The sequence below is a fragment of the Cupriavidus mimosae genome, from assembly GCF_023952485.1.
GTDB classification, from domain to species: domain Bacteria; phylum Pseudomonadota; class Gammaproteobacteria; order Burkholderiales; family Burkholderiaceae; genus Cupriavidus; species Cupriavidus taiwanensis_C.
The window spans coordinates 1-57027 of the sequence record NZ_JALHRY010000020.1; the positions used below are offsets into that span (position 1 = coordinate 1).

The window sequence follows — 57027 nt, forward strand, 5'->3', positions numbered from 1 at the left end:
ACGCTCGCACTTCCTTGCTAGAGCTGCCGAGACCCGACAGTGGCGCTCAGGATCGCGCCCGCCACGCAGATTCCGCCGAGCAATGCCGCGGCAGGCGTGACACCGTACGTGGCCGACGCGCTTGCAGCGACCGGCAACAGCGCCAATACAGCCACGTTATTGACGCTTTCCGACACCGCCAGCACCTTTCCCTTGTTTGCACCGGCCCGCTGCGCGAGGATGGCGGTGCTGGCAGGCGCCGCGATACCCAGCGCCGCTCCCCAGGTCAGCAGACATCCCAGCGCCACCGGCAGCCCGATCGCGGCCGTCAGGAATAATGTCATGGAGCAGCCGACCACCACGGTAGCGAGAACCAGGGTGTTTTCTTCGCGCTGGTAACGCCGGCTGCAATGCCCTGCCAGCATATTGCCGATTCCCAGCCCCAGCCCGAATACGGAAACGGCAATGCCGACGGCTCCCACCTCGAGCCCATATCGCATCCGCAGCGCTTCTCCCGCAAAGACGTAGCCCGCCACTGCACTGCCATTCCATGCGCCTTTTGCAAGCAGAAGGCGGAAGATGCCAGCGCTTTTCTTCTTGACGGACGATTTCTTACTGATGCAGGCGCGTGGCAGATCGCGCGGAATCACGCACCAGCCTAAGCCGAAGGCCGCAAGGCAGCTTCCGGCGATCAACAGAAACGGCGCGCGCCACCCCCAGGCCTCCACCAGCAAACCAGCCACGGCGGGCCCGGCTGCGATCCCCGCCGTCATGCCAAGCATGACACCACCCATGGCGCCGGCTTGTCTCGCCGGCGGTATCCGATCGGCGATCAGGGCGAAGACGGTCGGGATCGTAGCGGCCGCGGCCAGGCCACCCAGAATTCGCAGGGCCATGGCGGCCGGCAGTGTCGGCACCAGCGTCAGCGCAATGCTATCCACCGCGAACAGCAGCATGGCAGCGAGCAGTACCCTGCGACGCCCGGCGTGATCCGAGAGCCAACCCATCAACGGCGCCGCTGAGGCGTAGGACAAGGCGTAGGCCGAGACCAGTCCCGACGCATGCGCCGGGGACGTGTTGAAGGCCGAGGCGAGTGGGGCCAGCATCGGTGCGAGCATGAACTCCGCGGCCCCGACCATGCAGACGGCAAGGGCCAGGACGGGCAGAAGGAACGGCGATGGCATTCGGAAACTCCGGGGGCGAGATGACGGACAGCCGAAGCGCGCGTCGAAATGGCAACGCGACGGCATCGATGGCTAAAACCAGCTAAATCGGGGGAATCGAGCCACGCCGCGGAGTCGGGCGCAGACAGAAGCGGTGCGCGGGGGCACCAGTCAGGGGGGATGGGCGGACCTGGAAGGTCCGCCCGGAAGATGGAAGATTCTAACGTATTGCGGGGAGAGGGTGCGTTGGCTTAGTCGGCCTCGACCTTCATCGACCTCAACAGCGGCTGCCACTTGTCGCTTTCCGCCTTCAGCAGCGTCCGCAGCCCGTCCGGCGTCTGCTTGTCGACCGGAACGATTTCCGCACCAAGTCCGTCCAGTTTTCTGATCACGGCCGGATCCTTCAGCCCCTTCTGCAATGCCTTGGTCAGGCGTTCGACGGCGGCCGGCGGTGTGCCCCTGGGCGCGTAGATGCCGTGCCATACCTTGACGTCAAAGCCTTTCAGTCCGCCTTCCTGCAACGTCGGGGCCTGCGGCAGCGCCTTGATCCGTGCCGGCGTGGTAACGCCAAACAGGCGCACGCGATCAGCCTGGATATGCGGCAGGGTGGCCGTGGTCTGGTCGCACAACAGGTCGACCTGGCCACCCAGCAGCGCGGTCAGCGCGGGGCCCGCGCCCTGGTAGGGGATGGCGTTCAGCTTGACCTGCACCGATTGTTCGAACAGCAGCCCGCACAACTGGGATACGGCGCCCAGGCCGGCATTGGCCAGCGACACCTTGTCCTTGTTCTGCGTCACGTACCGGATCAGTTCGGGCACCGTCTTTGCCGGCAGGTCCTTGCGGCCCATCAGTGTCATCGGCACATCCGCCACCTGGCCGACATATTCGAAATCCTTCAGCGGCGCATACGACAGCTTCTTGTACAGCGCCGGCGCGGTCGCCATGCCGTTGTGGTGGATCAGCAGGGTATAGCCGTTGGCCTGGGCGCGGGCGACGAAGGCGGCGGCCACGGTGCCGCCGGCACCGGTGCGGTTTTCCACCACGATGCTCTGGCCAAGATCTTGCGACATGGCTTGCGCCAGCGTGCGCGCGACGACATCGGTCGGGCCGCCGGCGGAGTAGGGCACGACCAGGGTGATCGGCTTGGCCGGATAGTCAGCCGCCGCCGCCCCTGAGGCGCCTGCCATGGCAGAAGCCGTTACCAGTATGCCCGCCAGCCATCGCGGCCCGGTGAGCCGATACTTCGCATCCTTCATTGCTGTCTCCGGATAGGTGCCGCGCCATGGGGGTCCGGTGCGGCTTGTCAGGGTTGCGCGGCTAGCATGACGGCTAGCCGCGGCGACAGCAATCTGGTTCTCGTGAAGGATGCCTAATGCATGGTGAAAGATCAGCCTGGCAAAAGCTCAGGCCACCTCGGCCACGCGCACCTCCACCAGCAGTTTTTTCAGCTCCGGCACGCACGAACCGCAGTTGCCGCCGGCCTTGACGCAGGCCGTGATCTCCGCGGGCGTTTTCAGGTCATGCTTGCGCACGGCGTCGCAAATGGTGTTGCGCCCGACGCCGAAGCAGGAGCACACCGTCGGGCCGGTGTCGGCGCCTTTCTCCATCGGCTGTCCGAGCAGCAGCCCGATCCGGTCGGCGTCTTCCAGGCGCTCGCGACCGAACAGGCCGGCAAGCCAGGCGCGCGACGGCAGTTCCGGGCGCGTCGACACATAGACGCAGGCCTCGAGCCGGTCGTCGACGACATGGCCCGCGTGGTACACGCCCGCGGCGCGGTCCTCGTATTCCAGCCAGTCGGCGTCCGGGTCGGTTACGCCAAGCAGCGTGCGGGCCCAGACGGTGCGGTCGGCGACGGTGTCGCGGCCGGCAAATTCATAGCGCTGGAACTGGCGGCCCTGCACCCGCGTCCAGTAGGTCAGCGCTTCGGCCGGCAGCGCGCGGCGGCTCAGCATGAAGCCATGCCAGTGCACGCCGAACGGCTCGACCCGCACCGGCGTGTGCTTGAACTCGGGTTCGCCGGAAACAGGATCGACCACCGGATTGACCAGCGCGCCGACGCGCGCGTCGGAGCTGAATTGTCCGTTCCAGTGGATCGGGACGAATACGCTGCCGCGCGGAATGCCGCCGCCATGCCGCACGCGCGCGACCATCGCGCCCCAGCGCGTGCTGACGCGCGCGAGCTTGCCTTCGCCCACGCCGCACAGCAGCGCGTCCTGCGGGTGCATGTCGACAAAGGGCTCGGGCAGGTGGTCGGCGAGCTTGGCCGACTTGCCGGTGCGCGTCATGGTGTGCCACTGGTCGCGCACGCGGCCGGTGTTCAGGATCAGCGGGAAGTCGTCGTCGGGCGCGTGGGCCGGCGCGCGCGGCGGCGTGGCGACAAAGCGGGCACGGCCGTCGGCATGGGCGTAGCGGCCATCGCCGAACAGCCGCCGGGCGTCGACGCCGCTCAGCGCGGGCACGGGCCATTGCACGGGTTCCAGCCCGTCATAGCGCGCCGCGTCCAGGCCGGCCAGTCCGCCGATATCGAAAGCGCGCGGCGCGTCATGGTTGCGCCATGCACTCAGGCGCGCGTGTTCGTCGAAGATCTGGTGCGGCCCGGCATAGTCGAAGCCGCTGAAGCCCATGCGGCGTGCCACCTCGCACAGGATGTCCCAGTCGGCGCGCGCTTCGCCGGGTGCCGGCAGGAAGGCGCGCTGGCGCGAAATGCGCCGCTCCGAGTTGGTCACGGTGCCATCCTTCTCGCCCCAGCCCAGCGCGGGTAGCAGCACATGCGCGGCGGCGTTGGTGTCGGTGCGCTCGATGATATCGCTGCTGACCACCAGCTCGCACCTGGCCAGCGCGCGGCGCACCTGGTCGGCGTCGGGCAGGCTCACCACCGGGTTGGTAGCGATCACCCAGACCGCCTTGACGCGGCCGGCCTCGATCGCTTCGAACAGCTCCACCGCCTTGAGGCCGGGGCGGTCGGCGATTGCGGGCGATTGCCAGAAGTCCTGCACGACCTCGCGATGCAGCGGGTTGGCCAGCTCCATATGCGCGGCCAGCATGTTGGCCAGGCCGCCGACCTCGCGCCCGCCCATAGCGTTGGGCTGGCCGGTCAGCGAGAACGGGCCCATGCCTGGCTGCCCGATACGGCCGGTGAGCAGGTGGCAATTGATGATGCTGTTGACCTTGTCGGTGCCGGCCGACGACTGGTTGACGCCCTGCGAAAAGGCCGTCACGGTCTTCTCGGTCTGCGCGAACAATGCGTAGAAGTCCAGCACGTCCTGCAGGTTCAATTTGCAGGCGCGGGCCACGGCAGCCGGATCGGCGCAGGCGGCATCAGCGGCCTGCAGGGCTTCATCCAGCCCCGCGGTGCTGCCGGCGACGAAGGCGGCGTTGGCATGTCCTTCACGCGCCAGGTAACTCAGCAGCCCGTTGAACAACCACACATCGGTGCCCGGCCGGATCGCCAGGTGCAGGTCGGCCAGTTCGCAGGTGGCGGTGCGGCGCGGGTCGATCGCCACGATCTTCATCTCCGGGCGCGCTTCCTTGGCGCGGGACAGGCGCTGGAACAGGATCGGGTGGCACCACGCGGTGTTGGAGCCCACCAGCACCACCAGGTCGGCCAGTTCCAGGTCTTCGTAGTTGCCCGGCACCACGTCTTCGCCGAAGGCGCGCTTGTGTCCGGCCACGGCCGACGACATGCACAGGCGCGAGTTGGTGTCGATATTGGCGCTGCCGATAAAGCCCTTCATCAGCTTGTTGGCGACGTAGTAGTCCTCGGTCAGCAGCTGGCCCGAGACGTAGAGCGCGACCGAATCGGGACCATGGCGGCGGATGATGTCGGTGAAGCCGCGCGCCACGGTGTCGAGTGCACGGTCCCATGACACCTGCTGCAAGCGGCCCTCGGCATCGCGCAGCTTGGGATGGAGCAGGCGGCCTTCCAGGTTGACCGTTTCGCCCAGCGCCGAGCCCTTGACGCAGAGCCGGCCCTGGTTGGACGGATGCTGCGCGTCGCCCGCGATCTCGACCTGGCCGTCGGCGCGCACCGAGGCACGCACGCCGCAGCCGACGCCGCAGTACGGGCACGTGGTGGCGGTGGTAGTGGTCAGGGTTGCGGATACAACCGGGATGTCGGACAGGTTCACGCGTTCTCCGTGCGGGGGGCGTTATATGGCTTGGGGTGATGCTAGGCAGCCAGCGCTTCGCACTGCGCCTTGCCGAACAGCAGGCGCTGGCGCAGCGCCGCCACCGGTGTGCGTTGCTGGATCAGCTCGAAATACCAGGCGCCGTCGTGCACGTCGCCGTACAGCACGGCGCCGACCAGGCGCCCGTCCTGCAGTACCAGGCGCTTGTAGACGCCGCGGCGAGCATCGCGCAGCACCAGGTCTTCGCTGCCTTCGCCGCCGATGAAGTCGCCCGCGGAGTACAGGTCGACGCCCGTCACTTTCAGCTTGGTGGCGGTGGCCTGCTGCACGTAGCGGCGATGGCCGGCACCGGCCAGGTGCGCGGCGCACACGCGCGCCTGGTCCCAGATCGGCGCGACCAGGCCGAAGGTGGCCTGGCGATGCTGCACGCACTCGCCCACGGCGTAGATGCGCGGATCGTAGGTCTGCAGCGTGTCGTCGACGACGATGGCGCGCTCGCAGTGCAGGCCGGCGCCGGCGGCCAGTTCGATATTGGGGCGCACGCCGGCGGTCATGACCACCAGGTCGGCGGGGATCTCGCTGCCGTCCTTGAAGCGCACGCCGGTGACGCGTTCGCTGCCGAGGATCTCCGCGGTCTGCGCGCTCAGCAGGAAGCGCAGGCCCTTGCGTTCCAGCGCGCCCTTGAGCAGCGTGGCGGCGGGCTTGTCGAGCTGGCGCTCCATCAGGCAGTCGGCCAGGTGCACCACGGTCACGTCCATGCCCTGGCGCAGCAAGCCGTTGGCCGCCTCCAGCCCCAGCAGGCCGCCGCCGATCACCACCGCGTGGCGGTGGTTGCGCGCGGCCTGCAGCATGGTCTCGACGTCCTGGATGTCGCGGAACGCGATCACGCCGTCGAGCTGGTGGCCCGGCACCGGAATGATGAACGGCTTCGAGCCGGTAGCCAGCAGCAGGCGGTCATAGCGCACCTCGCGTCCCGAGGCGGAACGCACCACGCGGCGCGGCCGGTCGATCGAGACCACGGGATCGCCGGCGAGCAGTTCGATGCCGTTTTCTTCGTACCACTCGCGCGTGTTCAGCATGATGTCCGCCACCGTTTTCTCGCCGGCCAGCACGGGTGACAGCAGGATGCGGTTGTAGTTGCCGTGCGGCTCGGCGCCGAACACCGTGATGTCGTACAGGTCCGGCGCCAGGCGCAGCAGTTCCTCGACGGTGCGCATGCCGGCCATGCCGTTGCCGACGACGACCAGGCGCGGCCGGGCTTGAGGGTTGGCGGAAGGCGTCATGCCGGCATCTCCGTGGGCAGGGCAGGTGGGCAGGGGCAGCATCGATCGGGGGCAGGGAGGCTGGGTCAGGCGGCGAGTTCTTCCTCGGCCTCCCGCACTTCCACGCCGGCGGCGATCCACACCTTGCCGTCATAGACGCGCGCGGCGTAGGCGTTGACCGACTGCTCGGGCGCCTCCAGGCATTCGCCGGTGCGCAGGTCGAAGTGGTGCTTGTAGATCGGCGAGGCCACCACCAGCCGTTCGCCGAGGTTGCCGACCAGCCCGCGCGACAGCACCGCGGCCTGCGCGTTGGGATCGAAGTTGTCGATGGCGTAGACCTCGTCGCCGCGGCCGATGCGGAAGACCGCGACCTGCCGGTCGTCGACCAGCGCGCACACACCAGTATTGGGCACGATATCGCGTACGGTGCAGATGGCGGTCCAGGTTTCGGGATGGTGGGGATGGCTCATCACGTTCTCCTTGTTTGCGGGCACGGTCAGGCGGCTTTCGCGGGCATGGACACCACGGGAATGTGGCTCAGCCGGGAGCGTTGCAAGTTCCGTTCCTCCGGCGTGGCCGGGCGGATCTGGCCGCGTTCTTCAATGAACACCAGGTTGTCGTCGCGGCGGTCGCTGTTGACGAAATGGCGGAAGCGCTTGCGTGTCTCGGGGTCGGTCACGGCCTTCTTCCACTCGTCTTCATAGGTGTCGACCACGTGCTGCATCTCGGCTTCCAGCTCGGCGGCAATGCCCAGCTTGTCGTCGAGCACCACGGCCTTCAGGTAGTCCAGGCCGCCTTCGAGGTTGTCGCGCCAGACGCTGGTGCGCTGCAGGCGGTCGGCGGTGCGCACGTAGAACATCAGGAAGCGGTCGATGTAGCGCACCAGCGTATCGTGGTCGAGGTCGCTCGCCAGCAGTTCGGCATGGCGCGGCTTCATGCCGCCGTTGCCGCAGACGTACAGGTTCCAGCCCTTGTCGGTGGCGATCACGCCGACATCCTTGCCCTGCGCCTCAGCGCATTCGCGGGTGCAGCCGGACACGCCGAACTTGATCTTGTGCGGCGCGCGCAGGCCCTTGTAGCGGTTTTCCAGTTCGATCGCGAGGCCGACCGAATCGCCCACGCCATAGCGGCACCAGGTCGAACCCACGCACGACTTCACCGTGCGCAGCGCCTTGCCGTAGGCATGCCCGGATTCGAAGCCGGCGGCGATCAGTTCTTCCCAGATATAGGGCAGTTCCTCGGCACGCGCACCAAACAGGTCCACGCGCTGGCCGCCGGTGATCTTGGTGTAGAGGCCGTACTTCTTCGCGACCTGGCCGACGGCGATCAGGCCTTCGGGCGTGACTTCGCCGCCCGGCATGCGCGGCACCACCGAGTAGGTGCCGTCCTTCTGGATGTTGGCGAGGTAGTAGTCGTTGGAGTCCTGCAGGCTGGCGTGCTCTTCCTTCAGCACGAACTCGTTCCAGCACGACGCCAGGATGCTGCCCACGGTGGGCTTGCAGATATCGCAGCCCAGGCCGTTGCCGTGTGCGTGCAGCAGCGCGTCGAAGCTCTTGTGCTGGCCCACGCGCACCAGGTGGTACAGCTCCTGGCGCGAGTACGGGAAGTGCTCGCAGAGATGGTTGTTGACCGCCATCCCTTGCTTCTTCATCTCGGCCTTCATGATCTGCGTCACCAGCGGCACGCAGCCGCCGCAGGCGGTGCCGGCCTTGGTGCAGCTCTTGAGCGCGCCGATGCTGGTCGAGCCGTCGCAGACGGCGGCGCAGATCTCGCCCTTGGAGACGTTGTTGCACGAGCAGATCTGCGCGGTGTCGGGCAGCGCGTCTGCGCCCAGCGCCGGCTTGGCCTTGCCGCTGCTGTCGGGCAGGATCAGGAATTCCGGCGACTCCGGCAGCTCGATCTTGTTCAGCATCATCTGCAGCAGCGTGCCGTACTCGCTGGCATCGCCGATCAGCACGCCACCCAGCAGGTACTTGCCGCAGTCGGACACCACCAGCTTCTTGTAGACCTCGTTGCGGTCGTCGCTGAACTGGTAGATGCGCGCGCCCGGCACGGTGCCGTGCGGGTCGCCGATGCTGGCCACGTCCACGCCCATCAGCTTGAGCTTGGTGCTCATGTCGGCGCCGCCGAACTCGGCCGCCTCGCCGCGCAGGTGGCGCGCGGCCACGCGGGCCATGTCGTAGCCGGGGGCCACCAGGCCGTAGATCTTGCCGTCCCACAGCGCGCATTCACCGATGGCGTAGATGTCCGGGTCGGAGGTGCGGCAGTTGTTGTCGACCGCGATGCCGCCGCGCGCGCCGATTTCCAGGCCGCTGGCGCGCGCCAGTTCGTCGCGCGGGCGGATGCCTGCGGAGAACACGATCATGTCGGTGTCGAGGTGCGTGCCGTCGGCGAACACCATGCGATGGGTGCCGTCCTCGCCATCGACGATCTCGACGGTGTTCTTGCCGGTGTGCGCGGTCACGCCCAGGCCGGCGATCTTCTGGCGCAGCATGCGGCCACCGCCTTCGTCGACCTGCACCGCCATCAGGCGCGGCGCGAATTCCACCACATGCGTCTGCAGGCCCATGTCGCGCAGCGCCTTGGCGCATTCCAGGCCGAGCAGGCCGCCGCCGACCACCACGCCGGTCTTCGAGCGCGCACCGCATTCCTGCATCGCCTCCAGGTCTTCGATGGTGCGATAGACGAAGCAGTCCTTGCGGTCCTTGCCCGGCACCGGCGGCACGAACGGGTACGAACCGGTGGCGAGGATCAGCTTGTCATAGGACAAGATCTCGCCGGTGGAGACCTTGACCGTGCGCGCGGCGCGGTCGATCTCCACCGCACGGGCATTCAGACGCAGCAGCATATTGTTGTGCTGCTCGAAGAAGCCCGCCGGCACCAGCGACAGGTCTTCCGCCGACTTGCCGGAGAAGAACTCGGACAGGTGCACGCGATCGTAGGCGGGACGCGGTTCTTCGCACAGCACGGTCACTTCCAGGTTTTCCGCACCGGCTTCCGCCAGCGATTCCAGGAACTTGTGACCTACCATGCCGTGGCCGACGATGATCAGTTTCATGATGCTTTCCTTGTCCGGTAGTCAGTCTTTGCTGCTTGTGGTGCTTGTGGTGCTTGTAGTGCTGAGAGGCGATATGGAATTCAGTTGGCCAGCGCGCTGTCGTACAGCGCCTGCTCGCGGGCCTTGTGCTCGGCGCTGAAGCGGATGGCGATGGCGCACAGCGCAGCGATGGTGGCCAGCACGCCCAGCACCGTCAGGGTCTGCTGCACGTTGCCCAGGCCCTTCAGCAGGAAGCCAGCGGCCACCGCGCCCACGTTGCCGCCGGCGCCGATGATGCCGGCCACGCCGCCCAGCGCCTTGCGGTCGATAAAGGGCACCAGCGCATAGGTCGCACCGCAGGCCATGTGGGTGAACAGGCCGAACAACAGCATCGCCACCACCGCCATGGCCACGTTGCCGGCCTGCGCGAACCACAGCAGGCCCAGGCCTTCGCCCAGGATCAGCACGAACAGCAGCGTGGCGCGCGCATCCAGGCCGCGCCGGCGCGCCGCCTTGTCCGACAGCCAGCCGCCCAGGGCGCGGGCGAACAGCGCCAGCAGGCCAAAGCTCGCGGCGGCCATGCCGGCGGCCTTCAGGCTCAGCCCGAAGCGGTCGACGTAGTACATCGCGGCGATGTTGTGGATGAAGATCTCCACGCCGAAGCAGGCGCCGTAGGTGATAAACAGCAGCCACACGCGGTAGTTGGCGCTGGCGGCGCGGAAGCTCGCCCAGCCACCACCCTTGCCGCCATCCTTGCCGCTGATTTCTAGGCCCTGCGCGCGCAGGTCAGAGTAGTTGCCTTCCGGGCAGTCCTGGGTGAAGCGGTAATAGACCACCGCCATCACCAGCATCAGCACGCCCGGCACCAGCAGCGCGATGCGCCAGCCGAAGGCGTGGTCCGCGCTCATCATCAGCACCGCCGCCAGCACCAGCGGCATCAGCGCCTGCGCGGCGCCGCCGCCGGCATTGCCCCAGCCGGCCGAGGCGGCGTTGGCGGTGCCGACCACGTTGGGCGCGAACATCACCGAGGTGTGGTACTGCGTGATCACGAAGCTGGCGCCGACCGCGCCGATCAGCAGGCGGAACACCAGGAAGGTTTCGTAGTTCTGCGCCAGCGCCACGCCCAGCACCGGCAGCGCGCCCAGCGCCAGCAGGCCGGTATAGGTCTTGCGCGGGCCGAAGCGGTCGCACATCGGGCCGATCACCAGGCGCACCAGGATGGTCACCGCCACCGCCGCGATATTGATATTGGCGATCTGGCCCGGGGTCAGGCCGAATTCGCCCTTGAGCACCGGCATCAGCGGCGCGCAGGCAAACCACGCGAAGAAACAGACGAAGAACGCCATCCAGGTCAGGTGGAAGGCGCGCATCTGCGGGGTGCTCAAGCTCAGCAGCTCGATGCGGGTGGCTTTGCCGGTCATCGTCACTTGCTCCAAAAACAAATGGCGTCCCGCAAACCGGCCGTGAAGCCGGTTCAGGGGACGCCGTTGTCCTGACAGCCGCTACATGGGATAGGGGCTGTGTATGTGGGGATGGGCCGGTCGCCGTTGACGGGCCCGGACCCAGTTACGCAAGGGGTGTGCCAGCGTGTTATGTGACGGGCAATGGCTTCCGGCGGCGGGCCAGCGGGGGCGCAAGCGGGTTCGATGCGCTTTGGTGGGGCGGGCGGGTGGTGCGCGGCACGCTCATGGTGCAGTGCGGTGGACTGCGCTGGTGCGGTGCGGCACCAGCGGCAAGGAAGAGCGGGGCGTCAGCCGCCGGCGGGCTTTTGCACCGGGATGATCTGCATGTCGCGCGGCGACACCTCGGCGCCGTCCTCGTCGACCAGCGCCGCGCGCACCAGCTTGCCATTCGCGCGCGAGCGGATCTCGACCGGGCCGCCGTCGGGCGCCATGTGGCAGTCGCCCCATTGCATCAGGCCGACCAGCACCGGCAGCAGCTCCACCGCGGCGCGGGTAGGCCGGTACTCGAAGCGTTCGCGTTCGCCGGGCTCGCGGTAGCCGACCTTGCGCAACAGCCCCGCATCGGTCAGCGTCTTGAGCCGCGCCGACAGCACCGCCGGCGAGCATTCCAGCCGGCGCAAGAAGTCGTCGAAGCGCGTCACGCCGTGGAAAACGTCGCGCAGGATCAGGATCGTCCACTTTTCGCCGATCAGCGACAGCGTAGAGGCGATCGAGCAATGGCGGAGGTCGGACGCAGTGGTGGTCATGATGCCGTGAAGCGTAGCACGCTGACTTCATTTGCAAAAGTCAGGGCATCTCCTATACTCTGGCTACAGATTATGAATCCAGATGGTGGCAGCATGGATCTCCAGGGCTTGGCGCGCGGCGGCGTAACGGAAAGCTGGATGGCGGGACGGGGCACGCAGGTGACGCTGCGCCGCACCCGGGTTAAGGATGGCGCGGCGCTGCGCGCGATGGTTGACGCGCTGTCGCGGGAGAGCCGCTACTACCGCTTCCTGACCGGTGGACGCGTGGTGGACGAAATCGTCGCCGGGCTGGCCGCGCCCGGGGACGGTGGCGTGGCCCTGGTCGTGGTGGCGCGCGGTGAAGACGGCAGCCAGACCATTGTCGCCAGCGCCGAATATGTCGTGTCCGGCCAGGTTGCCGAGTTCGCGGTGGTGGTCGCCGACGCCTGGCAAGGGCAGGGGCTGGGCCGGCGCCTGATCGCCAGGCTCTGCGAGCTGGTGCGCGCGGCCGGGCTGCACGGGCTGCGCGGCGACGTGCTCAGCGAGAACCGGCGCATGCTGGCCATCCTGCAAGGGCTGGGCTTTGCCAGCCGCCGCAATCCGGAGGACAGCTTCCTGCATGAAGTCTCGCTGGCGCTGGCCCAGCCGGCGCGCAGCGCGCAACGGCTGCCGGCGGACTGGTTCAGCGCGCGCTGACCGGCAGCGCGCTCAAGCCTCAGCCGGCTTCGCGCTTGCCGCGCGAAGTCACGGTACAGCCGACCGAGGCCGTGATGATGCTCGCGATCGCCAGCCACTGCACCGTGCTCAGTTGCTCATGCAGGAACACCAGCCCGGCCAGCGCGCCCATGGCCGGCTCCATGCTCAGCAGGATGCCGAAGGTGCGCCGGTGCAGGCGCTTGAGCGCCACCATCTCGAGCGAATAGGGAATCGCGCTCGACAGGATGCCGACCGCCAGCCCGAACAGCAGCAGGGTCGGACTGAACATCGCGGTGCCCGCGTGCGCGAGGCCGAACGGCAGCACCACCAGTGCGGCCATGGTCAGCCCCAGCGAGGTCGCCTGCCCGCCGTGGGCGTTGCCCGCCATCTGCCCGAACACGATATACAGCGCCCAGCCCACGCCCGCGGCGAGCGCATAGCCGATGCCGACCGGGTCCAGCGTGCCGGCGGCATCGCCCACCGGCAGCAACAGCAGCAGGCCGGTCACGGCAAACGCAATCCACAGGAAATCGATCGCGCGCCGCGACGACAGCACCGCCACCGCCAACGGCCCGGTGAACTCGATCGCGATCGCCAGCCCCAGCGGAATGGTTCGCAGCGACATGTAGAACAGCAGGTTGGTGGCGCCCAGCGCCGCGCCGTACAACGCGATCGCGCGCGCGTTGGCGCGCGTCAGCGGCATGCGCCACGGGCGCCAGACGCACAGCAGGATCAGCGCGGAAAAGCTCACGCGCAGCGCCGTGGTGCCCTGCGCGCCCAGCGCCGAGAACAGGCTCTTGGCGAACGAGGTGCCGATGCACAGCGAGGCCATCGAGCCGGTCAGGGCCAGTACGGCGATCAGGGTCGAATGGCGGTGGGCGGTGGCGTGCTGCAAGGTCGGGTCCGGTAGGGGTGGTGGGGCTGCGCGAAGGTTGCCGCATCATGCGGCAAGCGCGGCGCGGGCGCCATATACAGGTGCGCGAAGGCGGCTCAGTACAGTTGCGCCGCATGCGGCCGCAGTCCGGTTCCTGCTGTGGCTCAGTGCTCCCGCGCTGCGGCCTTGCGCCGCTTGCCGGGCTTGCCGGCGCAATCCGGGCAGCGCCCCAGCAGCGTCAGTTCGTGGTGTTCCACCACGAAGCCGGGCGGCGTGATCTCTTCCAGGTGGCCGGGGCACCCTTCCAGCGGAAACACGCGGTCGCACGTAAGGCACTGGAAATAGTGGCGATGCGTCACCGCGCCCGGTTCCTCCGCCAATTCATAACGGTCCGCCTGGCCGGGCAATTCCACCGCATGCACCTGCGCATCGTCGAGCAGCGCACGGAGATTGCGATAGACCGTGGCCAGGCCCAGGGACGGTACCTGGCGTTGCGCCGCGGCCAGGATCTCGGCCGGGCTCAGCGGCCGGCCGGCTTCGCGCAGCGCGTCGATCACGGCGCCACGTTGACGGGTCATGCGTTCCATGCCTAGAATCTTAGTGAGAATCTATTATCATTAATGAGTCGCCGCGGTTTGCCAGTCGGATGGCCGCCGCGGCGACTCGTTTTTTTCGGGGTGTCTTTATGCTGCTTGCGCAGCCCAGCCGTGCCCGGCACCTGGTGCCGCTTTCGTTCCTGCACAGGGTGTTCCGGCCGGTACCGGCCCGGCGGCCCGTGGCCGCCCTGATGCTGGCGATGTCCGGCCTGGCCGACGCGGCGGAGCCCGCGCAGGCCTCCGATATTACGTTGCCAACCGTTTCGGTGACCGGCACGGCCACCGCATCATACAACCCGCCCGATGCGTCTGGCGCGACCCGCACCGACACGCCGCTGCGCGAGATCCCGCAGTCGGTGCGCGTGGTGCCGCGCGCCATGCTCGACGACCTTGCCGCGACCCGCTTCGACCAGACCTTCGACTATGTCAGTGGCGTCGCGCGCCAGAACAACTTCGGCGGGCTGTGGGACAACTTTGCCATGCGCGGCTTCACCGGCAACGAGAACACCGGCGCCGGCTACCTGATCAACGGCTTCGCCGCCAACCGCGGCTATACCGCGCCGCTGGACGCGGCCACCATCGACCGCGTCGAGGTGCTCAAGGGCCCGAGCTCATCGCTGTACGGCAGCAGCGAGCCGGGCGGCACCTTCAACGTGGTCACGCGCCAGCCGCAGCTACGGCCCGCGCAGCGCTACGGCTTCGAGCTGGGAACGCGCGACGGCTACCGCGCCAGCGCCGACGTCACCGGCCCGCTGGGCGAAGACATCGCCGGCCGGCTGATCGCGGTGGCCGACCACCAGGGCAGCACGCGCGACTTCATCCACAGCCAGCGCTACCTGGTCGCGCCGTCGATCACGTGGATGCTCGGCAACGACACCATCCTGCAGTACGCGGCGGAATTCCAGCGCTACACCACGCCGATGGACCGCGGTGTGGTCGCCGTCAACGGCGAACTGGGCCGCATCCCGCGCTCGCGCTTCCTGGGCGAGCCCGGCGACGGCAGCCTGCGCCTGGACAGCCAGTCGCACCAGCTCAGCGTGGAGCACCAGTTCTCGCCGCAGTGGCGGGGCAGGCTCGGCCTGTCGTACCGCGGCGGCGCGCTGGCGGGACATTCGAGCGAGGCAACCACGCTCGCCGCCGATGGCCGCACGCTATGGCGCCAGCACCGCTACCGCGACTTCCAGTCCGACGATGTCTCGCTGCAGGCCAGCGTGACCGGCAAGTTCAGCACCGGCCCGGTCGGGCATGAACTGCTGCTGGGCGTCGACGCCTATCGCTTCGGCAACACCATGGCGATCCTGCGCAAAAACCCGAGCGCCGCGCAGCCATACGCGATCGACATCTATGATCCGGTCTATGGCCAGCCGGCGCCGCCGCTGGCCTGGAACATGGACACCTACGAGCGCCAGCACAATGTCGGCGCGTACGCGCAGGACCAGCTAAGCCTGGGCGAGCGCTGGCGCGTGCTGGCCGGCGTGCGCTTCGACAGCTTCAGCCAGTCGCTGGACGACCACCTGCGCGGCACCCGCACCACACAGCACCACAACGCGGTGTCGCCGCGCGTGGGCGTGAGCTACCTGGCCAGCAACAACCTGTCGCTGTTCGCCAACGCCAGCCAGTCGTTCCGCCCCAATGCCGGCACCGACGCCGCCGGCCAGCCGTTCGATCCAGAGCGCGGCCGCGCACTGGAGGCTGGCATCAAGTTCGACAGCGACGACCGCCGCACCGGCGCCACGCTGGCCGTGTTCGAGATCCGCAAGCGCAATGTGCTGGCCGCCGACCCGGCCGATCCTTCGTTCTATCTTGCCGCCGGTGAAGCGCGCAGCCGCGGCGTCGAGCTCGACGTGGCCGGGCAGCTCGGCGCGCACTGGCGCGTCTCGGGCAGCTTCGCGCTGACCGATGCCGAGATCACGCAGGACACCCGCCTTGCCCCCGGTACGCCGTTGTCCAACGTGCCGCGCACCAGCGCCAGCCTGCTGGCGATGTATGAGGACGCGGCGCCGGTGGGGCAGCGCTACGGCGCAGGCGCCGGCGTGCGTTATGTCGGACGACGCCCGGGCGACGTGCAGGACAGCTTCTCCTTGCCCGCCTATGTGCTGGTGGACCTGCACGGCTACTGGCAATACAGCCGCCACGTGCGCGTGTCGCTCAACGTCGGCAACCTGTTCGACAAGACCTATTACGCCAGCTCGTACAGCAGCCTGTGGGTGGCGCCCGGCGCGGGCCGCAGCGTGCGGCTGGGCGTGCAGCTGAGCTACTGACGGGGACCGATGATGCCGTCATCCCTGGCGCGGACCACCACCGGCCCGAGCCACCGGCTGCTGTCTATCGACGCGCTGCGCGGGCTGGTGATCCTGATCATGCTGCTGGACCATGTGCGCGACATGTTCTTCCTGCACGTGCCGGTCGCTGATCCGATGGATGTTGCCGCCACCTCGCCGGCGCTGTTCTTTTCGCGGCTGCTGGCCCACCTGTGCGCGCCGGTGTTCATCGCGCTGGCGGGCGTGTCGGCCTGGCTCTACGGCAATGCCGGGCACGACCGGCGCGCGGTCAGCGGCTTCCTGCTCAGGCGCGGCTTGTTCCTGGTATTGCTGGAGCTGACCCTGGTGGGCTTTGCCTGGACCTGGCGCCTGCCGCCGCAGGTGATGTATCTGCAGGTGATCTGGGCCATCGGCCTGAGCATGATGGCGCTGGCCGCGCTGGTATGGCTGCCGCGCGCGGCGCTGGTCGCGACAGGCGTTGCACTGGTGGCCGGGCACAACCTGCTGAGCCCGCTGCACTTCGCGGCTGACAGTGCCTGGCACGTGCCCTGGGCGATCCTGCACGACCGCGCCTGGCTCGATGTGGCCGATGGCCTGCGCGTGCGCACTTCATATCCGGTGCTGCCGTGGCTCGGCGTGATCGCGCTGGGCTATGCGGCGGGGCCGTGGTTTGCCGCGACCATGCCTGCCCGCGCGCGCCAGCTAAGGCTGGCCGCCAGCGGCCTGGCGGGGCTGGCCGGGTTTGCGTGGCTGCGCGCGCTCAATGGCTACGGCCAGGAACAGAAATGGATGCCCGGCGCGGATGCCCTGCACACCGCGATGAGCTTCCTCAACGTGACCAAGTACCCGCCGTCGCTGCTGTTCCTGCTGCTGACGCTGGGCCCCGGCTGCCTGCTGCTGTTGTGGCTGGAGCGCGCGCAGGGCGGCCGGACAGGGCGTTGCCTGGCCGTGTTCGGCGCGGTGCCGATGTTCTTCTACCTGTTGCACCTGTATGTGCTGCAGGGCCTTTACCAGCTGTGCGTGCAGCGCTGGGGGCTGAACCAGGGGCGCGTGTTCGGCCTGGACCATGTCTGGCAGCTGTGGCTGGCGGGAGTGGTGCTGGCGCTGTTGCTGTGGCCGGCGGTACGCTGGTTCGCGGTGCTGAAGGCGACGCGGCGGGACTGGCGCTGGCTGAAGTACTTCTGACCAGCGCCGCGAGCCGACGCGCGAGTCTTAGCGTGGTGCAGTGGCCGCAGCGGCCGGCTGCACCGTCGCCGGGGCCGGTGCCGGCGCCTGCGGTTGCGCCGCTGGCTGCGGCTGTGCGACGGGCTGTTGCTGTGCGATGGCTTGAGGCTGCGCGACCGGCTGTTGCTGTGCGACGGCTTGAGGCTGCGCGACCGGCTGTTGCTGTGCGACGGCTTGAGGCTGCGCGACTGGCTGTTGCTGAGCAACGGCTTGCGGCTGCGCAATGGCTTGTTGCTGCGCGACAGCTTGCGGCTGCGCCGCCGCCTGAGGTCGCGCGACAGCTTGTGGCTGCGCCACCGCCTGAGGTCGCGCGACGGCTTGCGGCTGCGTCACGGCCTGGGGCCGCGCCGCGGCTTGCGGCCGGGCCGCGGGCGCCGCATTGGTCCCGCCGCCTGCGACCGGAGCGGTCTCGGTCAGTTCGCGCCAGCCGCCGCCCAGCGCCTTGTACAGCGATACGCGGCTGGTCAGCCCGGCCAGCTTGTAGGTGATCAGCGCCTGCTGCGCGGTATAGAGCTCGCGCTGCGCGTCGAACACGCCGAAGTAATCGTCCACGCCGTTCTTGAAGCGCATCTCCGACAGCCGCCGGGTTTCGCTGCCTTCGCGCACCAGCGCTTCCTGCGCCTGCACCTGGCGCTCGTAGGTGGCGCGTGCCGCCATGCTGTCGGCCACTTCGCGGAACGCAGTCTGGATGGTCTTCTCGTAGTTGGCGACGTTGATGTCCTTGCGCACGTTGGCGGCGTCGAGGCCGGCGCGGTTGCGGCCGGCATCGAAGATCGGCACCGTCAGCTGCGGCGCAAAGACCCACGCCATGCCGCCCGAGAACAGCCCCGCAAGGCTGCTGCTGGCCACGCCCAGCGCGCCGGTCAGCGAGATGCGCGGGAAGAAGGCCGCGCGCGCCGCGCCGATATTGGCGTTGGCGGCCTTGAGCCGGTGCTCGGCGTCGAGGATGTCGGGACGGCGCACCAGCACGCTGGAGGGCAGCCCTTCGGGGAACTCGCGCATCAGCATGCGCGCGTCGAGCGGATCCGGCGCCGGGGCATTCGGATTGGCGGTCGCCGCGCCGGCATCGGTGACCGACTTGGGCAGCGGCCCGCCGATCAGCAGCGCCAGCGCGTTCTCGTCCTGCGCGACTTGCCGGGTGTATTGCTCCACGCCCACCTGCGCGGTCTGCACCTGGGTTTGCGCGCGATGCTGGTCCAGTTGCGCCATCGCGCCGACCTGGCGTCCCCGCCGCACCATCTCGGCCGCGTCCTGCTGGGTCTTGAGCGTGTCCTGCGACAGCTGCAGCAACGCGCGGTCGGCACGCAGCGTCAGATAGGCGCTGGCCACTTCCGCCACCAGGCTGATCTGCGCGCTGCGGCGCGCTTCTTCGGTGGCCATGTATTCCTCCAGCGCGGCATGCTTGAGGCTGCGCACGCGGCCGAAGAAGTCCAGCTCGAACGCGGTCAGGCCGATGCCGGCGTTGTAGGTGGTGATCTGCGGCGACTGTCCCGCCGCGCGCAGCCGTTGCGGCAGCCGCTGCGACACCATGCCGGCATTGCCCTCCACGGTGGGGAACTGCGCCGCGCGCTGGATCTGGTACAGCGCGCGCGCCTCGTCGATGGCCAGCGTAGCCATGCGCAGGTCGCGGTTGTTGGCCAGCGCCAGCTCGATCAGCTGGCGCAGCTGCGGGTCGACGAAGACGTCGCGCCAGCCCAGGTCGGCGGCCGAAGGGCCGGGGCGCTGCGCCGGCTGGCCCGGCTGCGCGGTGCCGTTGGCCGGTTTGGCCTGCGAGGTGCGGTAGGCCGCGCCGTCGGGCCACGCCGACGGGATCGGCGCTTCGGGGCGCTGGTATTGCGGCTCCAGCGTGCACGCGGCAAGCGCCAGTACCATCGCGCCAGGCAACAGCAGGCGTGGCGGCAGGGGGGCACGGCGGCGGGGACGGGGCAGGCTTCGCATGGATGGTTCCGGAGAGAGAGAAACGGGGAGCAGCAGGGGTCAGCCCATCAGCGCGCGCCGCATGAAGCGCGAAATCGCCAGCTTGGGCTGCCCCTGTCGGGCAATGTTGTGGGCGGGATCGGTGAACAGCAGCCGGATCAGCGCGTGGCGCGCGGCCATGCTGGTATGCAGCGCGATGCCCAGCAGCTGGCCGTCGCGGCGTACCACGCGGCACGGGATCCAGCCGGTCTGCGCCAGCCACAGCGCGCCTTCCATGCCGGGGCGGAAGGCCGGCGCCAGCGGCGTGATCACGGCCACGCCGTTGCAGGACAAATCCTTGGTGGTGACGCGGTATTCACGCCCGTCGACGCGCAGCAGCGCGGCGGCATGGTGCGGAAAGCGCTCTTCCTTGCGCGGCCGCGGCAGTTCCACGCACACCAGCAGCGAGGCCAGGTACAGCATCAGCGCCACGCCGGTCCAGATCGTGTTGAAGGCCAGGCCCTGCGCATCGGGGTCGACCACCAGCGCGCGGCCGAGGCCGAGCGCGGAGAACCCCAGCAGGCCGGCGTACAGCGCGGCGAACTTGCCGTGGATCACCAGCTTGGAGCGGTCCAGCCCCTTGTTGGTGACCTTGAACGGCCGACCGAACGGCTTGAACATCGCGCTGACCAGCGACGCGGTCACCGCCAGCGCTGCGACGATCTGCGTGACTTCGGTAAAGATCGGCAGCGCGCGCTGTCCGGTGATCCAGATGCTGTACGCCCAGTACGCCACCAGCGCAGGCAGGCCGTAGGCCAGGAACTGCAGCGGCTCGCCGTACAGCGTGGAGACGCCGAAGTACCAGTACAGCAGCGGCCCCGCCAGCAGCATCAGCGTGAACGGGCGCGACAGCCAGTGCAGCAATCCGTGCACGTAGTGCAGCCGCTGCATGCCGGTGTAGCCGCGCCCGCGCAGCGGCCCGTCGGCGGTCAGCGCCACCTGGATCGTGCCCAGCCCCCAGCGGCTGCGCTGGCTGATGTACTCGGGCAGGCCCTCGGCCGACAGGCCCACGCTCAGGCGCTCGTTGAGCCAGCGCGTGATATAGCCGTGCGGCAGCAGCCGGTAGGTGAGGTGGATGTCCTCGGTCACGGTGCCGGTGGGGAAACCGCCGATCAGCTCGATCAGGTCGCGCCGCACCACGAACGAGGTGCCGATGCAGAACGCCGCGCCCCACGCGTCCTTGGCCGGTTGCATCACGTCGAAGAAGGCGCGCTGCTCGTCGACCCAGCATTCGGTGGCGCGCAGGTTGTACTGGATCGGATCGGCGTTGTAGTAGAACTGGGGCGTCTGCACCACGCCCACGCGCGGGTCGCCGAACAGGCCCACGGTGCGCAGCAGGATGTTGCGATGGGGCGCGAAGTCCGCGTCGAGCACCAGGATGTAGGGCGCACCGCCGGCGGCGGCGCTGTGGCGCAGGCCGTTGTTGAGGTTGCCCGCCTTGGCGTGGGCGTTATCGGGACGCGTCACGTAGTTGGCGCCGACGCGCTCGCAGAACTCGCGCAGCCAGTCGCGGCGGGTGTCGTCGAGCACCCAGACGCGGAAGTCCGGATAGTCGATCGCCAGCGCCGAGACGATGGTCTTCTCCAGGATCTCCAGGCCTTCGTTGTAGGTGGCGATGAAGATGTCCACCGGCGGCACCCGCTGCGCGCGGCGCAGCGCGGCTTCGCCCGCGTCGGCATCGGGCGTGTGGTTGCTGGTGCGGGCCAGCACCACGATCGACAGCAGCGTATAGGCCAGCGTCATGCATTCGAAGGTAAAGAACACATGGGCCCATACGCTGGCGAAGGTCATCTGCCAGTCGGGCAGGGTTTCGCGGATGCGCCAGGTCAGGTACACGCCCAGCAGTAGCGCGGTGACGCCGCCGAACAGGATGCGGTCCGCCGGCCGCTCGTGCCGGCACAGCAGCGACAGCAGCACCGTGGCCAGCAGCACGCCGCCGTTGATGACCAGCAGCGTCTGGTTTTCCAGGAAGAGGGCGAACATCGTCAGTCCTTGTCGGAGGTGGGGCTGGCGGCAATCGCCGGCGGCGGGCAGGACGGCTCCAGGCAGCCGCCCGGACGGAACGGGTTCCAGCGCGCGGCGGCCAGCACCGCCCATGCGGTGGCGCCCAGATGCGGCAGGTGGAAATAATGGAAGTCCTCCGTGGTGGAGGTGGGGCCGATCGACAGCCCGGTACTGACGCGCGCCTGCGGAGTGGCATAGAGCATGCCGGACGGCGCGCGCTGCGCACGCAGCAGCGGCCACAGCGGCGCGGCCTGCTGCGCCTGTCCCGCGGCCTGCAGCACCAGCGCGGCCTGTCCGGTGCCTTCGGTCCAGATGCCGTCGGGGCTGCCCTTGAAGCCGTAGCCGGCGCCGGCGCGGTGCCTGGCCTCGACCCAGGCCAGATTGCGGCGCCAGTCCTGCGGCGGATCGGGGAAGGCGATCAGCGGCCACAGCACCGCGTCCAGCGCCGACGGGCCGGCATTGGGCGAGCGCCCGTCGTCGTGCGTGCCGATGATGAAGCGGCCCTCGCGCGGCTGCCACATGGCGCTGACAAAGCCGCGCGAGCGCGCCGCGCCGTCGCGCCAGCGCGGCTCGTTGCGCAGGCTGGCCAGCCAGCTGAAGGCCGCATAGGTGTCGACGTTGTGCTCGGTCGATTTCCAGCCCTGGCGGATCTGCTTGGGCTCATGGCCGAAGAAGCCGCCGATGTAGCCGGCCGGCGCGGCCGGGTCCGGCACGGTCGCATGCACCCAGCCCATCAGCGCCGCGGCGCCGTCGAGATAGCGCGCATCGCGCGTGGCGTCATGCACCGCCAGCAGCAGCAGCGCGGCCCAGGCCACGTTGCCGGTGGCGGTGCCGGCCTGGTAGGCGTCTTCGAACCAGCGCTTGCTGGGTTCGTCCCACCAGCCCGGCAGCGGCGCCGGGCCCGCCGGCAGCGGGCCGGCGCGATAGGCGTTGCGCAGGCGCGCATCGCGGAAGTGACGGTCCTGGCGGGTGGCCTGCAGCACCGCATCGGCAATGCGGCGCGCTTCCGCGGGCCGCTTGCACGCTACCAGCGCGATGCCGGCCAGCGCGTTGTCGTAGACGAAGGCGGTATTGCGCAGCGCCGGCGCCAGCGGCTCGCCGCCGGGCGCGGGCTCGTAGCTGGGCAGGAACAGCGCGCCGTTGCCGCCGGCGCGACTGACCTGAGCGGCCAGTGCCTGGCAGCCTTCGGCCAGCATAGCCTGCTGCGCGGGATCCGCGGCATGCGCCGCGATCGGCGCCAGCGCCAGCACGGCGGGAAGCAGCGCGCCGGCGACCAGGCAGGGCAGGCGTGGGGTCGAAATCGGCAATCGCATCCGGCTCTCCTTGGCGCGGGCGCTTACAGCGATGCCCGCAACTGGCCCAGCCAGCTCTGGTTCAGCGTGACGCGGGCCCAGCGGCCCATGCCGCAGTGCCCGGACTGCGCCGGCGCCGCCGCCGTGGCCGTGCCCGCGGTAGCGGGCGCGGCCGCGCTGCCGGATGCCGCGCCGGCCTTCGCCGGCAGGTTGCCCAGCGGGCGGTCGAGCCTGGCGATGACATAGATCTCGTTCTTTTCGATCGGCGGGAACGGCACGAAGTAGCGCGCCTGGTCGCCGTCCGGCGCGCGCGGCAGCACCTCGGCCACCGAGGCCGGCAGCGCCGTGGGCACGCCGTCGACCTGCACGTTCAGGCGCGCCCCGGGCAGCAGGTTGTCGCTGAGGCTGCGCGGGAACACCGCCACCACGCTGGTCTGTGCGCAGTTGCTGGCGCGCGCCAGCGTGGCGCCGGCGGCGACGCGCATGCCTGGCTGCGCGATCAGGTCTTCGATGGTGCCGGGCTCGGGCGAGCGGATCTCCAGGTTGGACAGCCGCTCGAGGCGTTCCTGCTCGGTGGCGATCATTGTGTCGACGGACTTGCCATAGGCTTCCAGCTGCTCGAGCTCCGCCGTCAGCTGGGCCGCTTCCGCGCCCAGCACCTGGCGGCGCTGCGCGAGCGTGGCGCTGGGGCCGTCGGTGGACGACGCATAGATCTTGTTGCGCGACGCCTGGCTTTCGCCGATGGCGTTGTCGAGTTCGGCCTTGGCCGCGGCCTTGGCGTTGGACAGCATCGACAGCTGGTAGCGCGAGGCATTGGTATAGGCCTCGCTGACCGCGCCGGCCCACTGCATCCCCTGGTTGCGGTTGACCACCTCCTGCTGCTGGTCTTCCTGGGCCTTGGCCGATGCCAGGCGCGCTTCCAGCGCGCGCACGCGCGCGGCGTGCTCGCGTTGCGCGGCGCCGTTGTAGCGCTGCAGGTCCTGGTCGGTGGCGGCCAGCAGCCGGCGGTTGCTTTCCAGCCGCGCCTTGGCCGAGTCATAGCGCTGCTGGTTGTCGAGTTTCTTGCCGGTCAGATCGACCAGCAGCGAACGGTCGATGTTGGGGTTCTGCACCACCATCAGCGCCTGGTTGGCCGAGAACGGCTGGCCCGCGGCCACCATCTGCTTCATCACCACGCCTTCCACCGGTGATGTCACCAGGCTGACGGGGTTGTTCACCACCGCGCGTTCCGATGAGCGCGTAAACACATTTGGAAACATGATCGTCAGCACGGCCCAGATGATGAACAGCACCACGCCGTAGCCGGCCATGCGCGGCACGATGTGCCACAGCGGCACGGCGACCGGCTGCGGGCGTTGCACCAGCCCGTCGCCAGAGGAGGGTTGGCGCAGCGGGGCCGGGGTCAGTGAGTGGGGGCGCGGCGGCGGGTTGTTGCGCTGGTCGGCCATGGTGTTGTTCTCCGGCAAGCAAAGTCAAAAAGCATCCCCGCCGGCATCCGGCGCATGGATGCCGGGCGAGCGTATCCGTCAGGCAAGCGTGTGGCGTCGCGCAAGGGCTGTCGCGCGTAGCCCGGCTTGCAAGTCCCCAATTCAGCTTGTTGTCTGCAGCACGCGCGATGTGGCTGGGCCGTATCGGCGCACCTTGCAATCGGGCCGACATACCGCATGCAGCGGCGTGCAGCCCGTAGAATTGCCCGGCTTCATCCAGGCAGAGTTGAACAATGGCCAGTTGCTTGGCCAAGACATGGCGGCCCGCTGAAGCAAAGATTCACGCACTCAGGCCGCCGCGGGTGAGTTAAGGCTAGTCAGTTGCCCCTTCACTTGCTGTAAGAATGTGTAAGAGGAGGCTGTAGCACTGCTTAACACGGCATCGAGAACACGCCGCAGAAGGGGCCGCGCAGCGTCTCTATTCGTCGCTGCCGAGCGGCGGCGCGATATGCTCCAGCGGACGCCGTTCGGCGTCGATGCCGAAGCGCAAGGCCAGCAGCCCGGCGACGATCACCAGCGCCGCACCGAAGCCGTAGCCCGCCGCCACCGCTGCGCGGCTGCCGCTCTCGATCAATGCGCCCAGCAGCAGCGGCGCGATAAAGCCGCCGGTGCCGGTGCCCACGGCGTAGAACACCGAGATCGCCAGCGCGCGCATTTCCAGCGGAAACACCTCGCTCGCGGTCAGGTAGGCGGAGCTGGCCGCGGCCGAGGCGAGGAAGAACACCGCGGACCAGCACAGCGCCTGCGTGCGCGCGTCGAGCCAGCCCTGCATGAAGGCCCAGCCGGTCAGCGCGAGGCCGATGCCTGACAGCACGTAGGTGGCGGCGATCATGCGCCGGCGCCCCACGTGGTCGAACAGCGGGCCCAGCAGCAGCGGGCCCAGCGCGTTGCCGAGCGCGAACGGAAAGATATACAGCGCCACGCGCGCTTCCGGCACGCCGTAGAAGCGCGACAGCACCAGCGCATAGGTGAAGAAGATCGCGTTGTAGAAGAAGGCCTGCGCCACCATCAGCGCCAGCGTGATCAGGCTGCGCTGGCGAAAGCGCCGCAGCAGCAGGCGCATGACCTCGCCCACGCCGGGCGCGGCGCGGCGGCGCATCGCGAGCGCAGCGCAATCGGGCGATACCGGCGGCAGCGGCCCATGGCTGGCGCGCACTTCGGCCTCGATCGCGGCGATGATGCGCTCGGCCTCGTCGAGCCGCCCGTGCGTGGCAAGCCAGCGCGGGCTCTCGGGCACATGCCGGCGCACCAGCACGATCGCCACCGCCAGCACCGCGCCCAGCGCGAAGCAGGCGCGCCAGCCCCACACCGGGCCGAATACGCGCGCATCCAGCAGCACCAGGCTGAGCCCCGCTCCCAACGCCGCGCCCAGCCAGAAACTGCCGTTGATGGCCAGGTTCACGCGTCCCCTTACGCGCGCGGGAATCAGTTCGTCGATGGCGGAATTGATGGCGGCATATTCACCGCCGATGCCCAGGCCGGTGCAGAAGCGGCAGGCCGCGAAGAAGGCAAAGTCGGGCGCGAACGCGGTCGCCAGCGTGGCCACCATGTAGACCGCCAGCGTGGCGAGGAACAGGCGCTTGCGGCCGAGCCGGTCGGCCATGCGCCCGAACACCAGCGCTCCCAGCACCGCGCCGGCGATGTAGAGCGAGCCCGACCAGCCCACCTCGGTCGCGCTCAGCCCGAGCGTATCGGGTCGCTCCAGCACCGCGCCGACCGAGCCGACCAGCGTGACCTCCAGGCCATCGAGCACCCACGCGACGCCCAGCGCGATCGCCACGCGCCAGTGCCAGCGCGACCACGGCAGGCGGTCGAGCCGCCCGGGAATGTCGGTGCGGAAGGTGGTGTCCGGAGGGGGGCTGGCGAGGGCGGCATCGGTTGGCATTGCCAACCAGTATAGGAAACGGGCGCCGCGGCAACGATGCGGCGCTCAGCGGTACAGCACGGCCGGCAGCCACAGGCCGATTTCAGGGAAGACGTAGAGCAGCACCAGTGCAATCAGCTGGATGCCCATGAACGGCAGCATGCCGAGGAAAATCTGGTTCAGCGTGACATGGGGCGGCGCCACGCCCTTCAGGTAGAACGCCGCCATCGCCACCGGCGGCGACAGGAAGGCGGTCTGCAGGTTCAGTGCCACCAGCAGCCCGAAGAACAGCGGGTCGATGCCGAAGTTGTCCAGCAGCGGGATAAAGATCGGCATGAAGATGATGATGATCTCGGTCCACTCCAGCGGCCAGCCGAGCAGGAAGATGATGATCTGCGCCAGAATCATGAACTGCACCGGCGACAGGTTCATCGACAGCACCCATTGCTCGACCAGCGCCTGCCCGCCCAGCAGCGCGAACGCGGCCGAGAAGATCGACGAGCCCACGAACAGCCAGCACACCATGGCGCTGGTCTTTGCGGTCAGCAGCACCGATTCCTTGAGCACGCCGAAGGTCAGCTGGCGGTAGGCGGCGGCCAGCAGCGCGCCCCCGAGCGAGCCGACCGCGGCGGCTTCGGTGGGCGTGGCCAGCCCGAACACGATCGAGCCCAGCACGGCGAGAATCAGCAGCGCCAGCGGGAAGAACGACGTCAGCAGCATCTTGAAGATTTCCACCCGCGCAAAGCTGAAGCGCCAGTAGAAGTACACCAGCAGCAGGCCCACCACCGCCAGCGTGATCCAGAACCAGCGCGGTGCCGCGACGGTTGCGGCGGCAGGGGTCGATGGCGCCCGGGCGTCGGTTTCGGTGGCGGCGGGCCTGGCGGACGTGGCCGGTGCGGCAGGCGTGGCCGGTGCCGCGGCGGCCGGCGCCGCCGGCTCCTCCGACGGCGGTGCCGCCAGGTCGTCCACCGCCGCACTGCTTTCCTCTGCGCCACCCAGCGACAACGGCGCCTCGACCGCGATGCTCGCGGCGGGCGCGGTGACCGCGCTGTAGATCGTCCCCATCACCAGCGCCGTTGCCAGCGCGGGCAGCAGCACGATGCCGAGCTGGCGCGCGAACACGGCACTCGGCACCTCGGCATTGCGCGGGCCCTTGAGCGCGCGCATCAGGCCCGCGCCCAGCGCCGGCAGGGCATGGGTGGCGCCGCGCGCCTGCAGCGTGCGCGCCACCGGCGGCAGCGGCACCACGCGTTCGGCTTCCGGCAGCGGCGGCGCCAGTGCGGGCTTGAGCTTGGCCAGCAGCACGATGTAGAGGATATAGAGTCCGGTCAGCATCAGGCCGGGGAAGAAGGCCCCGGCATAGAGCTGCACCACGGACACACCCGCGGTGGCACCGTAGACGATCAGCAGCACCGAAGGCGGGATCAGGATGCCCAGGCAGCCGCCGGCGGTCACCGCCCCGGCCGACATCGAGGTGCTGTAGCCCGCGCGCAGCATGGCGGGGAAGGCCAGCAGGCCCATCAGCGTGACCACCGCGCCGACGATGCCGGTGGCGGTGGCGAAAATCGCGCAGGTCACCAGCGTGGCCACCGCGAGCGAGCCAGGGATCCAGGCCAGCGCCAGGTGCAGGCTGCGGAACAGTTTCTCGATCAGGTTCGAGCGCTCGACCAGGTAGCCCATGAACACGAACAGCGGGACCGAGATCAGCACATCGTTGGTCATCACCGCATAGGCCCGCTGCACCATCAGGTCCAGGGTCTGCTGTACCGCGATCTCAGGGTTGGCGTGGCGATAGGCCAGCCAGGAAAACAGCACGCCCATGCCCATCAGCGTGAACGCGGTGGGAAAACCCAGCATGATCGCTACCACGATCAGCGCCAGCATCAGCAGGCCCAGGTGCCCGTTGGTCCAGTCCCCCGGTGCGGGCATGAACCCCACCACGCCACCGATGATCAGCACCATCAGCGACACGCCAAACCACAGTTCTTTCCTCATCGGCCGGCTCCCGGCGGGTTGTCGCGCGGTGGCGGAGCGTCGACCAGCTCGGCCGTGGGCGTGCCTTGCACCATCTCCTTGAGCTTGTCGACGTCGACTTCCTCGACATCGCCTTCGCGCAGCGGCCAGCTGCCGCTGCGCAGGCACATGATGCAGCGGATGGTCTCGGCCACGCCCTGCAGCAGCAGCAGCGCGCCGGCCACCGGGATCACCGCCTTGAACGGATAAATCGGCGGGCCGTCGGCGGCGATGGAAGAGTGTTCGTTCTGCGCCAGCGAGACCTCGAAGAAGTCGATGCCGGCCCAGGCCAGCGCGATCACGCCGGGGAAGAAGAAGGCCACGTACAGCACCAGGTCGATGCCGGCCTGCATCCGCGGCGACAGGAAGCCGTAGAGGATATCGCCGCGCACGTGGCCGCGCTTGGCGAGCGTGTAGGCGCCCGCCAGCATGAACAGCGTGCCGTACAGCATGTTGCTGGCGTCGAACACCCACGCGTGCGGCGTGCCCAGCGCATAGCGCGAGAACACCTCGTAGCTGATCATCAGCGTGAGCACGATGATCAGCCACGAGGCGGCCTGGCCGACGAAGGTGCTGAGCCAGTCGATGCGCAGCAGCAGGCGTTGCACGGCGCGCGTCCCGGGGGCTCAGCCGCGCTTGGAGAAGTAATGGCTGGTGGCCAGCCGGTAGTCGACGTTGGTATCGTTCTGCCAGCGCGTGGAGCGCTGCGCGAAGGCCTTCATCGAATCATTGACCTTCTTGAACATGGGGTTCTCTTTTTCCTTGCGCGCCACGATCTCGTCCCAGATCTTCAGCTGCGCCTGCAGCACCGAGTTGGGGGTGGCGTAGAACTTTACGCCCTGCTGCTGCAGCGCCTGGTAGTCCTTGGAATAGCGGTCGATCGCCTTCATCGACATGTCGGCCGAGGCCGCGTCCACCGCGTTGGTGATCAGGGCCTTGAGCTTGGCCGGCAATGCGTCGTAGCGCTTCTTGTTGAACAGGATCTCGAACTGCTCAGAGCACTGGTGGAAGCTACGCAGCATGCAGATCTTGGACACGTCCTGGAAGCCGAGCGCGCGATCGGAGCTGGCGTTGTTGAATTCCGCCGCATCGAGCAGGCCGCGGTCCAGCGCCGGCACGATCTCGGCGCCCGGCAGCGCGTTCACCGCGGCGCCCAGGCCGGTGAAGATATCGATCGACAACCCCACGGTGCGGAACTTCAGCCCCTTGAAGTCTTCCGGCTTGGTGATGGGCTTCTTGAACCAGCCCAGCGGCTGGGTCGGCATCGGGCCGTACAGGAACGACACCACGTCCAGGTTCAGGCTGCGGTAGATCTCCTGCTGCAATTCCTTGCCGCCGCCGTACTTGTGCCACGCCAGCAGCATGTTCGGGTCCATGCCCCAGGCCGGGCCCGAGCCCCACAGCGCCAGCGCAGAGTTCTTGCCGTACCAGTACGCGATCACGCCATGGCCGCCGTCGAGCGTGCCCTTGCTGACCGCGTCGATCAGGTCGAAGGCCTTGACCACCGCGCCCGCGGGCAGCAGCTCGATCTTGAGGTCGCCGCCCGACATGTCGTTCACCTTGGTAACGAAGTCGCCGGCGAACTCATGGAAAATGTCCTTGGTCGGCCAGGTGCTCTGCCAGCGCATCGTGACTGGCCCCTGCGCCTTGACGATGGCCGGGAAGCCCATCGCGGCCGCCCCCGCGGCGGCGCCCGCGGCGCCGCCCAGGAACCCGCGCCGGGATACGCTGCTGCCCTGGCCGCTACCTTCACCGCTGCTCCGCCCCTCTGATTTCCTCGCCCTGGATGCCATGACCGTCTCCCTCTGATGAGTGTGGGACTACCCGCGAGCGTGCCGGCCAAGGAGCACCGAGGCCGCTCGCCACTGACGCGAACACCGGAAAAGTCGGGAAAAACTGGAGCATGCGGGGCCAGCGGACGCGCGGCAGGCCTGCCGACGGGCAGAGGTGCCGGGCAGGTGGCCCGTGATTCCCTTCATGGTAGGAAAGGCACAGGGAACCACAATCTAGGGATTACCCGCGCGGTGTGCGCCGGCGCACTTCGTGGCCGCGGACGAGCGGCGTGCCGCCGGCTCAGGCGCGCGCGATGCCGACCGTGAAGCTGGCTTCGAGCATCCCCGCCGCGCCGGAGCTCTCGCGCACTTCCATCAGGTTGGGGCGCGGCCCCGCAATCGGGTCCTGCACGGTGGCGCGCGCCGGCACGCCGTGCGCACGGTAGGCCGGATGGCTGCCCAGGACCTGGCGGTTGAGCGCGTCGCTGAAATACAGCTGGCTGGTCAGCGCCTCCGCGCGCCCGAGCAGTACCTTGAAATGGATATGGATGGCGCGCGGCGCGTACCAGCCGGGATAGATCGAGGTGAAGTTGGCCATCCCGTCGCTGTCCGCCGGCTGGACCCCTCGAAGGAAGCGCGCCTGCCGGTCGCCGCCGCCTTCGCCGCTATAGTGGCCTTGCGCATCGCAGTGCCAGATGCTGACCAGGGCACCCGGCACCGGCGCGCAGCCGTGCCCGGCATCGACCACACGGATGCGAAGCCGCAAGGGCTGGCCGGGACGGCCGTCGCGGATATCGGCGCGCACCAGGGCATCGTCCAGGTAGAACGGGCCTTCGGTGGCGGCCGGCGTCAACAGGCAGGCCGCGGGAGTCGCCGCCGCGGCCGTGCCTGGCGCAATGCCGGCCGCGGCCAGCAGGCCGAGGTCGCGCAGGAAGCGGCGGCGCGCCGCGTCGGGATCTGCCGGGACCCCGGCAGCAGGCGCCGGGTCCAATGTCATGGTGGCCTCCGTGGTGTTGCAAGTGGGCCGGACGGCGCTTGCCGCGAGTCGGGCAGGGCCGCGGTCTCAGCCTCAGCGTCCCATGGCCTTGAGCATGGAATAGCCGTGGCTGGTGATGCGCGGCGCCTGGCGGCGGCCGTGCAGGACTTCGAGGTGAACGAATCGCTTTTCGACCAGGGCCTTGAGGTCGGTGGGATCGATCTGGCGGGAATCGGTGGAATCGAGGGAATCGGGGCCGTCGCTCAGCAACAGCAGCGTGGCAAGTTCATGCGGGCTCAGCACGTTCGTCTCCTTGGCTAGAGGGGGGCGTTTGCTGGGAGTCTGCGCGGCGACATCGCGCCGGCGGGAAGGCGTAATACGATCGTCGGGACGACGCGGCCACATGCGTTGCACATGTTGCGCCGCAATGCGCAGCGCTGCCGCCGTCTCGCAATCCATTGGTTTGACGGGAGGCTCCGCGCGCGGTTCCTTGCTGCCGCCGGCCGTTACATGTGACCCACTGTCGCAACGCCGTCATCTCCATACTAGCCGGCCCCGGTGACAAGGCGATGGCCACGCCGGCATCGTGGGCAAGGGGAGCGGCAGCCGTCCGCTCCCGGTCTTGTCCCTCGCCTTACTGCGCTTGCCGCGCGCGCCAGGCTTCGTACAGGTCGACGCCGCGGTCGCGGGCCGGCACGTAGGCCAGCTTCATCTCGCGCTGCTCGAGCGGACGGGCCAGCTCGACGTAGCCGCGCTCGGCGGACAGGTCGTAAGGGGCGCCATCCTCGTTGGAATACGCGTAGTAGACCGCCTCGACCCCGGCCAGGTACATCGCCGTCAGGCACATCGGGCAGGGATAGCCGCTGGCGTACACGGTGCAGCCGCGCAGGTCGGGCTTGCCCAGCGCGCGGCTGGCGGCGCGCACCGCCTGCATCTCGGCATGCGCGCTGGGGTCGCAGGTGGCATCCACCTCGTTGACCGCGCGGGCCAGCACCGTGCCGTCCTTGACCACCACGGCGCCAAAGGGCCAGGTATTGCGCTCGCGCACGTTCTCCATGGCGAGGCGGATGGAATCCAGCAGATAGGCTTCGGTTGTCGACACGCGTTGTCTCCGTTCAGGCCTGGCCCGCGCAGGCGGACATGATGCGGGCCTCGCGACTATAGGACAGCGTGCGCGGGCACGGTGGCGCGGGTTGTTATAGAGCGTATTCGGGCGCCGGCGGGCTATTGCGGCTGGCACTGGTGCGCATTCGAATCCTTAACTTCGCATGGCGCGGGCGGCGTGCCAGAATGCGGCCGATGTACCCCTGAAGGATTCCACATGCTGGTGGCGCGCCTGCTCATTTCACTGTCCCTGTTCATTGCCATGCTGACATCCGTTCCTGCCACCGCGAGCGCAACGCCCGAGCAACAACTGCGCGAGGCCGCGGCGCGCGGCGACGCCGCGCAGGTCAGCGCGCTGCTGGCCCAGGGCGCCAGCATCGACGCGCGCGACGCGCAGGGACGCACCGCGCTGCTGCTGGCCACGCACCACAACCGCGTGCAGGCGGCGCGGGTGCTGATCGATGCCGGCGCCGACGTGAACGCGCAGGACGCGATCCACGACAGTCCCTACCTGTATGCCGGCGCGCGCGGCCACAACGAGATCCTGCGCATGACGCTGGCGCACGGCGCCGATCTGCGCAGCACCAACCGCTACGGCGGCACCGCGCTGATTCCCGCCGCCGAGCGCGGCCACGTCGAGACCGTGCGCATGCTGATCGCGGCCGGGGTGGCGGTGGATCACGTCAATCGGCTCAAGTGGACGGCCTTGCTCGAGGCCATCATCCTCGGCAACGGCGGTGCGGGCCATACCGAGATCGTGCGCCTGCTGGTCCAGGCCGGGGCCAACGTGAACCTGGCCGATGGCGACGGGATCACGCCGCTGCAGCATGCGCGCCAGCGCGGCTATACGCAGATCGAGCGCCTTCTCCGCGACGCCGGCGCGCGTTGAGACCGCTGCGCCCTGTGACCTGGGTGCCATCGGTTGCGACCCCTTTTGGGGGGGGCGCCTTGACCGAGCCTCATATATACTGTCAGTGTGCATACAAAATGGTTAAGGCGATGGCTTCGAGAGCAAAGCGCAGTGCAACGACTGAAAGCGGCAGCCTGGCTACTGCAGTGCCGGAAGCAGATCCGGCCAAGGAACTGCTCTGGGCACGTCCCGGGTTTCTGGTGCGGCGGCTTCACCAGATCCACGTGGCGATGTTCTTCGAGGAGTGCAAGGCGCCCAATATCACGCCGGTGCAGTACGCCATCCTGACCGTGCTGTCGGTGCTGCCGGGACTGGACCAGACCTCCCTGGGACAGGAGGTGGGGCTGGACCGAACCACGACAATGGATGTGGTGCGCCGGCTCGAAGAGCGCGGCCTGGTCGAGCGTCGCGAGAATCCCGCGGACCGGCGCACGCGCCACGTCCACCTGACGCGCGAAGGCAAGAGCGTGGTCACGTCGTTGCGTGCCGACATGGCGCGCGCGCAGGAGCGCATGCTGGCGCCGCTGAAGCCGGCGCAGCGAGAGGTATTCATGGAATTGCTGGCAACACTGGTGGAGGCCAACAACCAGTACAGCCGCACCGTGTTGCGGAGCATGTAAGCACCACGGCGGGTCCAAGGCCCGCCGTTTTTATTGCGATGTGGCTCAGACCGGATAGACCAGGTCGTTCGCGATGATGGTGGTGTCATACACCACCTGGCGCTCGCGCAGCAACAGCCTGCCGCCCTGGCGGCGGAAGCGGTCATGGTAGGTCCCGGCGAGGTGGATCGTGGTGGGGCCTTCGACCAGCGTCTGCAACAGCATGAAATTTGCCTGCGCCACGATATCGCCGTCGGCGGTCTCGTCGCTGACCCGCGTGTTGGTTACCAGGTGCAGGTTGTAGCGTGGGGCGAACATCTGCGTATTGGCGATCGCCGCGGCGCGGTCGCGCAGCATGCCGATGCCTTCGGCATACACCAGCCCGACCGGCAGGTTGCGTTCGGCGTTCTCGCGCGCGGTGATGCGGTAGAGCGCATCGTCGGTGAAGAAGCCCGGCCAGCGTTCGACCATGCCGGCGTCCAGCGCCGCGCAATAGTCGGCGTGAAAGGCATCGATCTCCAGCCGCAGTTCGGCCGCGCGCGCGGTGCCGAGGGTGCTCTCGCGATAGAGGGAGTAGTTCATCGGTTTCATATGCTTTTTGGATCCCGTCAGGCGGCGTTCAGAACCCCATCACGCCGCGGTAGTACTGGTACATCGCGCGGATCGCGGATTCCGAGATCAGGGAACTGGAAGTGCCGATCTGCTGCGCGTCAAGCTTGAGCACGTTAAGGTCGCTGCTGGAGCGGCGCACGCCTTCCTGCACGAACTTCATCGCCTCATTGTCTTCCAGCCCGAGGAAGCCGGCGGGGCCCATCAGGTTGCCCTGGCGCAGGCGGTGCTGCGTCATTTCCTCGGTATCGTCCTCGTAGCCGAACATGGTCCACAGCATCAGCATGCTGTCGGGGCCGTTGGGCACGATCTGGCGCACGCCCAGCGTGTTCATCTCGCGCTGCACGATCAGGTTGGGCCAGATCGTCTGCATCGTCACCGACCACGGTGAGTCGAACTCGCGCACGTACTCCAGGAAGCGCTCGTCCTCCAGCCGCATGCCTTCGTGGTACGAGCGCATCTCCTTCTTGTTCTCGTCGCTGACGGCCGCGTACTTGTCTTCCTTCTTGGCCGATGCCATGGTGCCGTGGCGGCCGTGCACGGGGTCGGCGATCATTGCCGACTCGTTGCCAGCCACCAGCAGGCCGAACACCACCAGGAAGGAGTGCAGCAGCGTGGCGTGGTAGGGGTCCTTAAGGTTCTCGTGGTACATCTTCCAGTTGCACGGCAGTTCGTTCTTGTAATAGCCGAGCACCTTGAGCGGCTTGCCGTTGAAGACCACGTCGAAGTCCTTCAGGATCTCCGGCGTCATGTAGTCTTCCAGGCTTTCCATGTCGGGCGCGTAGGAGGCAAAGATCACGCCGTTGCGCGTTGCCACGTGCAGCTTCACCAGTCCGTGGTCTTCGTTGCGGAAGTCTTTGGGCATGCCGCCGGCGCGGTTGACGCCGCGCTTGAACGGAACGCCCTGCAGGTTACCCTTGAGATCGTAGGACCACTGATGGTAAGGGCAGACGAATTCCTTGGCGTTGCCCTGGCTGTGGCGGCAGAACTCGGCGCCGCGGTGCGCGCACCGGTTCTCGAACACGTTGATCGAGCCGTCCTCGGCGCGCGACACGACCACCGGCGTCGCGCCGACATACGAGCGCTTGAAGTCGCCCGCATGCGGGATTTCGGCTTCGAGCGCGACATAGTTCCACGAGCGGCCGCGGAAAATCTTCTGCAGTTCCAGGTCATGCACGGCCTGGCTGGTATAGACCCAGTCGGGGATGTAGTGCAGGCCGTCCTCGGGCCAGCGGCATTCATCCAGTGACGGGTTCTTCTTGCCCAGCGTGTGCTGGATCACCGCTTGTGTCTGATACATGTGGGGGTTCTCTCAGAGTGTGATGGAGCTGTCTGCTTCGGCCTGGCGTTCGCGGACGACCTGCCGCAGCGGCAAGTTGTCGTCGCACAGGCGTGCCAGATGGGATGAGACGTCTCGTCCAACCAGTGCGCGCAACTGACGCAGGTCGCCGCCAGCATTCACGGCAATGGCGTGGCTCAGGCGGCCTTGGCGGGTGCCCAGCAGCATGAACTTCGGCGCGGCGTCATCGGGGGCGGCGCTGCCGCGCCAGGTATAACGGAGATCCGGATGCGCGGCGCCGACCATCTGTACGTTGCAGCCGAACTGGTCAGTCCAGAACCACGGCAGTGCTGCGGGTTCGGCATCCACGGCCATCATGGATGCTGCCGCGATGCGCGCCTGCTCATTGGCGCTTTGCCACGACTCGAGCCGCACTTCGGTGCCGAACAGCGGCTGGTACTGGCTGCAGCAGTCGCCAGCGGCGTAGACGCTTTCGGCGCTGGTGCGGCACCGGGCGTCGACCTGGATGCCGCCGTTCTGGGGATGCAGTGCCAGGCCGGCGCCCGCAGCCAGCGTGACTTCCGGGGTGAGGCCGATGGCAACCACCACCAGGGGCGCGCGCAGCGAAGCGCCGTCGTCGAGTTGCATCCGCACGGCGCCGCCCTGGACATCGCAATGAACGATGCCGCAGCCGAGGCGCAGGGTCACGCCTTGCGCCTGCACCCGGTCGGCCAGCCACATGCCAAGCTCAGCGGGCAGCGCGCGGGCCAGCAGGCGCTGTGCATGCTCGACCAGCGTAACCTTCAGGCCCATGGCCGCGGCCGTCGAAGCGGTCTCCAGGCCAAGGAAGCCACCACCGATCACCACCAGTTCCCCGGCGCGCGGCATGGCGTCGCGCAGGCGCGCCGCGTCATCCAGCGAGCGCAGGTAATGCACATGGGGCGTGCCCGGGGGCAGCGCCGGCAGCACGCGTGCCTTGCCGCCGGTGGCGAGCAGGCAGGCGTCGTAGCCGATGGCGCTGCCGTCCGCCAGGTGCGCGACATGCCGCGCTGCATCGAGCGCGCTGACGCAGGCGCCCAGCCGCAGTTCGATGTCCTGGTCGGCATAGAAGCTGGCGGGGTGCACGCCGATCTTGCCGTCCTGTTCGACGTCGGCAAGCACGGACTTGGACAGCGGTGGGCGCTCGTACGGCGCGTGTCGTTCGCCGCCTGCCATGACCAGGCGGCCGCCGTAGCCCAGGCCACGCAGCGTGGCCGCAGCCATGGCGCCGGCCTGGCCGGCACCGACGATCAGAATGGGCGTGTGCTGTGTCATGACCGCCTCCTTACAACTCGACCCACACCCGGCTGTCTTCGATCTTGACCGGATAGGTGCGGATATCGCCGGTGGCGGGCGCGCACATCGCCCTGCCGGTGCGGATGTCGAAGCGGGCCTGGTGCAGAGGGCATTCGATGCAGCCGTCTTCCAGATAGCCGTCCGACAGCAGGGCGTACTGGTGCGTGCAGACGTTGTCGGTGACAAAGAACGCGTCATCGCTGCGATAGACGGCAAGCTGGCGATCGCCCAGCGTCAGCGGCATCACCTCGTCGTTCTGCAGCGTGTCGGCCGCATCGATGTGAATCCATGCCATGGTCATCTCCGTGGATCTAATTTGTCAGTATGCTGAATATATAAGATCAGTGTACTGATGTTTTGGGTGCGAAATATTCTCGTTAACCCGGAGTTTTGGCGGTCCCGGGCGTGGCCGCGGCACTGTACTGCGGTGTCGGACGTGCCTGCCAGCGAGCCAGGATCTCGCCCATGATGCCGCGGCGGAACGTCAGCACGCAGACCACGAAGATCAGCCCGGTCACCATGCTGACCGACTCGCCCAGCGTATCGAACCAGGCGACACCGGTCATTTCCGCCAGCGCATGGCCCGCATCCCCCAGCTTGTTTTCCAGCGCGACGATGACCAGCGCCCCGACCAGCGGGCCAGACAGCGTGCCCATGCCGCCGACCAGCGTCATCAGGATCACCGAGCCCGACATCATCCAGTGGACGTCGGTCAGCGTGGCAAAGCCCAGCACCAGGGTCTTGAGCGCGCCCGCCAGCCCCGCCAGCGCCGACGACAGCACGAACGCAAGCAGCTTGAAGCGGTCCGCGTCATAGCCCAGCGAGACCGCGCGCGGCTCGTTCTCCTTGATGGCCCGCAGCCCCTGACCGAAGGGCGAGTCGACGATGCGCATGATGCCGAGGAACGCCGCCACCGTGATCGCCAGCACGAAGTAGTACATGGTGTAGTCGGATGCCAGCGCCAGCACGCCGAACAGCTCGCCGCGCGGCACCGCCTGCATGCCATCCTCGCCGCCGGTGGCCGGTGCTTGCAGGCAGAAGAAGTAGAACATCTGCGCCAGCGCCAGCGTGATCATGGCAAAGTAGATGCCCTGGCGGCGGATCGCCAGTGCGCCAAACACCAGTCCCAGCAGCGCACCGAAGGCGGTGCCGCCGAGCAACGCCAGTTCCGGCGCGAGCTGCAGCGACTTCATTGCATAGCCGCAGGCGTAGGCCGCGCCGCCGAAGAACGCGGCATGGCCGAACGACACCAGCCCGGTATAGCCCAGCAGCAGGTTGAAGGCGCAGGCAAACAGCGCGAAGCACAGCAGCTTCATCACCAGTACAGGGTAGGCGCCCAGCCAGGGCGCGAGCAGCAGCGCTGCCAGCAGCAGTCCGTATGCGAGCCGAGGCCGCGTTGCGTGAGTGGGGCTTGCCATCATTTCTCCTTTCCAAACAAACCGGCCGGGCGAACCAGCAGCACGCAGACCATGGCGACGAAGACAACGGTCGCGGAAGCTTCGGGGTAGTAGACCTTGGTAATGCCTTCGAACACACCCAGCCCCACACCGGTAAAGATCGAGCCGAGGATCGAGCCCATGCCGCCGATCACCACCACCGCGAACACCGTGATGATCAGGTTCTGACCCATCAGCGGGGACACCTGCATCACCGGCGCGGCCAGCACGCCGGCGAGCGCCGCCAGTCCCACGCCGAAGGCATAGGTCAGCGTCACCAGCAGCGGCACATTGACGCCGAAGGCTTCGACCATGCGCGGATTCTCGGTGCCGGCGCGCAGATAGGCGCCCAGACGGGTCTTCTCGATCATGAACCAGGTGGCGAAGCACACCGTCAGCGAAGCCAGTACCACCCAGGCACGGTAGTTGGGCAGCACCATGAAGCCCAGCTGGCTGACACCGGTCAGGGCTTGCGGGGTGGGGTAGGGCAGGCCCGAGACCCCGTATACCGAGCGCAGCAAGCCTTCGATCAGCAGGCAGATGCCGAGCGTCAGCAGCAGCCCGTACAGATGGTCGAAGCGGTACAGGTGTCGCAGCATGCTGCGCTCCAGCACCACGCCCAGGGCGCCGGCAACCAGCGGCGCCAGCATCAGCATCACCCAGTAGTTGATGCCGAGGTAGTTCAGTCCCATCCAGGCCAGCACGGCGCCAAGCATGAACAACGCGCCATGGGCGAAGTTGATGACGTTGAGCAGGCCGAAGATCACGGCCAGCCCCAGGCTCAGGATCGCGTAGAACGATCCGTTGACCAGCCCCAGCAGCAGCTGGCTCAGCAGCGCGGGCAGGGGCACTCCAAACAATTCCATGACAAGGTCTCCTTATACGCCCAGCAGGGCGTTAAGCGTGGACATCTTCCGTGCCAGCTCGCTGGCGGCGAAGGCCTCCACGATGCGGCCGTGCTCCATCACGAAGAAGCGGTCCGCCAGCGGCGCGGCGAAGCGGAAGTTCTGCTCCACCATGACGATGGTGTAGCCGCGCCGGCGCAGCGTGGCGATCATCTTTGCGAGCTTCTGCACGATCACCGGTGCCAGCCCTTCCGAGATCTCGTCGAGCAGCAGCACGCTGGCGCCGGTGCGCAGGATGCGCGCCACTGCCAGCATCTGCTGCTCGCCGCCCGACATGCGCGTGCCCTGGCTCTTGCGCCGCTCATGCAGGTTGGGGAACATCTCGTAGATCTCGGCGACGGACATGGGCTCGCGCAGACCCGTTGCGCCCGGCGCTGCCTCGAAGGCCGGCGGCAGCATCAGGTTCTCTTCGCACGACAGGCTGGCGAAAATGGCGCGCTCCTCCGGGCAGTAGCCAAGCCCCAGCGGCGCAATGCGGTGCGTCTTCATGCCGATCGTTTCCCGGCCGAATACGCGCACCGAGCCCTTGCGCGTGCCGGTCAGTCCCATGATGGCGCGCAGCGTGGTGGTGCGCCCGGCGCCGTTGCGGCCCAGCAGCGTGACCACTTCGCCCGGCTGGACCGCCAGGTCGACACCGTGCAGGATGTGCGATTCGCCGTACCAGGCATGCAGGCCCCGCAATTCCAGGGCCGGGGTGGCGGTTGCGGTCATGCGGCCTCCTGCTGGTCTTCGGTGGTTCCCATATAGGCTTCCTTCACCTGCGGATTGCGCGAGATCTCGTCATATGTGCCCTCGGCCAGCACGGCGCCGCGCTGCAGCACCGTAATGCGATCGACGATCGACGACACCACGCTCATGTTGTGCTCCACCATCAGCACGGTCCGCCCCGCCGACACGCGCTTGATCAGCGCGGTCACGGTCTCGACGTCCTCGTGGCCCATGCCCTGCGTGGGCTCGTCCAGCAGCATCAGTTCCGGATCGGTGGCGAGCGTGGTGGCCAGCTCGAGTGCGCGCTTGCGGCCATAGGCCAGCTCCGCCGTGCCAAGGTGCGCGAAGCCGGCCAAGCCCACCTCGTCCAGCAGTTCCATGGCGCGCGCGTCCAGCCGCGACAGCGAGCGCCTGCCGCGCCAGAAATGCCACGACGTTCCCAGCTTGCGCTGCAGCGCGATGCGCACGTTCTCCAGCACAGTGAGTTGCGGGAACACCGCGGAAATCTGGAACGAGCGGATCACGCCCATGCGGGCGATCTGCGCCGGGCGCAGCGCGGTGATATCGGCTCCGTTGAAATGGATGGAGCCGGACGACGGCGCGTGGAACTTGGTCAGCAGGTTGAAGCAGGTGGTCTTGCCGGCGCCGTTGGGGCCGATCAGCGCATGAATCGAGCCCCGCCGCACCGACAGGCTGACATCGCTGACGGCGGTAAAGCCCTTGAACGCCTTGGTCAGCCCCTGCGTGTGCAGGATCACGTCTTGCTCAGGCATTGGCGTGCTCACTTCTTGACCAGCGGGCATTCACTGGCGGAGAGCGGGCGGAAGGCCTCGTCGCCGGGAATGGTGCCGATGTACTTGACCAGGTCCCACGCGCCTTTCGATTCCGCCGGCGTCTTGGCCTGGGCCAGGTACATGTCGTGCACCATGCGGCCATCGATCCGGACCTTGCCATTGCGCACGAAGGCGTCGTTGACGGGCAGCGCGCGCATCTTGTCCGCCACCGCGGGGCCCTCGACGGTCCTGGCGGCTTCCACGGCCTTCAGGTAGTGCAGCACGCCGGAATAGACGCCGATCTGCCCGTGCGTGGGATACGCCTTGTGGCGCTTGTGGTAGCGCTCGACGAAGTCCTTCGACTTCGCGTCGAGGTCGAGCCTGAACGGGTCGACATAGGTCAGGCCCTGCGCGGCGGGCAGGCCCAGACTTTTGATATCGGTGATAAAGGTGGACGGCGTGATGACCGTCTGCCCCGCCTTGATCAGGCCGAACTCGCCGGCGGCCTTGACGCCATTAATCATGTCGTTGCCGGCGTTGGCCAGCACCACCACCTTGGCCTTGGAGGCCGACGCCGCGACCACCGGGCTGCTGAAGTCGCTGGCATTGAGCGGATGGCGCGTGCTGCCCACGTTCTTGCCGCCACCCGCATCCACGGCCTTGCGGAAATCGGCTTCCAGCGACTGGCCAAAGGCATAGTCCACGGTGATGTAGTACCAGCTGTTGCGGCCCTGGTCGATCAGGCGGCGGACCAGCGGATACGACACCGAGTAGGTGTCCCAGGCCCAATGGAACCCTGTGGGCGAACAGTTCTGGTTGGTCAGCGCCATGGCGCCGCCGGTGGAGACGATGTCGATCTTCTGCTTCTGGCGCGCCACTTCCTGCACCGCGAGTGCGGTCGACGAGTTGGGGAAGTCGATCACCATGTCGACGCCGTCGGTATCGAACCAGCGGCGCGCCAGAGACGAAGCGATATCGGCCTTGTTCTGGTGATCGGCGGACAGCACCGTGACGGGCTTGCCCAGCGCCTTGCCGCCGAACTCCTCGACGGCCATCTGGGCGGCGACGACCGAGCCCTTGCCGGACAGGTCTGCATAGGAGCCGGACATATCGGTGATGACGCCGATCTTCACGCCGCTGGCGTCGGCCAGGGCGGGCGTGGCCTGCGCCAGGCCGAGCAGGGCGGACGACGCGGCTAGGGTGCGTAGGATGCGAGAGGTGGACATTGGGGGCTCCAGGTTGTCTGCGCGAAGGGATGGAAGTTGGCGATGGCTGCATTGGCACGACGCGCGCGCCATCGCTGCGCACGCGCCGGGCAGTAAATCAGTATGCTGAAGGTTGGCGGATAGAAAGGGGCGAACCGCGTCGCCCCGCAATGCGCTGGCGGTCGCGATCAGGAAGACAGGTCGCGCCCGCGCGTCTCAGGCACGAACGCCATGCCGATGACGAAGGCAAGTCCGGCAATGACCACCGGGTACCACAGGCCGAAGTACAAGTCGCCGCTGGACACGTTCATCGCCGTCACCACGAACGACAGCATGCCGCCGACCCAGCCCGCACCAAGGTGGAAGGGCAGCGACAGCGAGGTGTAGCGCACTCGGGCCGGGAACAGCTCGACCATGAAGGCGGCCATCGGCCCATAGACCATGGCCAGGAACAGGATCGGCACCAGCAGCAGCATGAACACCATCGGCGTATTCATCCTGGCGGGATCGGCGCGCTCCGGCCAGCCGGCCTCGACCAGTGCCGTCTTGATGGCGGTGCGGTCAAAACCCTGCAGCGTGCGCGCGCCGATCCGGATTTCCGCGCGGGCCGGGTCGCTGGCCGGCACGAAGGTGTAGCCCACGCCCAGGTCGGTCAGGTAGCCGCGGATCTTGTCGCAGGCCGACACCGGTTCGCCGAACAGGCGTGCCTTGCAGTCGCCCGCGGTCACTTGCACCGTGCCTTGCCGCTGGAACTGCTCCAGGGCGGGATTGGCGTAGTGGGTCAGCCCCTTGAACACCGGCTGGGTGCAGAGCGCAGCCAGCAGGCAGGCGGCCATCATGATGTACTTGCGGCCGATGCGGTCCGACAGCCAGCCGAAGAACAGGTAGCAAGGCGTCGCCACCACCAGGGCGATCGCGATCAGCTTGTGCACGGTTTCGATCGGCACGTGCAGCGTCTTGTTGAGGAAGAACATGCTGTAGAAGTGGCCGGTGCCAAAGATCGCGCCGAGTCCGGCGGCCACCACGAACAGCAGCAGCACCGACTTCAGGTTCTTCCACCGCGTGAAGCTCTCGCGGATGGGGGACTTCGAGGTGGCATTGCCAGCCTTCATGCGTGCGAACACCGGCGACTCATGCAGCTTGCCGCGGATATAGACCGAGATCACCAGCATCACCAGCGACACGATGAACGGGATGCGCCAGCCCCACGCGCGGAATTCCGCTTCGGTCAGGAAGGTCTTGAGCAGGTAGACCACGAACAGCGAGGACAGCAGCCCCAGCGTGGCGGTGGTCTGCAGCGAGCTGGTGTAGAGACCGCGCTTGCCTGCCGGCGAATGCTCGGCGACGTACGTGACCGCGCCGCCCACTTCGCCGCCCAGCGCGAGGCCTTGCAGCAGTCGCAGCAGCACCAGCAGCACCGTGGCGGTGATGCCGATCTGCTCGTATGTCGGCAGGACGCCGACGCCCACCGTGGCCACGCCCATCAGCAGTATGGTGACAAGGAAGGTGTACTTGCGGCCGATCCGGTCGCCCAGGCGCCCGAACACCAGCGCGCCCACCGGCCGGATCAGGAAGCCGGCGCCGAAGGTGGCCAGGCTGGCCAGAAAGGCGGCGGTTTCATTGCCCGGCGGAAAGAACAGTGCGCCGAAATACACCGCCAGCGCCGCGTAGATGTAAAAGTCGTACCACTCCATCAGGGCGCCGAAGGATGAGGCAAGGATGACCTTGCGTTCTTCGGCGGTCATGCCGGAGGCCGGGGCACTCGTCTCGGCGCGCGTCTTGGCGCGGGTCAGGCTGATCGTCATGGCGGGGGCTCCTTTTGGTCAGGCCGTATGTCTCTATTGTTTATTTGCTTCCCGGAGGTGCCGGCCCCGGGGGGCGCGGGTCATTCCTGACCCGGCACTGTGCGGTGCCGCATCCTGCCGGTGCATCAGTCAGTATGCTGATGACAAGCGCAGTATGCTGAGCAAAATGCGGGCCATAGCCGGCGCCCGCCTGAGGCATTGCGAAAGCGCCGGAAAGCCCGATTTAAATGGTTGTTTCATATCATCAGCATACTGATCATCTGGGGCCAGTGTAATGAGCGGTTCCGGCCATCGTTATAGGTGTTAACCCTCCGCGCGGCTTCTGGACTTTTGAAAATCCGCTCACTAGAATCCGAAAACTAATCAGTGTACTGAGTAATCGGCGAGGCGACGCATCAGCGCACGCGGGACAAAGCTCGGCACGCACCGATTCCATCCATCAGGAGCCCCCACCAGCATGACTTACGTGAAGAAGATCGCCCTGGAAGAGCATTTCATGACCCCCGGCTTCCAGGCTTATTCCAAAGGGTTCACGCAGCATATCGATCCGGCGGTGTTCGCCGAGCTTGGTCGCCGTCTTGCCGACTTCGACGAAGAGCGGCTTGCCGAGATGGATCGGTGCGGGATCGACATCACCGTGCTGTCGCAAACCGGACCCGGCGTGCAGGGCGAAGCCGATCCCGGACTGGCGCTGACCCGGGCGCGCCACAGCAATGACTTCCTGGCGGCGCAGATCGCCCGCCATCCGACGCGCTATGCCGGCTTTGCCGCGTTGCCGATGCACGATCCAGGGCAGGCCGCTGCCGAACTGGAGCGTGCCGTGCTGCAGCTCGGCTTCAAGGGCTCGCTGGTAAACGGCCATACACATGGTCGCTATTACGACGCCCCGGCGTATGACGCGCTCTGGGAACGCATGCAGGCGCTGGACGTGCCGATGTACCTGCATCCGACCGATGCCTTCGTGTCGCCGCAAGTGCTCGCCGGCCATCCGGAGTTGGCCGGAGCCGCGTGGGGGTGGGGCGTAGAAACCGCTTCACACGCGCTGCGGCTGTTGTTCAGCGGCGTGTTCGACCGCTTCCCGCGCCTGAAGCTGATCCTCGGCCATATGGGCGAAGGCCTGCCTTACCAGCGCTGGCGCTTCGACAGCCGTTTTGCGGTCTATTCGCATGGAGTCAGGCTGGAGCGCGCGCCGTCCGAGTACATCGGCAGCAATATCGTCATCACCACCTCGGGCGTGTGTTCGCATGGCGCGCTGATGGGCGCCATTGCTGAACTGGGACCGGAGGCGGTGATGTTCTCCGTCGACTATCCCTATGAATCCACCGAAGTGGCCGCGCGGTTCATCGACAGCGCGCCGCTTGACGACACCACGCGCGCGCTGGTCTGCCACGGCAACGCGCAACGCCTGCTCAAGCTCTGATTGCACAACCTGGAAACCCCATGCAAAAAGTCTTTCGTATCGGCCAGATCGTCCCCAGCTCGAACACGACGATGGAAACCGAAATCCCCGCCATGCTGATGGCGCGCCAGCCGATCCGCCCGGAACGCTTCACCTTCCATTCAAGCCGCATGCGGATGAAGAAGGTGGTCAAGGAAGAACTCGCGGCAATGGATGCCGAGTCCGACCGCTGCGCGGTGGAGCTGAGCGATGCCCGCGTCGACGTGCTCGGCTATGCCTGCCTGGTCGCGATCATGGCGATGGGCCATGGCTACCACCGGCAGTCCGAGCAGCGCCTGAAGGCGCACACCACGGCCAACGGCGGCGACGCCCCTGTCATCACCAGTGCCGGCGCGCTGGTGGACGCGCTCAAGGTGATGGGCGCGAAGCGCATCGCAGTGGTCGCGCCCTATATGAAGCCGCTGACCGAACTTGTCGTGGACTACATCCGCAACGAGGGCTATGAAGTCGTGGACTACCGCGCGCTGGAAATCCCCGACAACCTGGAAGTCGGCCGCCACGATCCCGCGCGCCTGCCCGGTATCGTGGCGCAGATGAACACGCGGGATGCCGACGTGATCGTGCTGTCTGCCTGCGTGCAGATGCCGTCGTTGCCGGCCGTGGCGAAGGTCGAGGCGATGACCGGCAAGCCGGTGCTTACCGCCGCCATCGCCACCACCTACGCCATGCTCCGTGCACTGGACCTGGAGCCGGTCGTGCCGGGCGCTGGTGCGCTGCTGTCCGGCGCCTACTGAGGAGCGGCCATGAGTACGTTCCAGTACGGCGGCCACGTGCACGCCAACGGCATCCGGCAGCATTACCTGCGCTACGGCGGCAATGACGGCGAGCGTGCAGCGCGCGACGCCGTTGTTATCGTGCCCGGCATCACCAGCCCTGCGATCACCTGGGGCTTTGTGGGCGAGCATTTCGGCTCGCGCTTCGATACCTACATCCTCGACGTGCGCGGCCGCGGGCTGTCGTCGGCGGAGCGGGAGCTCGACTATGGCCTCGATGCACAGGCGCGCGACGTCGTGTCCTTTGCCGAAGCGCTTGGCCTGTCGCGCTACAGCGTGGTCGGCCATTCGATGGGCGCACGGATCGGCCTGCGTGCCGCGGCAGGAAAGCCAGGCGGGCTGGCGCGGCTGGTGATGATCGATCCGCCCGTGTCGGGCCCCAGGCGTCGCCCGTATCCAGCGCAGCTGCCGTGGTACGTCGATTCGATCCGGCTGTCCCGGGAAGGCACCGACCTGGAAGGCATGCGCCGCTTCTGCCCGACATGGTCCGACGAGCAACTGCGCCTGCGCGCCGAATGGCTGCACACCTGCAATGAGGACGCGGTGGTGCGCAGCTTCGAGGACTTCCACCGTGACGACATCCACGCCGACATGCCGCGGGTCGGGGTGCCCACGCTGTTGATGACGGCAGGGCGCGGCGACGTGGTGCGGCCCGAAGACGTCGCGGAGATCCGCACGCTGCTGCCCGGCGTGCTGGTCAGCCACGTGGCCAATGCCGGCCACATGATCCCGTGGGACGACGAAGCGGGCTTTTACGCGGCGCTGGGGGATTTCCTCGGCGCGCCGCTGGCGCAATCGCCGGCGCAATCAGCGAGCAAGGAGCCGACATGCCGGTAAGTGACCACCTGATGATCGAGGCCTGGCGCAAGGTGCTGCGGCTGTCCCGGCTGGAGCCGGGACAGACCGTCACCATCCTGACCAGTGCCGCCACCCACCCGCAGACGCTGTCCACCGCGCTCACCGCCACGCAGTCGATGGGTGCTATCGTCAACCGGCTGGACCTCCCGCCCGTCAATGGCGAGAAAGCGCTGAGCCGCGATGCGCTGGCCTACCTCGGCACCACGCCGCTGACCGGCAACGCTGCCGCCATCGCCGCGCTGAAGGCGAGCGACCTGGTGCTGGACCTGATGACGCTGCTGTTCTCACCCGAGCAGCACGAGATCCTGCAGGGCGGCACCAAAATCCTGCTCGCCGTCGAGCCGCCCGAGGTGCTGGCGCGCATGGTGCCCTGCGAGGCCGATCGCGAACGCGTGAAGGCGGCGTCTCAGCGGCTGGCAAGCGCGAACGAAATGCACGTCGTCTCGCCCGCCGGCACCGACCTGCGCTGCCCGCTGGGTGAGTTCCCTGCCATCAGCGAGTACGGATTTGTCGACGAGCCCGGGCGCTGGGACCACTGGCCCAGCGGCTTCGCGCTGACCTGGCCGAACGAAGGCGCCGCGCACGGCACCATCGTGCTGGACAGGGGCGACATCCTGCTGCCGCAGAAGGCTTACGTCACCGAGCCGATCCGGCTGACAATCGAATCCGGCTTTGCGACGCGCATCGAAGGCGGGCTCCATGCCGAGCTGCTGAGCGAGTACATGGCATCGTTCAACGACCCGGAAGCGTACGCGATCTCGCATATCGGCTGGGGGCTGCAGCCGCGCGCGCACTGGTCGACGCTGGGCCTGTACGACCGCGAAGCCACCATCGGCATGGATGCGCGCGCGTTCGAGGGCAACTTCCTGTTCTCGCTCGGCCCGAACAACGAGGCCGGCGGCCATCGCACCACGGCCTGCCATATCGACATCCCGGTGCGCCGCTGCACCGTGCGCCTGGACGGCGTCGACGTGGTGGTTGCCGGCAAGGTGACCGACGGCTTTCGCTACCCGGAGGACAAGTCGTGATGCACAAGGAAATCGGCGCATACCAGCGCCAGGGCTTCGGCAATGCGCTGGAGCTGGCTGGGCCCTTCGGGCTGCTGATCGTGGACTTCGTCAACGGCTTTGCCGATCCGGCGGTGTTCGGCGGCGGCAATATCCGCGAGGCCATTGCCAGTACCGTGCCGCTGCTCGCGGTGGCGCGGCGTGAAGCCTGGCCGGTCGCGCACAGCCGCATCGTCTATGCCGACGATGGCGCCGACCACAACGTCTTCTCGATGAAGGTGCCGAACATGCTGACGCTGAAGGAGCATGCCTTCAACAGCGCCATCGTGGCGGAACTGGCGCCACAGCCGGGCGAACTGGTGGTGCGCAAGACGGTGCCGTCGGCGTTCTTCGGCACGTCGCTGGCGGCGTGGCTGACCCAGCGCGGCGTGCGCACGCTGCTGGTGGCTGGCGCCGTGACCAGCGGCTGCGTGCGGGCCAGCGTGGTCGATGCGATGCAGTACGGCTTCCGCCCGCTGGTGCTGTCCGACTGCGTGGGCGACCGCGCGCTGGGGCCGCATGAGGCCAACCTGTTCGACATGGCGCAGAAGTACGCAACCGTCGCCACCCGGGCTGAGGGGCTTGCCGCCATCGGCGTGCGGGAATAGGCGCCTGTAGGGCGCGATGCGGTAAAGCCGCAATTGACAGGGCCGCCCGCATTTTCATAGGATTTTGGTCAGTATGCTGAATAAACCACGCTTATCATCGGAAGGGACAGGGCCATGACATCGTCGATGGAACCGGATCATCCGGAAAGCCCGCGCGGCCAGGGGGTCGGCGCCCGCGTGGCGCGCAAGGAGGACGCGCGGCACCTGCACGGCAAAGGCCGCTTTGTCGCGGACATTGCCATGCCGGACCTGCAGGAAGTGGCGTTCCTGCGCAGCCCGGTCGCGCACGCGCGGCTGCTGTCGGTGACCAAGCCGTCCCGTCATGCCGCCGCGGTGATCGTGCGCGAAGACATGGCGGCGGCCGCCGACATCGTCGCCGACTCGGCCTTCCCGTCCTACCAGCCTTCGGCGCAGCCGCCGCTGGCGAGCGGCAAGGTGCGCTTCGTCGGCGAGCCGGTGGCAATGGCGTTCGCACCCACGCGCGCCGAGGCCGAAGACATCGCCGAGCAGGTTGCCGTGTCGTTCGACGAACTGCCCCCGCTGGCGGACGTGACACAGGCGCGCCAGCTTGCCGGCGAGGTGCGCGTGCACGAGCACTGGCGCGACAACACCTTCCTGGCGCTGACCGCCGACAAGAACTTCGAGGCGCGCCAGCGCGAGGCCACGGTCGTGGTGCGCCGCCAGATCGACCTGGCGCGGCAGTGCATGGTGCCGATGGAAGGCAAGGCGGTGCTGGCCTACTGGGACCACCAGTTCGACCAGCTGGTGGTTTACAGCGCGACGCAGGTGCCGCACATGATCCGCACGATCCTGGCGCACTGCCTGGGGCTGGAGCAGGAGCGCGTGCGCGTGATCTCGCCCGACGTGGGCGGCGCCTTCGGCTACAAGTGCGTGCTGCAGCAGGAAGAGCTGTGCGTCGCCTGGCTGGCGCTGACCTACAAGCGCCCGTTCCGCTTTATCGAGGACCGGCGCGAGCACCTGACCGCAGGTGCCAACTCGCGTGAGCACCACTATGATTTGACCGCGTATGCCGACGCGCGCGGCCGCCTGCTGGCGCTCGATGCGAAGATCGTGATCGATGGCGGCGCCTATTCGGTGTGGCCGTTCACCATCGGGCTGGAGCCCGGGCAGGCGATCGGCAACCTGCCGGGGCCGTACGCCTTTGACGGCTACCGCTGCGAAACCACTTGCGTGGCGACGAACAAGCCGGGCTTCGTACCCTATCGCGGCGTGGCGCGCACCGGCGTCTGCTTTGCGATGGAACTGATGATCGACGCCATCGCCCGCGAGGTGGGACGCGAACCGTGGGAGGTGCGCTGTGAAAACCTGGTGCCGCCCGATGCCATGCCTTATGTCAACGTCACCAACAAGCATTTCGACGGCGGCGATTACCCGGCCAGCGTACGCAAGGCCATGGAGATGATCGGCCTGCCCGCGATCCGCGCGCGCCAGAAGGCGGGCCCGCGGGGCAACACCTATGTCGGCGTGGGTTTCGGCACCTACACCGAGCAATCGGCGCACGGCACCTCGGTGTTCGCCGCGTGGGGCACGCCGGTGATTCCGGGCTTCGATTCGGCGACGGTACGCATCACGCCGGACGGCGGGCTGGAGGTGCGCGTGGGCGTCCATTCGCACGGGCAGGGCATGGAGACCACCTTCGCGCAGATCGCCAACGAGATCCTTGGCATCGATATCGCGCGGATCAAGGTCGTGCACGGCGACACCGGACTGACGCCGTTCTCGACGGGAACGTATGCGTCACGCTCGCTGGTGATGTCCGGCGGCGCGGTGTCGCGCGCGTGCAAGGCGCTGCTGCCCCGCCTGCTGAAGATCGGCGCGCACATGCTCGGCCAGCCGCAGGATGCTGCAGGGTTCCGGGATGGCGCCGTCAGGGCCGGGGATGCGGGCGCCGCCAACATCGCGCGCATCGCCGACGCCTGGTACATCAACCCGCACCTGTTGCCACCGGACGTCGACCCGCAGGGGCTGGAAGTCACGATGGGCTTCAAGCCAGCCGTCGATACCGGCAGCTTCACCTATGCCACGCATGCGGTGGCGGTGGAGGTCGATATCGATTCCGGCCACGTCGAGATTCTTGACTACGTCGTGGTGGAGGACTGCGGCACCATGATCAACCCGATGGTGGTCGAAGGGCAGACCTACGGCGGCGTGGCGCAGGGCATCGGCACCGCGATGTTCGAAGCGATGCATTACGACGGCAACGGCCAGCCGCTGGCGTCGACGCTGGCGGACTACATGCTGCCGGGGCCGACCGAGATCCCGTCGATCCGCATCCATCATTTCGAGACGCCGTCACCGCATACGGAGTTCGGCGCCAAGGGCATGGGCGAGGGCGGGGCGATCGCGCCGCCGGCGGCGATCTTCAATGCCGTCAACGACGCGTTGCGCGATTTCGGCGTCGAGCTGAAGGAGACGCCGCTGACACCGCGCACGATCCTGGAAGCGCTGGATGCGGCCGAGGCCGATGCGCATAACCGGAAGGCAGCCTGACCGATGAAAGCCGTTGCATTCTGCTACCACGCGCCCGGCTCGCTGCCGGAAGCGCTGTCCCGCCTGGGCGCGGGCACCGATGTCTCCAAGGCCATGGGCGGCGGGCAATCGCTCGGGCCGATGCTGAACCTGCGTCTGACCCGGCCCGATACGGTGGTCGACGTGTCGGCGCTGAGCGAACTGCGCGACGTGACCGCGACCGCCGACGGCATCCGCATCGGCGCCTGCGTGACCCACGCTCAGATCGAGGACGGCGTGTTCGAGCCGCTGCGCGGCACCATGCTGCAGGCCGTTGCCGGCGGCATCGCCTACCGGGCGATCCGCAACCGCGGGACCGTAGGCGGCAGCCTCGCGCATGCGGATCCCGCGGCCGATTGGATAGTGGCCATGACCGCCTTGGGTGCGCACATCGAGATCGCGTCTGCCGCTGGCACGCGCGACGTGCCGATGGAGTCGTTCATGCTCGGCGCCTACACCACGGTACTGGCCGACGGCGAGCTGATCGCGGCGGTGCGGGTGCCGCCGAAGACCGCGCACACCCGCTGGGGCTACCAGAAGCTGTGCCGCAAGACCGGCGAGTTTGCCGAGGCCAGTTGCGCCGCATACTTCGACGCCAGCCGCCGCTTCGCCCGCATCGTGCTCGGCGCGCTGGACGGCCCGCCCATGGTGCTGCCCGGCCTGACGCGCGCCGTCGCGGCGCAGGGTGCGGCCGCGCTGACTGCCGATGCCGTCGCCGAAGCCGTCGCGCAAGCCGCGCCGGGCAAGGATGCCATCGACCGCAAGCTGTACCGAACCGTCGTGACGCGCTGCGTCGCGCAACTGCTGAACTGAGGAGCGCCCGTGCAGACCATCGAATTCACCGTCAACGGCCGCCGGGTGTCCGGCACGTGCGCGGACCGGACGCATCTGGGCGACTACCTGCGCGACACGCATCGCCTGACCGGCACCCACCTTGGCTGCGAGCACGGCGTGTGCGGCGCCTGCACCGTGCTGGTCGACGACAAGCCGGTGCGCTCGTGCATCACCTTTGCCGCCGCCTGCCAGGACGCCGACATCGTCACGGTGGAGGGCTACGAGGACGACGCGGTCATGGCCGACCTGCGCGCCGCCTTCAACCGGCACCATGCGCTGCAGTGCGGCTACTGCACGCCAGGGATGCTGGCCACCGCGCGCGATATCGTGCTGCGCCTGCCCGACGCCGACGAAGCCACCATCCGGCATGAGCTGTCGGGCAACCTGTGCCGCTGCACCGGCTACATGGGCATCGTCGCCGCCATCCGTTCGGTGCTGGACGCGCGCCGCGCGGCCGCCGGCGTGATCGCGCGGCATGCCGGCGCGGCAGCCGCGCCGCTGCCGTTCGCGGGCTTCACGGTTGCCGACGAGGCGCTCGGCACGCAGCCGCACCTGGCTGCAGCAGGCAGCGCCGAGCCGGAGCGCTCGGCCGACCGCAAGGGCTGGTCGCGCATCGAAGGCGGCTTTACCGTGCCTTATGCGCAGGACGAGGTATGGGCCTTCATGGCGGACCTGCCGGCCGTGGCGGGCTGCCTGCCCGGTGCGGTGCTGACGGAAATGGCCGGCGAGAAGGTCAAGGGCCATATCGCCATCAAGTTCGGCCCCATGTCGGCAAGGTTCGAAGGCGCCGCGCGCCTGCAGCGCGATGACGCGAACAAGCGTGGCGTGCTGAAGGGGGCGGGACAGGACTCGCTCAGCAATTCCAAGGCTGCGGGCGATATCGCCTACCAGCTCAGGGCCTTGTCGGCCGGCGAGACCGAAGTCGCGGTCGACCTGCAGTATTCGCTGCAAGGGCCGCTCGCGCAGTTCTCGCGCTCGGGGCTGGTGCGAGACTTCGTGCGGCGGATGATCGCCGACTTCGGCAGGTCGGTGTCGCGCAGGATGGATCCGACGCTGAGCGAGGCCGAGCGCAACCAGATCGCGCGGCTGAATCCGGTGGCGATGTTCTTCGGCGTGCTGTGGGAGCGCGTGCGGCGCCTGTTCGGCCCGCGCTGAACCACCTTGGCCGGTAAGGCGGGGAGCGCGGGCTCCTTGCCCGCCTTACCCCGGATGCACTACAACCAGTAGTGCGGTGGCCGTGGTCTTGCCACCATTGGAGATCGCATGTGCGACATCGGCCGCATAGCGCGCGGTCTCGCCGTGCCGCAGCTTCTTTTCATCGGCGCCCGCGCGCACCGTCATCGATCCGCTCAGCACCGACAGGTGCTCCTGGGTGCCGGCCTCGTGCGGCTCGGAGGCCAGTACGCCGCCGGCCTGGATCGTCAGCTCATACCACTCGAAGCGCCCGGCGAGATCGATCGGGCCCAGGATGCGCAGATCGCAGCGCGTGTCCGGGCTCTTCAGCGACGGGATCGCGTGCGGCTGGACCACGGTGATGCCGCCGCCGGGACGCTCGGCGGCGCCGCCGGCGAGGAAGTCGGTCAGGCTCACGCCGAGCGCATTGGCCAGGCGCCACAGCACCGCCACGGTCGGATTGGCCAGGTTGCGTTCGATCTGCGACAGCATCGACTTGGAAACCCCCGCGCGGCGCGACAGTTCGTCGAGCGACAGCCGTTGCTGCTGGCGCAGCGCCTGCAGCGCCATGCCGACGGCGGGCGGGCCGTCGGCCGGCTGGGTCTGGAGCAGGGCTTGCGTCATGGAATGATGTTCGTTATATTGCGCAAAACGTTCGATATACAGAACGCGTTCGATTTATCGATCGGATCGTAGCACATCCGCCAGCACACCAATCGACCGATCCACCATCCAGACCCAGGAGCCAAGCCATGCCGAATGCCCAGGCGTTCTATGCGTCCATCCGCGACGAGCTGCAATCCATCCGCGACGCCGGGCTGTACAAGAACGAGCGCGTGATTGCCACCCCGCAAGGCGCGCGCGTGCGCACCAGCGATGGCCGCGAGGTGATCAACCTGTGCGCCAACAATTACCTGGGCCTGTCGTCGCATCCGCGCGTGATCGAGGCCGCGCACGAGGCGCTGCGCACGCACGGCTTCGGCCTCAGCTCGGTGCGCTTCATCTGCGGCACGCAGGACCTGCACAAGACGCTCGAGGCCCGCCTGTCGAGCTTCCTCGGCACCGAGGACACCATCCTCTACGGCTCGGCCTTCGACGCCAATGGCGGCCTGTTCGAAACGCTGCTGGGGGCGGAAGACGCGGTCATCAGCGATGCGCTCAACCACGCCTCGATCATCGACGGCATCCGCCTGTCCAAGGCGCGGCGCTACCGCTACCAGCACAACGACATGGAAGACCTGCGCGCGCAGCTGGAACAGGCCCGCGCCGACGGCGCGCGCTACACGCTGGTGTTCTCCGACGGCGTGTTTTCGATGGACGGCACCGTCGCGCGCCTGGACCAGATGCGTGCGCTGTGCGACGAGTACGGGGCGCTGCTGGGCATCGACGAATGCCATGCCACCGGCTTCATGGGCCAGCGCGGCCGCGGCACGCACGAGGCGCGCGGCGTGTTCGGCAAGATCGATATCATCACCGGCACGCTCGGCAAGGCGCTGGGCGGCGCGTCGGGAGGCTTCACCAGCGCGCGCAAGGAAGTGGTGGCGCTGCTGCGCCAGCGCTCGCGGCCGTATCTGTTCTCGAACACGGTGGCGCCGGCGATCGTGGGCGCGTCGATCGCGGTGCTCGATATCCTCGAAGGCAGCACCGAGCTGCGCGACCGGCTCGAGCGCAACACCAGGTTCTTCCGCGCCGGGCTGGACCGGCTGGGCTTCGACGTCAAGGCCGGCGAGCACCCCATCATCCCGATCATGGTCTACGACGCCGACAAGGCGCAGCAGCTGGCGCAACGGCTGCTGGAGCTGGGCGTGTATGTGGTGGGCTTCTTCTACCCGGTGGTGCCCAAGGGGCAGGCGCGCATCCGCGTGCAGATGAGCGCGCTGCATGACGAGACCACGCTGCAGGCGGCGCTCGACGCTTTCAGCCAGGCCGGCCGCGAACTGGGGCTGATCCGATGACCGACGGCACGCCCAGGATCCTGATCGTCGGCGCCAACGGGCAGATCGGCTCCGAGCTGGCACTGGCGCTGGCCGAGCGCTACGGCCGCGGCAGCGTCATTACCTCCGACGTGGTGCCGACCGGCCGCCACGTGCACATCACGCACGAGATGCTCAACGCCACCGACCGCGGCGAACTCGCCACCGTGGTCGAGCGCCATGGCATCACGCAGGTCTACCTGCTGGCGGCGGCGCTGTCAGCCACCGGCGAAAAGGCGCCGCAGTGGGCGTGGAACCTCAACATGACGAGCCTGCTCAACGTGCTGGAACTGGCGCGGCAGACCGGACTGGAGCGCGTGTTCTGGCCCAGCTCGATCGCGGCGTTCGGCCCGACTACGCCAGCCGTGGAGACGCCGCAGAAGACCGTGATGGAGCCGACCACCGTCTATGGCATCTCCAAGCAGGCGGGCGAGGGCTGGTGCCGCTGGTATCACGCCAACCATGGCGTCGACGTGCGCAGCGTGCGCTATCCCGGCCTGATCTCGCACAAGACCCCGCCCGGCGGCGGCACCACCGACTATGCCGTCGATATCTTCCATGCGGCGGTGAAGGGCGAGCCCTACACCTGCTTCCTGCGCGAGGACGAGGCCCTGCCGATGATGTATATGCCCGATGCCATCCGCGCCACCATCGAACTGATGGAAGCGCCGGCGGCGCAGTTGACCGAGCGCGGCAGCTACAACATCGCCGGCATGAGCTTTACCCCGGCACAGATCGCCGCGGCCATCCGCGAGCAGGTGCCGGGATACCAGATCCGCTACGAGCCGGACTATCGCCAGGCGATCGCGCAGGGCTGGCCTGATTCGATCGACGATACGGTCGCGCGCGCGGACTGGGGCTGGCGGGCGCAGTACGGGCTCCGCGAGATGGTGGCCGACATGCTGGCCAGCCTGCGCGCGACCCTGCCGGCCTGAGCCGCTACGGCGCCGGGTTGCCTTCGATCCTGCCGTCGATGGCAATGCGGATGCCTTCGGTCCCGACCGCCACCGGCCCGGTGCGCCCGACCAGGTCGCCTGTCTTCGGCACAGCGCTGCCGCTGGCGGAGATCCGCGCTTCCAGCATCACCTGCTGTTGTCCCGAAAGCCGATGGTCGGGGCGCATCGCCATGGCATCGTCCAGCGTGAACGACAGCGGCAGGTCGCGTGCCGTGCGCCGCAGCACCGCCAGCGGCATGCGCGAGCCGTCCACCGGCAGCGCATAGACGAACAGCGTGTCGCCCGCTTGCGGCGCGCGCCCGGCCTGCTCGCTCAGCGTCACCATGCCGGTGATGGCCGCGGCCGGCGCCGCCTCAGCGGTGCCGCGCGCGGCCGCGAGGTTGGCGGCGATGCGCGCCGCGGTCTGCGAATCCGCCGGCAGCAGCCGGTACAGGTGTTCCCAGTAGCCGATCGCCGCCTGCCGGTCGCCGCGCTCCGTCGCCGCGCTGGCGGCGAGCGCCAGGCCCTTGGGGTCGTCGGGATCGAGCACCAGCGCCTGGCGCACCTGCGCCATCGGCGCGCCGTCCAGCACGCCGCCGTTCAGCGTGGCCAGCACGTCGGCGTAATCGGAGCGCAGCGCCGCCACTTCCGGCGCCAGCTCGACCGCGCGCGCGTAGGCGGCCGCGGCATCCGCATGGCGCTCCAGCACGCTGTACGAACGCGCCAGCATGGACCAGCCCTGCGCATCGCCGGGCGCTTCGCGCAAACGCTGCGCGAGCTGGTTCACCATGCCCTCGACCTGCGCGCCGCTCAACTGGTGCTCGCTGCCGCTGGCCGCGGGCAGGTCGTCGGCGCGCCACAGCGCCACCGGGTTGCCCAGATGCAGGTAGAGCAGGATGGCGGCGCTGGGCAACGCGGCCAGCAGCACTGCGGCGAGCAGCGGCGAGGGCCCCGCGCCGACCGGCGTGGTGGCGCTCCCGGCGGCCTCGTCCAGCAGCCGGCGGCCCAGTTCATCGCGGGCTTCGGCATGGCGCGCCGCGCTCAGGGTGCCGGCGTGCAGGTCGCGGTCGAGTTCGCGCGACTGGTCGTGGTAGAGGTCGACCAGCAGCGCGCGCTCGAGCGTGGCGGGATCGGACTGCGCGCGGCGGCGCAACAGCGGCCAGAGCAGGCACAGGGTGGCCGCGGCGATCAGCGCCGCGGCCAGCAGCCAGAAGGTGGTCATGGCGGGCGGCGCTCCGTGGTCGAGGCATTCAGCAAGTCCGCAAGCTGGCGCTGCGCGGTGGCGTCCAGCGGCGCCTCGGCCGGGGTGCCGGTGGGGGGGTTGCGCGAGCGCGCCCGCACGATCGCGGCCACGGCCGCGGCCAGCAGCAGCAACGGCCCGAACCACAGCAGCCAGGTCA

The 57027-nt window shown here is 68.2% G+C and carries 49 protein-coding genes (1 of these 49 only partly in view); 15 read left to right on the forward strand and 34 right to left on the reverse strand.

Annotated features, from left to right (window positions below; all coding sequences use genetic code 11):
• Window positions 1-17 precede the first annotated feature (17 nt).
• The 8 genes from MKD50_RS26740 to MKD50_RS26775 form a co-directional block, all read right to left on the reverse strand.
• The gene (locus MKD50_RS26740) at window positions 18-1163 is read right to left on the reverse strand and encodes an MFS transporter (RefSeq protein ID WP_252669398.1); all 1146 of its coding nucleotides are present in this window, start codon (window positions 1161-1163) and stop codon (window positions 18-20) included.
• Window positions 1164-1393: 230 nt separating this feature from the next.
• Window positions 1394-2398, reverse strand: coding sequence for a tripartite tricarboxylate transporter substrate-binding protein (locus MKD50_RS26745; protein ID WP_252669400.1), 1005 nt, complete (start codon window positions 2396-2398; stop codon window positions 1394-1396).
• Between the two features lie 147 nt (window positions 2399-2545).
• Window positions 2546-5269, reverse strand: coding sequence for a molybdopterin-dependent oxidoreductase (locus tag MKD50_RS26750; RefSeq protein WP_252669402.1), 2724 nt, complete (start codon window positions 5267-5269; stop codon window positions 2546-2548).
• Between the two features lie 41 nt (window positions 5270-5310).
• Window positions 5311-6552 carry an NAD(P)/FAD-dependent oxidoreductase gene (locus MKD50_RS26755; RefSeq protein WP_252669404.1) on the reverse strand — a complete coding sequence of 414 codons (1242 nt, stop codon included), beginning with the start codon at window positions 6550-6552 and terminating at the stop codon, window positions 5311-5313.
• A gap of 65 nt (window positions 6553-6617) precedes the next feature.
• On the reverse strand, window positions 6618-7001 hold the full coding sequence (nirD, locus tag MKD50_RS26760; RefSeq protein ID WP_115699922.1) for a nitrite reductase small subunit NirD: 384 nt from the start codon (window positions 6999-7001) through the stop codon (window positions 6618-6620).
• A 26-nt stretch (window positions 7002-7027) separates the two neighbouring features.
• Window positions 7028-9589 (reverse strand): nitrite reductase large subunit NirB, encoded by a 2562-nt coding sequence (gene nirB / locus MKD50_RS26765; protein WP_252669406.1) that lies wholly within the window; start codon window positions 9587-9589, stop codon window positions 7028-7030.
• An 80-nt stretch (window positions 9590-9669) separates the two neighbouring features.
• On the reverse strand, window positions 9670-10989 hold the full coding sequence (locus tag MKD50_RS26770; RefSeq protein WP_252669408.1) for an MFS transporter: 1320 nt from the start codon (window positions 10987-10989) through the stop codon (window positions 9670-9672).
• Between the two features lie 329 nt (window positions 10990-11318).
• On the reverse strand, window positions 11319-11777 hold the full coding sequence (locus MKD50_RS26775) for a winged helix-turn-helix transcriptional regulator (RefSeq protein ID WP_240071799.1): 459 nt from the start codon (window positions 11775-11777) through the stop codon (window positions 11319-11321).
• Window positions 11778-11870: 93 nt separating this feature from the next.
• On the opposite strand from MKD50_RS26775, the gene MKD50_RS26780 reads away from it, so the two are divergent.
• Window positions 11871-12452, forward strand: a complete 582-nt coding sequence (locus MKD50_RS26780; RefSeq protein ID WP_252669411.1) for a GNAT family N-acetyltransferase — start codon at window positions 11871-11873, stop codon at window positions 12450-12452.
• A gap of 19 nt (window positions 12453-12471) precedes the next feature.
• Here the strand turns inward: MKD50_RS26780 and MKD50_RS26785 are convergent, their stop codons facing one another.
• Together MKD50_RS26785 and MKD50_RS26790 are read right to left on the reverse strand one after the other, a co-directional pair.
• The gene (locus MKD50_RS26785; protein WP_240072100.1) at window positions 12472-13284 is read right to left on the reverse strand and encodes an EamA family transporter; all 813 of its coding nucleotides are present in this window, start codon (window positions 13282-13284) and stop codon (window positions 12472-12474) included.
• A gap of 206 nt (window positions 13285-13490) precedes the next feature.
• Complete coding sequence (locus tag MKD50_RS26790; protein ID WP_115699928.1) at window positions 13491-13913, reverse strand: Fur family transcriptional regulator; 423 nt, start codon at window positions 13911-13913, stop codon at window positions 13491-13493.
• A gap of 98 nt (window positions 13914-14011) precedes the next feature.
• Here MKD50_RS26790 and MKD50_RS26795 point away from each other — a divergent pair, with 98 nt between their 5' ends.
• Both MKD50_RS26795 and MKD50_RS26800 read left to right on the forward strand, forming a co-directional pair.
• Window positions 14012-16183, forward strand: coding sequence for a TonB-dependent siderophore receptor (locus tag MKD50_RS26795; protein WP_252669413.1), 2172 nt, complete (start codon window positions 14012-14014; stop codon window positions 16181-16183).
• A gap of 9 nt (window positions 16184-16192) precedes the next feature.
• Complete coding sequence (locus MKD50_RS26800; RefSeq protein ID WP_252669414.1) at window positions 16193-17368, forward strand: acetyltransferase domain-containing protein; 1176 nt, start codon at window positions 16193-16195, stop codon at window positions 17366-17368.
• A 27-nt stretch (window positions 17369-17395) separates the two neighbouring features.
• Here MKD50_RS26800 and MKD50_RS26805 read toward each other — a convergent pair whose 3' ends face one another.
• The 11 genes from MKD50_RS26805 to MKD50_RS26855 all read right to left on the reverse strand — a co-directional run bounded on the left by MKD50_RS26805 (window position 17396) and on the right by MKD50_RS26855 (window position 31873).
• Window positions 17396-19345, reverse strand: coding sequence for an efflux transporter outer membrane subunit (locus tag MKD50_RS26805; RefSeq protein WP_305882094.1), 1950 nt, complete (start codon window positions 19343-19345; stop codon window positions 17396-17398).
• Between the two features lie 39 nt (window positions 19346-19384).
• A complete protein-coding gene (locus tag MKD50_RS26810) occupies window positions 19385-21346 on the reverse strand; it encodes a glycosyltransferase (RefSeq protein WP_115699932.1) in 1962 nt (653 codons plus the stop codon).
• A gap of 2 nt (window positions 21347-21348) precedes the next feature.
• Window positions 21349-22680 carry a hypothetical protein gene (locus tag MKD50_RS26815; protein ID WP_252669416.1) on the reverse strand — a complete coding sequence of 444 codons (1332 nt, stop codon included), beginning with the start codon at window positions 22678-22680 and terminating at the stop codon, window positions 21349-21351.
• A gap of 23 nt (window positions 22681-22703) precedes the next feature.
• On the reverse strand, window positions 22704-24107 hold the full coding sequence (locus MKD50_RS26820; protein ID WP_252669418.1) for an HlyD family secretion protein: 1404 nt from the start codon (window positions 24105-24107) through the stop codon (window positions 22704-22706).
• A 457-nt stretch (window positions 24108-24564) separates the two neighbouring features.
• The gene (locus tag MKD50_RS26825; protein WP_115699935.1) at window positions 24565-26031 is read right to left on the reverse strand and encodes an MFS transporter; all 1467 of its coding nucleotides are present in this window, start codon (window positions 26029-26031) and stop codon (window positions 24565-24567) included.
• A 45-nt stretch (window positions 26032-26076) separates the two neighbouring features.
• Window positions 26077-28005, reverse strand: coding sequence for a TRAP transporter large permease (locus MKD50_RS26830; protein WP_252669420.1), 1929 nt, complete (start codon window positions 28003-28005; stop codon window positions 26077-26079).
• Window positions 28002-28631 (reverse strand): TRAP transporter small permease subunit, encoded by a 630-nt coding sequence (locus MKD50_RS26835; RefSeq protein WP_115699937.1) that lies wholly within the window; start codon window positions 28629-28631, stop codon window positions 28002-28004. Before MKD50_RS26835 ends, MKD50_RS26830 begins: the two co-directional genes overlap by 4 nt.
• An 18-nt stretch (window positions 28632-28649) precedes the next feature.
• Window positions 28650-29693 carry a TRAP transporter substrate-binding protein gene (locus MKD50_RS26840; protein ID WP_240072102.1) on the reverse strand — a complete coding sequence of 348 codons (1044 nt, stop codon included), beginning with the start codon at window positions 29691-29693 and terminating at the stop codon, window positions 28650-28652.
• Window positions 29694-30096: 403 nt separating this feature from the next.
• Window positions 30097-30792, reverse strand: a complete 696-nt coding sequence (locus MKD50_RS26845; protein WP_252669421.1) for an intradiol ring-cleavage dioxygenase — start codon at window positions 30790-30792, stop codon at window positions 30097-30099.
• A 72-nt stretch (window positions 30793-30864) separates the two neighbouring features.
• On the reverse strand, window positions 30865-31074 hold the full coding sequence (locus MKD50_RS26850) for a hypothetical protein (RefSeq protein WP_092313251.1): 210 nt from the start codon (window positions 31072-31074) through the stop codon (window positions 30865-30867).
• A 331-nt stretch (window positions 31075-31405) separates the two neighbouring features.
• Window positions 31406-31873, reverse strand: coding sequence for a nucleoside deaminase (locus tag MKD50_RS26855; protein WP_240071807.1), 468 nt, complete (start codon window positions 31871-31873; stop codon window positions 31406-31408).
• Between the two features lie 219 nt (window positions 31874-32092).
• Between MKD50_RS26855 and MKD50_RS26860 the strand changes: the two genes are divergently transcribed.
• Together MKD50_RS26860 and MKD50_RS26865 are read left to right on the forward strand one after the other, a co-directional pair.
• Window positions 32093-32764, forward strand: a complete 672-nt coding sequence (locus tag MKD50_RS26860) for an ankyrin repeat domain-containing protein (protein ID WP_252669423.1) — start codon at window positions 32093-32095, stop codon at window positions 32762-32764.
• A 110-nt stretch (window positions 32765-32874) separates the two neighbouring features.
• Window positions 32875-33405, forward strand: a complete 531-nt coding sequence (locus tag MKD50_RS26865) for a MarR family winged helix-turn-helix transcriptional regulator (RefSeq protein WP_115699942.1) — start codon at window positions 32875-32877, stop codon at window positions 33403-33405.
• 45 nt (window positions 33406-33450) lie between these two features.
• On the opposite strand, the gene MKD50_RS26870 is transcribed toward MKD50_RS26865, so the two are convergent.
• The 10 genes from MKD50_RS26870 to MKD50_RS26915 form a co-directional block, all read right to left on the reverse strand.
• Window positions 33451-33966, reverse strand: coding sequence for an aromatic-ring-hydroxylating dioxygenase subunit beta (locus MKD50_RS26870; RefSeq protein ID WP_172582345.1), 516 nt, complete (start codon window positions 33964-33966; stop codon window positions 33451-33453).
• A 37-nt stretch (window positions 33967-34003) separates the two neighbouring features.
• The gene (locus MKD50_RS26875; RefSeq protein ID WP_115699944.1) at window positions 34004-35293 is read right to left on the reverse strand and encodes an aromatic ring-hydroxylating dioxygenase subunit alpha; all 1290 of its coding nucleotides are present in this window, start codon (window positions 35291-35293) and stop codon (window positions 34004-34006) included.
• 12 nt (window positions 35294-35305) lie between these two features.
• Window positions 35306-36586 carry an NAD(P)/FAD-dependent oxidoreductase gene (locus MKD50_RS26880; protein WP_240071809.1) on the reverse strand — a complete coding sequence of 427 codons (1281 nt, stop codon included), beginning with the start codon at window positions 36584-36586 and terminating at the stop codon, window positions 35306-35308.
• A gap of 10 nt (window positions 36587-36596) precedes the next feature.
• The gene (locus MKD50_RS26885; protein ID WP_115699946.1) at window positions 36597-36902 is read right to left on the reverse strand and encodes a non-heme iron oxygenase ferredoxin subunit; all 306 of its coding nucleotides are present in this window, start codon (window positions 36900-36902) and stop codon (window positions 36597-36599) included.
• Between the two features lie 82 nt (window positions 36903-36984).
• A complete protein-coding gene (locus tag MKD50_RS26890) occupies window positions 36985-38025 on the reverse strand; it encodes a branched-chain amino acid ABC transporter permease (protein WP_252669425.1) in 1041 nt (346 codons plus the stop codon).
• Window positions 38025-38909, reverse strand: a complete 885-nt coding sequence (locus MKD50_RS26895; RefSeq protein WP_115699948.1) for a branched-chain amino acid ABC transporter permease — start codon at window positions 38907-38909, stop codon at window positions 38025-38027. The genes MKD50_RS26890 and MKD50_RS26895 overlap by 1 nt, the downstream gene beginning before the upstream one ends.
• A 12-nt stretch (window positions 38910-38921) precedes the next feature.
• Window positions 38922-39659: an ABC transporter ATP-binding protein gene (locus MKD50_RS26900; protein ID WP_252669427.1), complete on the reverse strand. Its 738-nt coding sequence runs from the start codon at window positions 39657-39659 to the stop codon at window positions 38922-38924.
• Window positions 39656-40429 (reverse strand): ABC transporter ATP-binding protein, encoded by a 774-nt coding sequence (locus MKD50_RS26905; RefSeq protein ID WP_240071813.1) that lies wholly within the window; start codon window positions 40427-40429, stop codon window positions 39656-39658. Before MKD50_RS26905 ends, MKD50_RS26900 begins: the two co-directional genes overlap by 4 nt.
• Window positions 40430-40437: 8 nt before the next feature.
• Window positions 40438-41655: an ABC transporter substrate-binding protein gene (locus tag MKD50_RS26910; RefSeq protein ID WP_252669428.1), complete on the reverse strand. Its 1218-nt coding sequence runs from the start codon at window positions 41653-41655 to the stop codon at window positions 40438-40440.
• A 167-nt stretch (window positions 41656-41822) separates the two neighbouring features.
• On the reverse strand, window positions 41823-43439 hold the full coding sequence (locus MKD50_RS26915) for an MFS transporter (protein WP_240071815.1): 1617 nt from the start codon (window positions 43437-43439) through the stop codon (window positions 41823-41825).
• 457 nt (window positions 43440-43896) lie between these two features.
• Here MKD50_RS26915 and MKD50_RS26920 point away from each other — a divergent pair, with 457 nt between their 5' ends.
• The 8 genes from MKD50_RS26920 (at window position 43897) to MKD50_RS26955 (ending at window position 52701) form a co-directional block, all read left to right on the forward strand.
• The gene (locus MKD50_RS26920; protein WP_240071816.1) at window positions 43897-44859 is read left to right on the forward strand and encodes an amidohydrolase family protein; all 963 of its coding nucleotides are present in this window, start codon (window positions 43897-43899) and stop codon (window positions 44857-44859) included.
• Window positions 44860-44879: 20 nt separating this feature from the next.
• Window positions 44880-45632 (forward strand): maleate cis-trans isomerase family protein, encoded by a 753-nt coding sequence (locus tag MKD50_RS26925; protein WP_252669430.1) that lies wholly within the window; start codon window positions 44880-44882, stop codon window positions 45630-45632.
• Between the two features lie 9 nt (window positions 45633-45641).
• Window positions 45642-46508: an alpha/beta fold hydrolase gene (locus MKD50_RS26930; protein ID WP_252669432.1), complete on the forward strand. Its 867-nt coding sequence runs from the start codon at window positions 45642-45644 to the stop codon at window positions 46506-46508.
• Entirely contained in the window at window positions 46499-47557 is a 1059-nt protein-coding gene (locus MKD50_RS26935; RefSeq protein WP_115699955.1) for a 2,5-dihydroxypyridine 5,6-dioxygenase NicX family protein, read from the forward strand. The genes MKD50_RS26930 and MKD50_RS26935 overlap by 10 nt, the downstream gene beginning before the upstream one ends.
• Window positions 47557-48183, forward strand: coding sequence for an N-carbamoylsarcosine amidohydrolase (locus tag MKD50_RS26940; protein ID WP_115699956.1), 627 nt, complete (start codon window positions 47557-47559; stop codon window positions 48181-48183). Before MKD50_RS26935 ends, MKD50_RS26940 begins: the two co-directional genes overlap by 1 nt.
• A gap of 114 nt (window positions 48184-48297) precedes the next feature.
• Window positions 48298-50694, forward strand: coding sequence for a xanthine dehydrogenase family protein molybdopterin-binding subunit (locus MKD50_RS26945; protein ID WP_252669434.1), 2397 nt, complete (start codon window positions 48298-48300; stop codon window positions 50692-50694).
• Window positions 50695-50697: 3 nt separating this feature from the next.
• Window positions 50698-51525: an FAD binding domain-containing protein gene (locus MKD50_RS26950; protein WP_252669436.1), complete on the forward strand. Its 828-nt coding sequence runs from the start codon at window positions 50698-50700 to the stop codon at window positions 51523-51525.
• A gap of 9 nt (window positions 51526-51534) precedes the next feature.
• Window positions 51535-52701, forward strand: coding sequence for a xanthine dehydrogenase family Fe-S subunit (locus MKD50_RS26955; RefSeq protein ID WP_252669438.1), 1167 nt, complete (start codon window positions 51535-51537; stop codon window positions 52699-52701).
• Between the two features lie 45 nt (window positions 52702-52746).
• Here MKD50_RS26955 and MKD50_RS26960 read toward each other — a convergent pair whose 3' ends face one another.
• Entirely contained in the window at window positions 52747-53343 is a 597-nt protein-coding gene (locus MKD50_RS26960; RefSeq protein WP_115699960.1) for a helix-turn-helix domain-containing protein, read from the reverse strand.
• A gap of 128 nt (window positions 53344-53471) precedes the next feature.
• Between MKD50_RS26960 and kbl the strand changes: the two genes are divergently transcribed.
• Complete coding sequence (kbl, locus tag MKD50_RS26965; protein ID WP_240071823.1) at window positions 53472-54674, forward strand: glycine C-acetyltransferase; 1203 nt, start codon at window positions 53472-53474, stop codon at window positions 54672-54674.
• A complete protein-coding gene (locus tag MKD50_RS26970) occupies window positions 54671-55627 on the forward strand; it encodes an NAD-dependent epimerase/dehydratase family protein (protein WP_252669440.1) in 957 nt (318 codons plus the stop codon). The genes kbl and MKD50_RS26970 overlap by 4 nt, the downstream gene beginning before the upstream one ends.
• A gap of 4 nt (window positions 55628-55631) precedes the next feature.
• Here the strand turns inward: MKD50_RS26970 and ccmI are convergent, their stop codons facing one another.
• A complete protein-coding gene (ccmI, locus tag MKD50_RS26975) occupies window positions 55632-56849 on the reverse strand; it encodes a c-type cytochrome biogenesis protein CcmI (RefSeq protein ID WP_240071824.1) in 1218 nt (405 codons plus the stop codon).
• Window positions 56846-57027 carry the final stretch of a cytochrome c-type biogenesis protein gene (locus MKD50_RS26980; protein WP_305882095.1) on the reverse strand. Its footprint extends 292 nt past the window's final position, so 182 of the gene's 474 nt are visible here — the last part of the coding sequence; its start codon lies off the right edge, out of view — the gene reads right to left on this strand; the stop codon is at window positions 56846-56848. The genes ccmI and MKD50_RS26980 overlap by 4 nt, the downstream gene beginning before the upstream one ends.

Excerpts from the sequence above, each read along its gene's own strand:
- MKD50_RS26860 (WP_252669423.1), top strand. The coding sequence starts at position 32,093 with ATGCTGGTGGCGCGCCTGCTCATTTCACTGTCCCTGTTCATTGCCATG.
- MKD50_RS26830 (WP_252669420.1), bottom strand. The coding sequence starts at position 28,005 with ATGAGGAAAGAACTGTGGTTTGGCGTGTCGCTGATGGTGCTGATCATC.
- MKD50_RS26845 (WP_252669421.1), bottom strand. The coding sequence starts at position 30,792 with ATGACATTGGACCCGGCGCCTGCTGCCGGGGTCCCGGCAGATCCCGAC.
- MKD50_RS26780 (WP_252669411.1), top strand. The coding sequence starts at position 11,871 with ATGGATCTCCAGGGCTTGGCGCGCGGCGGCGTAACGGAAAGCTGGATG.
- MKD50_RS26940 (WP_115699956.1), top strand. The coding sequence starts at position 47,557 with ATGCACAAGGAAATCGGCGCATACCAGCGCCAGGGCTTCGGCAATGCG.
- MKD50_RS26950 (WP_252669436.1), top strand. The coding sequence starts at position 50,698 with ATGAAAGCCGTTGCATTCTGCTACCACGCGCCCGGCTCGCTGCCGGAA.
- MKD50_RS26840 (WP_240072102.1), bottom strand. The coding sequence starts at position 29,693 with ATGGGCTTCCCGGCCATCGTCAAGGCGCAGGGGCCAGTCACGATGCGC.
- MKD50_RS26930 (WP_252669432.1), top strand. The coding sequence starts at position 45,642 with ATGAGTACGTTCCAGTACGGCGGCCACGTGCACGCCAACGGCATCCGG.
- MKD50_RS26870 (WP_172582345.1), bottom strand. The coding sequence starts at position 33,966 with ATGAACTACTCCCTCTATCGCGAGAGCACCCTCGGCACCGCGCGCGCG.
- MKD50_RS26775 (WP_240071799.1), bottom strand. The coding sequence starts at position 11,777 with ATGACCACCACTGCGTCCGACCTCCGCCATTGCTCGATCGCCTCTACG.
- MKD50_RS26895 (WP_115699948.1), bottom strand. The coding sequence starts at position 38,909 with ATGGAATTGTTTGGAGTGCCCCTGCCCGCGCTGCTGAGCCAGCTGCTG.
- MKD50_RS26890 (WP_252669425.1), bottom strand. The coding sequence starts at position 38,025 with ATGGCAAGCCCCACTCACGCAACGCGGCCTCGGCTCGCATACGGACTG.
- MKD50_RS26800 (WP_252669414.1), top strand. The coding sequence starts at position 16,193 with ATGATGCCGTCATCCCTGGCGCGGACCACCACCGGCCCGAGCCACCGG.
- MKD50_RS26745 (WP_252669400.1), bottom strand. The coding sequence starts at position 2,398 with ATGAAGGATGCGAAGTATCGGCTCACCGGGCCGCGATGGCTGGCGGGC.
- MKD50_RS26875 (WP_115699944.1), bottom strand. The coding sequence starts at position 35,293 with ATGTATCAGACACAAGCGGTGATCCAGCACACGCTGGGCAAGAAGAAC.
- MKD50_RS26915 (WP_240071815.1), bottom strand. The coding sequence starts at position 43,439 with ATGACGATCAGCCTGACCCGCGCCAAGACGCGCGCCGAGACGAGTGCC.
- ccmI (WP_240071824.1), bottom strand. The coding sequence starts at position 56,849 with ATGACCACCTTCTGGCTGCTGGCCGCGGCGCTGATCGCCGCGGCCACC.
- MKD50_RS26865 (WP_115699942.1), top strand. The coding sequence starts at position 32,875 with ATGGCTTCGAGAGCAAAGCGCAGTGCAACGACTGAAAGCGGCAGCCTG.
- MKD50_RS26925 (WP_252669430.1), top strand. The coding sequence starts at position 44,880 with ATGCAAAAAGTCTTTCGTATCGGCCAGATCGTCCCCAGCTCGAACACG.
- MKD50_RS26795 (WP_252669413.1), top strand. The coding sequence starts at position 14,012 with ATGCTGCTTGCGCAGCCCAGCCGTGCCCGGCACCTGGTGCCGCTTTCG.
- MKD50_RS26960 (WP_115699960.1), bottom strand. The coding sequence starts at position 53,343 with ATGACGCAAGCCCTGCTCCAGACCCAGCCGGCCGACGGCCCGCCCGCC.
- MKD50_RS26970 (WP_252669440.1), top strand. The coding sequence starts at position 54,671 with ATGACCGACGGCACGCCCAGGATCCTGATCGTCGGCGCCAACGGGCAG.
- MKD50_RS26885 (WP_115699946.1), bottom strand. The coding sequence starts at position 36,902 with ATGGCATGGATTCACATCGATGCGGCCGACACGCTGCAGAACGACGAG.
- MKD50_RS26910 (WP_252669428.1), bottom strand. The coding sequence starts at position 41,655 with ATGTCCACCTCTCGCATCCTACGCACCCTAGCCGCGTCGTCCGCCCTG.
- MKD50_RS26790 (WP_115699928.1), bottom strand. The coding sequence starts at position 13,913 with ATGGAACGCATGACCCGTCAACGTGGCGCCGTGATCGACGCGCTGCGC.
- MKD50_RS26740 (WP_252669398.1), bottom strand. The coding sequence starts at position 1,163 with ATGCCATCGCCGTTCCTTCTGCCCGTCCTGGCCCTTGCCGTCTGCATG.
- MKD50_RS26825 (WP_115699935.1), bottom strand. The coding sequence starts at position 26,031 with ATGCCAACCGATGCCGCCCTCGCCAGCCCCCCTCCGGACACCACCTTC.
- nirD (WP_115699922.1), bottom strand. The coding sequence starts at position 7,001 with ATGAGCCATCCCCACCATCCCGAAACCTGGACCGCCATCTGCACCGTA.
- MKD50_RS26770 (WP_252669408.1), bottom strand. The coding sequence starts at position 10,989 with ATGACCGGCAAAGCCACCCGCATCGAGCTGCTGAGCTTGAGCACCCCG.
- MKD50_RS26805 (WP_305882094.1), bottom strand. The coding sequence starts at position 19,345 with ATGCGAAGCCTGCCCCGTCCCCGCCGCCGTGCCCCCCTGCCGCCACGC.
- MKD50_RS26820 (WP_252669418.1), bottom strand. The coding sequence starts at position 24,107 with ATGGCCGACCAGCGCAACAACCCGCCGCCGCGCCCCCACTCACTGACC.
- nirB (WP_252669406.1), bottom strand. The coding sequence starts at position 9,589 with ATGAAACTGATCATCGTCGGCCACGGCATGGTAGGTCACAAGTTCCTG.
- MKD50_RS26905 (WP_240071813.1), bottom strand. The coding sequence starts at position 40,429 with ATGCCTGAGCAAGACGTGATCCTGCACACGCAGGGGCTGACCAAGGCG.
- MKD50_RS26810 (WP_115699932.1), bottom strand. The coding sequence starts at position 21,346 with ATGTTCGCCCTCTTCCTGGAAAACCAGACGCTGCTGGTCATCAACGGC.
- MKD50_RS26900 (WP_252669427.1), bottom strand. The coding sequence starts at position 39,659 with ATGACCGCAACCGCCACCCCGGCCCTGGAATTGCGGGGCCTGCATGCC.
- kbl (WP_240071823.1), top strand. The coding sequence starts at position 53,472 with ATGCCGAATGCCCAGGCGTTCTATGCGTCCATCCGCGACGAGCTGCAA.
- MKD50_RS26920 (WP_240071816.1), top strand. The coding sequence starts at position 43,897 with ATGACTTACGTGAAGAAGATCGCCCTGGAAGAGCATTTCATGACCCCC.
- MKD50_RS26755 (WP_252669404.1), bottom strand. The coding sequence starts at position 6,552 with ATGACGCCTTCCGCCAACCCTCAAGCCCGGCCGCGCCTGGTCGTCGTC.
- MKD50_RS26880 (WP_240071809.1), bottom strand. The coding sequence starts at position 36,586 with ATGACACAGCACACGCCCATTCTGATCGTCGGTGCCGGCCAGGCCGGC.
- MKD50_RS26945 (WP_252669434.1), top strand. The coding sequence starts at position 48,298 with ATGACATCGTCGATGGAACCGGATCATCCGGAAAGCCCGCGCGGCCAG.
- MKD50_RS26815 (WP_252669416.1), bottom strand. The coding sequence starts at position 22,680 with ATGCGATTGCCGATTTCGACCCCACGCCTGCCCTGCCTGGTCGCCGGC.
- MKD50_RS26785 (WP_240072100.1), bottom strand. The coding sequence starts at position 13,284 with ATGGCCTCGCTGTGCATCGGCACCTCGTTCGCCAAGAGCCTGTTCTCG.
- MKD50_RS26935 (WP_115699955.1), top strand. The coding sequence starts at position 46,499 with ATGCCGGTAAGTGACCACCTGATGATCGAGGCCTGGCGCAAGGTGCTG.